Origin of the sequence: Bacillus sp. FSL R12-0074 (assembly GCF_038005725.1) — a bacterium.
GTDB lineage: Bacteria > Bacillota > Bacilli > Bacillales > Bacillaceae_G > Bacillus_A > Bacillus_A mycoides.
Window position 1 is genome coordinate 4,211,751 of sequence record NZ_JBBOTR010000001.1, and the last position, 57,671, is coordinate 4,269,421.

General features: G+C 36.4%; 62 protein-coding genes, 1 pseudogene and 2 other annotated features (2 of these 65 cut by a window edge). Of the genes and pseudogenes, 14 read left to right on the plus strand and 49 right to left on the minus strand.

Features of this window, described 5'->3' with window-relative positions:
* From NSS97_RS21885 to gpr, 26 genes are all read right to left on the minus strand, one after another.
* On the minus strand, window positions 1-156 hold the 5' portion of the coding sequence (locus tag NSS97_RS21885; protein ID WP_002015180.1) for a pyruvate, water dikinase regulatory protein. It extends 657 nt beyond the left edge of the window; only the first 156 of its 813 coding nucleotides appear in the window; its start codon is at window positions 154-156; its stop codon lies off the left edge, out of view.
* A gap of 29 nt (window positions 157-185) precedes the next feature.
* Window positions 186-818, minus strand: a complete 633-nt coding sequence (locus tag NSS97_RS21890; RefSeq protein ID WP_002015181.1) for a helix-turn-helix transcriptional regulator — start codon at window positions 816-818, stop codon at window positions 186-188.
* Window positions 819-924: 106 nt separating this feature from the next.
* Complete coding sequence (gene recO, locus NSS97_RS21895; RefSeq protein ID WP_002088669.1) at window positions 925-1,671, minus strand: DNA repair protein RecO; 747 nt, start codon at window positions 1,669-1,671, stop codon at window positions 925-927.
* A 33-nt stretch (window positions 1,672-1,704) separates the two neighbouring features.
* Window positions 1,705-1,848, minus strand: a complete 144-nt coding sequence (locus NSS97_RS21900) for a YqzL family protein (protein ID WP_000883924.1) — start codon at window positions 1,846-1,848, stop codon at window positions 1,705-1,707.
* 176 nt (window positions 1,849-2,024) lie between these two features.
* Window positions 2,025-2,930, minus strand: coding sequence for a GTPase Era (era, locus tag NSS97_RS21905; protein ID WP_002088672.1), 906 nt, complete (start codon window positions 2,928-2,930; stop codon window positions 2,025-2,027).
* On the minus strand, window positions 2,923-3,321 hold the full coding sequence (locus tag NSS97_RS21910) for a cytidine deaminase (RefSeq protein WP_002015184.1): 399 nt from the start codon (window positions 3,319-3,321) through the stop codon (window positions 2,923-2,925). The genes era and NSS97_RS21910 overlap by 8 nt, the downstream gene beginning before the upstream one ends.
* Before the next feature lie 99 nt (window positions 3,322-3,420).
* On the minus strand, window positions 3,421-3,774 hold the full coding sequence (locus tag NSS97_RS21915; protein WP_002143170.1) for a diacylglycerol kinase family protein: 354 nt from the start codon (window positions 3,772-3,774) through the stop codon (window positions 3,421-3,423).
* Window positions 3,771-4,241: an rRNA maturation RNase YbeY gene (gene ybeY / locus NSS97_RS21920; protein ID WP_002165062.1), complete on the minus strand. Its 471-nt coding sequence runs from the start codon at window positions 4,239-4,241 to the stop codon at window positions 3,771-3,773. Before ybeY ends, NSS97_RS21915 begins: the two co-directional genes overlap by 4 nt.
* Entirely contained in the window at window positions 4,238-6,382 is a 2,145-nt protein-coding gene (locus NSS97_RS21925; RefSeq protein WP_016120818.1) for an HD family phosphohydrolase, read from the minus strand. The genes ybeY and NSS97_RS21925 overlap by 4 nt, the downstream gene beginning before the upstream one ends.
* A gap of 196 nt (window positions 6,383-6,578) precedes the next feature.
* Entirely contained in the window at window positions 6,579-7,538 is a 960-nt protein-coding gene (locus NSS97_RS21930; protein WP_002015189.1) for a PhoH family protein, read from the minus strand.
* A 3-nt stretch (window positions 7,539-7,541) separates the two neighbouring features.
* Window positions 7,542-8,741, minus strand: a complete 1,200-nt coding sequence (gene yqfD / locus NSS97_RS21935) for a sporulation protein YqfD (RefSeq protein ID WP_060751620.1) — start codon at window positions 8,739-8,741, stop codon at window positions 7,542-7,544.
* 249 nt (window positions 8,742-8,990) lie between these two features.
* Window positions 8,991-9,284: a sporulation protein YqfC gene (yqfC, locus tag NSS97_RS21940; protein WP_002067170.1), complete on the minus strand. Its 294-nt coding sequence runs from the start codon at window positions 9,282-9,284 to the stop codon at window positions 8,991-8,993.
* A 107-nt stretch (window positions 9,285-9,391) separates the two neighbouring features.
* Window positions 9,392-9,835: a GatB/YqeY domain-containing protein gene (locus NSS97_RS21945; protein ID WP_000054578.1), complete on the minus strand. Its 444-nt coding sequence runs from the start codon at window positions 9,833-9,835 to the stop codon at window positions 9,392-9,394.
* A gap of 15 nt (window positions 9,836-9,850) precedes the next feature.
* Window positions 9,851-10,024 (minus strand): 30S ribosomal protein S21, encoded by a 174-nt coding sequence (gene rpsU / locus NSS97_RS21950; RefSeq protein ID WP_000048061.1) that lies wholly within the window; start codon window positions 10,022-10,024, stop codon window positions 9,851-9,853.
* Window positions 10,025-10,491: 467 nt separating this feature from the next.
* Window positions 10,492-11,844 (minus strand): tRNA (N(6)-L-threonylcarbamoyladenosine(37)-C(2))-methylthiotransferase MtaB, encoded by a 1,353-nt coding sequence (mtaB, locus tag NSS97_RS21955; protein ID WP_002015193.1) that lies wholly within the window; start codon window positions 11,842-11,844, stop codon window positions 10,492-10,494.
* A gap of 6 nt (window positions 11,845-11,850) precedes the next feature.
* Window positions 11,851-12,600: a 16S rRNA (uracil(1498)-N(3))-methyltransferase gene (locus NSS97_RS21960; RefSeq protein WP_002015195.1), complete on the minus strand. Its 750-nt coding sequence runs from the start codon at window positions 12,598-12,600 to the stop codon at window positions 11,851-11,853.
* A gap of 145 nt (window positions 12,601-12,745) precedes the next feature.
* Window positions 12,746-13,684 carry a 50S ribosomal protein L11 methyltransferase gene (gene prmA / locus NSS97_RS21965; RefSeq protein ID WP_002067162.1) on the minus strand — a complete coding sequence of 313 codons (939 nt, stop codon included), beginning with the start codon at window positions 13,682-13,684 and terminating at the stop codon, window positions 12,746-12,748.
* Between the two features lie 28 nt (window positions 13,685-13,712).
* Window positions 13,713-14,816: a chaperone protein DnaJ gene (dnaJ, locus tag NSS97_RS21970; RefSeq protein ID WP_002129144.1), complete on the minus strand. Its 1,104-nt coding sequence runs from the start codon at window positions 14,814-14,816 to the stop codon at window positions 13,713-13,715.
* 202 nt (window positions 14,817-15,018) lie between these two features.
* A complete protein-coding gene (gene dnaK / locus NSS97_RS21975) occupies window positions 15,019-16,854 on the minus strand; it encodes a chaperone protein DnaK (RefSeq protein WP_002015198.1) in 1,836 nt (611 codons plus the stop codon).
* 26 nt (window positions 16,855-16,880) lie between these two features.
* Window positions 16,881-17,447: a nucleotide exchange factor GrpE gene (gene grpE / locus NSS97_RS21980; protein WP_000392715.1), complete on the minus strand. Its 567-nt coding sequence runs from the start codon at window positions 17,445-17,447 to the stop codon at window positions 16,881-16,883.
* Between the two features lie 114 nt (window positions 17,448-17,561).
* On the minus strand, window positions 17,562-18,578 hold the full coding sequence (hrcA, locus tag NSS97_RS21985; protein WP_002015201.1) for a heat-inducible transcriptional repressor HrcA: 1,017 nt from the start codon (window positions 18,576-18,578) through the stop codon (window positions 17,562-17,564).
* A 133-nt stretch (window positions 18,579-18,711) separates the two neighbouring features.
* Entirely contained in the window at window positions 18,712-19,851 is a 1,140-nt protein-coding gene (gene hemW / locus NSS97_RS21990; RefSeq protein ID WP_085312398.1) for a radical SAM family heme chaperone HemW, read from the minus strand.
* Window positions 19,852-19,902: 51 nt separating this feature from the next.
* Complete coding sequence (locus NSS97_RS21995; protein ID WP_002015203.1) at window positions 19,903-20,277, minus strand: winged helix-turn-helix transcriptional regulator; 375 nt, start codon at window positions 20,275-20,277, stop codon at window positions 19,903-19,905.
* Window positions 20,278-20,466: 189 nt separating this feature from the next.
* Window positions 20,467-22,290, minus strand: coding sequence for an elongation factor 4 (gene lepA, locus NSS97_RS22000; RefSeq protein WP_002034072.1), 1,824 nt, complete (start codon window positions 22,288-22,290; stop codon window positions 20,467-20,469).
* A gap of 208 nt (window positions 22,291-22,498) precedes the next feature.
* Window positions 22,499-22,861, minus strand: coding sequence for a DUF3679 domain-containing protein (locus NSS97_RS22005; RefSeq protein ID WP_063607626.1), 363 nt, complete (start codon window positions 22,859-22,861; stop codon window positions 22,499-22,501).
* On the minus strand, window positions 22,861-23,964 hold the full coding sequence (gene gpr, locus NSS97_RS22010; protein ID WP_002088693.1) for a GPR endopeptidase: 1,104 nt from the start codon (window positions 23,962-23,964) through the stop codon (window positions 22,861-22,863). The genes NSS97_RS22005 and gpr overlap by 1 nt, the downstream gene beginning before the upstream one ends.
* A gap of 180 nt (window positions 23,965-24,144) precedes the next feature.
* Between gpr and rpsT the strand changes: the two genes are divergently transcribed.
* The gene (gene rpsT / locus NSS97_RS22015; RefSeq protein ID WP_002088694.1) at window positions 24,145-24,402 is read left to right on the plus strand and encodes a 30S ribosomal protein S20; all 258 of its coding nucleotides are present in this window, start codon (window positions 24,145-24,147) and stop codon (window positions 24,400-24,402) included.
* Between the two features lie 84 nt (window positions 24,403-24,486).
* On the opposite strand, the gene holA is transcribed toward rpsT, so the two are convergent.
* Window positions 24,487-25,497 carry a DNA polymerase III subunit delta gene (gene holA / locus NSS97_RS22020; protein ID WP_002034073.1) on the minus strand — a complete coding sequence of 337 codons (1,011 nt, stop codon included), beginning with the start codon at window positions 25,495-25,497 and terminating at the stop codon, window positions 24,487-24,489.
* Between the two features lie 348 nt (window positions 25,498-25,845).
* Here holA and NSS97_RS22025 point away from each other — a divergent pair, with 348 nt between their 5' ends.
* Entirely contained in the window at window positions 25,846-25,980 is a 135-nt protein-coding gene (locus NSS97_RS22025) for a YqzM family protein (protein ID WP_000997609.1), read from the plus strand.
* Window positions 25,981-26,011: 31 nt separating this feature from the next.
* Here the strand turns inward: NSS97_RS22025 and NSS97_RS22030 are convergent, their stop codons facing one another.
* The 3 genes from NSS97_RS22030 to NSS97_RS22040 form a co-directional block, all read right to left on the minus strand.
* On the minus strand, window positions 26,012-28,333 hold the full coding sequence (locus NSS97_RS22030; RefSeq protein ID WP_107886338.1) for a DNA internalization-related competence protein ComEC/Rec2: 2,322 nt from the start codon (window positions 28,331-28,333) through the stop codon (window positions 26,012-26,014).
* A gap of 14 nt (window positions 28,334-28,347) precedes the next feature.
* Window positions 28,348-28,905: a ComE operon protein 2 gene (locus NSS97_RS22035; protein WP_002088698.1), complete on the minus strand. Its 558-nt coding sequence runs from the start codon at window positions 28,903-28,905 to the stop codon at window positions 28,348-28,350.
* Between the two features lie 63 nt (window positions 28,906-28,968).
* Entirely contained in the window at window positions 28,969-29,568 is a 600-nt protein-coding gene (locus NSS97_RS22040) for a helix-hairpin-helix domain-containing protein (RefSeq protein ID WP_107886337.1), read from the minus strand.
* Window positions 29,569-29,645: 77 nt separating this feature from the next.
* Here NSS97_RS22040 and comER point away from each other — a divergent pair, with 77 nt between their 5' ends.
* Window positions 29,646-30,473, plus strand: a complete 828-nt coding sequence (gene comER / locus NSS97_RS22045; RefSeq protein ID WP_016120823.1) for a late competence protein ComER — start codon at window positions 29,646-29,648, stop codon at window positions 30,471-30,473.
* Between the two features lie 171 nt (window positions 30,474-30,644).
* On the opposite strand, the gene NSS97_RS22050 is transcribed toward comER, so the two are convergent.
* The 8 genes from NSS97_RS22050 to NSS97_RS22085 all read right to left on the minus strand — a co-directional run bounded on the left by NSS97_RS22050 (window position 30,645) and on the right by NSS97_RS22085 (window position 35,777).
* Window positions 30,645-31,394 carry a class I SAM-dependent DNA methyltransferase gene (locus NSS97_RS22050; protein WP_002088700.1) on the minus strand — a complete coding sequence of 250 codons (750 nt, stop codon included), beginning with the start codon at window positions 31,392-31,394 and terminating at the stop codon, window positions 30,645-30,647.
* Window positions 31,391-31,747 carry a ribosome silencing factor gene (gene rsfS / locus NSS97_RS22055; protein ID WP_000653209.1) on the minus strand — a complete coding sequence of 119 codons (357 nt, stop codon included), beginning with the start codon at window positions 31,745-31,747 and terminating at the stop codon, window positions 31,391-31,393. The genes NSS97_RS22050 and rsfS overlap by 4 nt, the downstream gene beginning before the upstream one ends.
* Entirely contained in the window at window positions 31,744-32,313 is a 570-nt protein-coding gene (yqeK, locus tag NSS97_RS22060; RefSeq protein ID WP_002143180.1) for a bis(5'-nucleosyl)-tetraphosphatase (symmetrical) YqeK, read from the minus strand. The genes rsfS and yqeK overlap by 4 nt, the downstream gene beginning before the upstream one ends.
* Window positions 32,303-32,872, minus strand: a complete 570-nt coding sequence (locus tag NSS97_RS22065; protein WP_107886336.1) for a nicotinate-nucleotide adenylyltransferase — start codon at window positions 32,870-32,872, stop codon at window positions 32,303-32,305. The genes yqeK and NSS97_RS22065 overlap by 11 nt, the downstream gene beginning before the upstream one ends.
* Before the next feature lie 135 nt (window positions 32,873-33,007).
* Window positions 33,008-33,301, minus strand: coding sequence for a ribosome assembly RNA-binding protein YhbY (yhbY, locus tag NSS97_RS22070; protein ID WP_002015220.1), 294 nt, complete (start codon window positions 33,299-33,301; stop codon window positions 33,008-33,010).
* A 4-nt stretch (window positions 33,302-33,305) separates the two neighbouring features.
* Window positions 33,306-34,139: a shikimate dehydrogenase gene (gene aroE / locus NSS97_RS22075; protein ID WP_002015222.1), complete on the minus strand. Its 834-nt coding sequence runs from the start codon at window positions 34,137-34,139 to the stop codon at window positions 33,306-33,308.
* 15 nt (window positions 34,140-34,154) lie between these two features.
* Entirely contained in the window at window positions 34,155-35,261 is a 1,107-nt protein-coding gene (yqeH, locus tag NSS97_RS22080) for a ribosome biogenesis GTPase YqeH (protein ID WP_002015224.1), read from the minus strand.
* A 3-nt stretch (window positions 35,262-35,264) separates the two neighbouring features.
* Window positions 35,265-35,777 (minus strand): YqeG family HAD IIIA-type phosphatase, encoded by a 513-nt coding sequence (locus NSS97_RS22085; RefSeq protein WP_002015225.1) that lies wholly within the window; start codon window positions 35,775-35,777, stop codon window positions 35,265-35,267.
* A 246-nt stretch (window positions 35,778-36,023) separates the two neighbouring features.
* On the opposite strand from NSS97_RS22085, the gene NSS97_RS22090 reads away from it, so the two are divergent.
* Entirely contained in the window at window positions 36,024-36,179 is a 156-nt protein-coding gene (locus NSS97_RS22090) for a sporulation histidine kinase inhibitor Sda (protein ID WP_002015226.1), read from the plus strand.
* Between the two features lie 152 nt (window positions 36,180-36,331).
* Here the strand turns inward: NSS97_RS22090 and NSS97_RS22095 are convergent, their stop codons facing one another.
* The 3 genes from NSS97_RS22095 to NSS97_RS22105 all read right to left on the minus strand — a co-directional run bounded on the left by NSS97_RS22095 (window position 36,332) and on the right by NSS97_RS22105 (window position 39,805).
* Window positions 36,332-37,120 carry a phosphatidylserine decarboxylase gene (locus NSS97_RS22095; RefSeq protein WP_107886335.1) on the minus strand — a complete coding sequence of 263 codons (789 nt, stop codon included), beginning with the start codon at window positions 37,118-37,120 and terminating at the stop codon, window positions 36,332-36,334.
* A 291-nt stretch (window positions 37,121-37,411) separates the two neighbouring features.
* The gene (sigK, locus tag NSS97_RS22100) at window positions 37,412-38,125 is read right to left on the minus strand and encodes an RNA polymerase sporulation sigma factor SigK (protein WP_000051382.1); all 714 of its coding nucleotides are present in this window, start codon (window positions 38,123-38,125) and stop codon (window positions 37,412-37,414) included.
* A 183-nt stretch (window positions 38,126-38,308) separates the two neighbouring features.
* On the minus strand, window positions 38,309-39,805 hold the full coding sequence (locus tag NSS97_RS22105) for a YcdB/YcdC domain-containing protein (protein ID WP_107886334.1): 1,497 nt from the start codon (window positions 39,803-39,805) through the stop codon (window positions 38,309-38,311).
* Between the two features lie 304 nt (window positions 39,806-40,109).
* Here NSS97_RS22105 and NSS97_RS22110 point away from each other — a divergent pair, with 304 nt between their 5' ends.
* Window positions 40,110-40,760 carry a GTP pyrophosphokinase gene (locus NSS97_RS22110; RefSeq protein WP_002015229.1) on the plus strand — a complete coding sequence of 217 codons (651 nt, stop codon included), beginning with the start codon at window positions 40,110-40,112 and terminating at the stop codon, window positions 40,758-40,760.
* A 26-nt stretch (window positions 40,761-40,786) separates the two neighbouring features.
* On the opposite strand, the gene NSS97_RS22115 is transcribed toward NSS97_RS22110, so the two are convergent.
* Both NSS97_RS22115 and NSS97_RS22120 read right to left on the minus strand, forming a co-directional pair.
* On the minus strand, window positions 40,787-41,251 hold the full coding sequence (locus tag NSS97_RS22115) for a hypothetical protein (protein WP_044442507.1): 465 nt from the start codon (window positions 41,249-41,251) through the stop codon (window positions 40,787-40,789).
* A 54-nt stretch (window positions 41,252-41,305) separates the two neighbouring features.
* Window positions 41,306-42,691 (minus strand): alkaline phosphatase, encoded by a 1,386-nt coding sequence (locus tag NSS97_RS22120; RefSeq protein WP_341114039.1) that lies wholly within the window; start codon window positions 42,689-42,691, stop codon window positions 41,306-41,308.
* 269 nt (window positions 42,692-42,960) lie between these two features.
* Between NSS97_RS22120 and NSS97_RS22125 the strand changes: the two genes are divergently transcribed.
* A complete protein-coding gene (locus NSS97_RS22125; RefSeq protein ID WP_107886332.1) occupies window positions 42,961-43,800 on the plus strand; it encodes a GNAT family N-acetyltransferase in 840 nt (279 codons plus the stop codon).
* A 15-nt stretch (window positions 43,801-43,815) separates the two neighbouring features.
* Window positions 43,816-44,700, plus strand: coding sequence for an alpha/beta fold hydrolase (locus NSS97_RS22130; protein WP_044442501.1), 885 nt, complete (start codon window positions 43,816-43,818; stop codon window positions 44,698-44,700).
* Between the two features lie 35 nt (window positions 44,701-44,735).
* Here the strand turns inward: NSS97_RS22130 and NSS97_RS22135 are convergent, their stop codons facing one another.
* The 3 genes and pseudogenes from NSS97_RS22135 to NSS97_RS22145 all read right to left on the minus strand — a co-directional run bounded on the left by NSS97_RS22135 (window position 44,736) and on the right by NSS97_RS22145 (window position 46,421).
* A complete protein-coding gene (locus tag NSS97_RS22135; protein ID WP_044442499.1) occupies window positions 44,736-45,236 on the minus strand; it encodes a DoxX family protein in 501 nt (166 codons plus the stop codon).
* A 216-nt stretch (window positions 45,237-45,452) separates the two neighbouring features.
* Window positions 45,453-45,845, minus strand: a pseudogene (locus tag NSS97_RS22140) (hypothetical protein); the annotation flags it as partial.
* A complete protein-coding gene (locus tag NSS97_RS22145) occupies window positions 45,846-46,421 on the minus strand; it encodes a histidine phosphatase family protein (protein ID WP_107886331.1) in 576 nt (191 codons plus the stop codon).
* Between the two features lie 169 nt (window positions 46,422-46,590).
* Here NSS97_RS22145 and NSS97_RS22150 point away from each other — a divergent pair, with 169 nt between their 5' ends.
* The 3 genes from NSS97_RS22150 to NSS97_RS22160 all read left to right on the plus strand — a co-directional run bounded on the left by NSS97_RS22150 (window position 46,591) and on the right by NSS97_RS22160 (window position 48,690).
* Window positions 46,591-46,929, plus strand: a complete 339-nt coding sequence (locus tag NSS97_RS22150; protein WP_107886330.1) for a phosphoglycerate mutase — start codon at window positions 46,591-46,593, stop codon at window positions 46,927-46,929.
* A 285-nt stretch (window positions 46,930-47,214) separates the two neighbouring features.
* The gene (locus tag NSS97_RS22155) at window positions 47,215-48,294 is read left to right on the plus strand and encodes a transposase (protein ID WP_341114041.1); all 1,080 of its coding nucleotides are present in this window, start codon (window positions 47,215-47,217) and stop codon (window positions 48,292-48,294) included.
* 273 nt (window positions 48,295-48,567) lie between these two features.
* Entirely contained in the window at window positions 48,568-48,690 is a 123-nt protein-coding gene (locus NSS97_RS22160; RefSeq protein WP_000071861.1) for a DUF4023 domain-containing protein, read from the plus strand.
* 43 nt (window positions 48,691-48,733) lie between these two features.
* Here the strand turns inward: NSS97_RS22160 and NSS97_RS22165 are convergent, their stop codons facing one another.
* Window positions 48,734-49,972 carry a PD40 domain-containing protein gene (locus tag NSS97_RS22165; RefSeq protein ID WP_107887426.1) on the minus strand — a complete coding sequence of 413 codons (1,239 nt, stop codon included), beginning with the start codon at window positions 49,970-49,972 and terminating at the stop codon, window positions 48,734-48,736.
* 229 nt (window positions 49,973-50,201) lie between these two features.
* Between NSS97_RS22165 and NSS97_RS22170 the strand changes: the two genes are divergently transcribed.
* The 3 genes from NSS97_RS22170 (at window position 50,202) to NSS97_RS22180 (ending at window position 55,739) form a co-directional block, all read left to right on the plus strand.
* Complete coding sequence (locus tag NSS97_RS22170; RefSeq protein WP_107887425.1) at window positions 50,202-52,949, plus strand: S8 family serine peptidase; 2,748 nt, start codon at window positions 50,202-50,204, stop codon at window positions 52,947-52,949.
* Window positions 52,950-53,019: 70 nt separating this feature from the next.
* Window positions 53,020-53,248 (plus strand) — a binding site (T-box leader).
* Between the two features lie 51 nt (window positions 53,249-53,299).
* Window positions 53,300-53,527: a binding site (T-box leader), on the plus strand.
* Between the two features lie 162 nt (window positions 53,528-53,689).
* The gene (locus NSS97_RS22175) at window positions 53,690-55,444 is read left to right on the plus strand and encodes an aromatic amino acid hydroxylase (RefSeq protein WP_044442480.1); all 1,755 of its coding nucleotides are present in this window, start codon (window positions 53,690-53,692) and stop codon (window positions 55,442-55,444) included.
* Window positions 55,425-55,739, plus strand: a complete 315-nt coding sequence (locus tag NSS97_RS22180) for a 4a-hydroxytetrahydrobiopterin dehydratase (RefSeq protein ID WP_002167644.1) — start codon at window positions 55,425-55,427, stop codon at window positions 55,737-55,739. Before NSS97_RS22175 ends, NSS97_RS22180 begins: the two co-directional genes overlap by 20 nt.
* A gap of 16 nt (window positions 55,740-55,755) precedes the next feature.
* Here NSS97_RS22180 and NSS97_RS22185 read toward each other — a convergent pair whose 3' ends face one another.
* Window positions 55,756-56,613, minus strand: a complete 858-nt coding sequence (locus NSS97_RS22185; RefSeq protein ID WP_341114043.1) for a VOC family protein — start codon at window positions 56,611-56,613, stop codon at window positions 55,756-55,758.
* Window positions 56,614-56,634: 21 nt separating this feature from the next.
* Window positions 56,635-57,039 carry a DoxX family protein gene (locus NSS97_RS22190; protein ID WP_002015248.1) on the minus strand — a complete coding sequence of 135 codons (405 nt, stop codon included), beginning with the start codon at window positions 57,037-57,039 and terminating at the stop codon, window positions 56,635-56,637.
* A gap of 156 nt (window positions 57,040-57,195) precedes the next feature.
* Here NSS97_RS22190 and NSS97_RS22195 point away from each other — a divergent pair, with 156 nt between their 5' ends.
* Window positions 57,196-57,671: the 5' portion of a helix-turn-helix domain-containing protein gene (locus tag NSS97_RS22195; protein WP_002015249.1), read on the plus strand. The gene runs 70 nt beyond the window's last position; 476 of the gene's 546 nt are visible here — the first part of the coding sequence; the start codon lies at window positions 57,196-57,198; the stop codon falls past the right edge of the window.

Here is a 57,671-nt window from a genome sequence, read left to right on the forward strand (position 1 = left end):
AATCGAGATTACTTCTTTTAATGTCCCTGTATCTTCTACATACGGTACACGCCTAATATCAGGAGCGAATGGGAACTGTCCCATTGCCGCTCTAACAACCAAATCAGCCGTTTCTCCTACAGAGTCAGATACGACATATACGATTTTATTATCCATTACATTACCTCACTTTAAACAAATTACACTTATTCGTTATTTACTAAATTTACAAACGCACGTGTAATATTTGTTTTTGTAATTCGTCCAATCACTTCTAAACCTTGTTTCGTATCCTTCACAACCGGCATCGCATCAATCTGTCTTTCTATTAATTCCATCGCAATATCATATAAAGAATCCTCCCTGCGACACATCGCAATGTTTGGCATCCTTGTCATGATAATATTAACCGGAAGAGAGGTTAAATCCTGCTTTCCTAAGCTAGCTCGTAATAAATCTTTACGAGATACAACGCCAACTAATAAAGTAGCTTGATCTACAACAAATAATGTACCAACGTCCTCTAGAAACATAGTACAGATTGCATCGTATACTGATACATTTTTATCAATTACAGCCGGTCTAGATTGATAATCTTGCACTTTAATTTTCTTAACAGCTTCAGATAATAGCTGTCCCCCGGTTTTACCCGTATAAAAATAACCTACACGTGGACGCGCTTCTAAATAACCAGCCATCGTTAAAATTGCTAAGTCTGGTCTTAGCGTTGCACGTGTTAAACCCAATTGCCCAGCAATTGACTCCCCTGTAATAGGACCGTGATCTTTTACAATCTGAATGATATGCTCTTGCCGTTTATTCAGCTCTATGATAATCACCACCTTTAATGCACAACGAAAAAAGTTATACTATCTCTTAAATATTATATACTAAATATGCTATTCGAAAAAGAAAGTATGTAAAAAGGACCGTATACGGCCCTTTTTATATTTGAAACTTATCAAGTTGTTCCAAGAAACGCCTTGTTTTCAAATAAATTCCACAATATTCGTCATAATATGTATTCAATACTGTGCGCATTTGTTTTTTTGTACTATCCTTCACCGATACATTACCGAGCCGGTGTAAATCAAAGTGAAAAAAGAGACGTAATAATTTATGAACAGCCTCTCCCACCGGAATACGATACGGATCTTGTTCCGCATGACGCGAGCACAGAAAACCGCCTTCCCTGACAGAGAAGGCGACAAAATCTGTTTCTTGATGACAAATAGCACATGTATCAAAGTACGGGTGCATCCCTAATACCGGAAGCATTTTCGTTTGATAAATTAATGATAATACTTCTGGGTCAACACCCTCACACATATAATGCAACGTTTGATATAACATTTCAAATAAATACGGATTATGCTTCTTATCTTCTGTTGCTTTATCAGTTAATTCGATAATAAATGATGCATAAGCAGTTAAAAATATATCCTCGCGAATTTCTTTCATAGATGAAATAATCTCGCCTTGTTGCAAAGTTCCAAGTCCAGATCCCATTTGAATAAGAAAATGACCATGTGTCATAAGTTGCGAAATAGCTGCTAACCGACTCTTCGGCTTTTTCGCCCCTCTTGCCATTGCACTTACCTTACCAAATTCCCGTGAGTATATTGTAACAATCTTATTTGTTTCTCCGTAATCTGTCGTACGGATAACAATGCCCTCAACTTTTTGAAACATGTTCGTCACCATCCAAGGTTTGAACAAAACGGGTCAAGAAATTGGAGAGTCTAGATGCGCTAACTCCTCTTCATGTTGATCCATCTCATCGTTTACGTCTTTTTCCATTTCTTTCAAAAGCAAATACGTTTCAATGCTTCCTGTTTTGGAGAAAAACTTCCAGGTAAAATCTAGCATAAGAATCCACCTTTCTCAATAAGCGTAGCCTATAAACCAATTTCTTTTGTTGTTATTAAGTTGACCCATTTTGTTCATTTTCATGTGAGAAAAATTTTTCCTAATTTATCAAGGTTCATAAAAACCAATAATCAGTGGATGAACAAAACATCCACTGATCACAACTTTACTTCATATTAATACTCGTCTTCACGGAAACCAAGGTCACGAAGCTGTGACATCTTATTGCGCCAATCTTTTTGCACTTTCACCCATACTTCTAAAAATACTTTAGAACCAAGAAGTGCTTCAATGTCAAAACGAGCTCTCTTACCGACTTCTTTTAACATCTTCCCTTGCTTACCTATAATAATTCCTTTTTGTGATGCACGTTCAACAACAATCGTTGCGTTTATATAAACCGCTCCGCCCTCACGCTTTTGAATTGCATCAATAACAACCGCTACAGAATGCGGTACTTCTTCACGTGTTAAATGTAATACTTTTTCACGAATAAGCTCTGAAATAATAAATCGCTCTGGATGATCCGTTACTTGATTATCCGGGTAATATTGCGGTCCTTCTGGTAAATACTTTTTAATTGCTCCGATTAACGCTTCAACGTTATTACCGTCCAATGCAGAAATTGGCACAATCTCCGCGAACTCATATAATTTACGATATTGATCAATCAACTCCAGCAATTGCTCTGGATGAAGTTGGTCAATTTTATTAATTACCAAAAATACCGGTTGTTTCGTTTCTTGTAATTTCTCAATAATAAATTCCTCACCACGACCATATCCTTCAGTTGCATTGACCATAAACAAAACAATATCAACTTCTTTTAATGTCGTTTGAGCCATCTTCACCATGAAATCGCCTAGTTTATGTTTAGGTTTATGTATTCCTGGTGTATCAATGAAAACTACTTGTGAATCATTTTCTGTATATACACCTTGAATTTTATTACGAGTTGTTTGTGGCTTATCGCTCATAATGGCAATTTTTTGGCCAATAATACGATTTAAAAATGTAGATTTCCCAACATTCGGTCTGCCAATGATAGAGACAAAACCTGATTTATAACCTTTTCTATTCATGTAAATCCTCCGCTAAAAATGCTCCTGGTAACAATTCTCCGACTGTTGTCTCTTGAACATCACCATGTAAGTTTGATAGGTATACTTTCGTATCCTGTTTACATAATTCTATCATAACTTGTCGACATGCTCCACAAGGAGGTACTGGACGCTTTGTATCCGCTACGACTGCAATAGCTACAAACTCGTTATCCCCTTCAGAAATTGCCTTAAATAAAGCTGTTCGTTCTGCACAGTTACATAAACCATATGATGCATTTTCAACATTACATCCACGATATATTTTTCCATCCTGAGTTAGTAAAGCTGCACCTACTTGAAATTTAGAATATGGTACGTACGCTCGTTTACGCGCTTCGGTTGCTTCTTGAATTAATTGTTTGCTATTCATATTCCCGCATCCTTTCCGTTCATAGATGTGAACAGATACACTCTTTCATTAAAGGCCTTCACGGCGCTCCCAAAGCTTAATAAAAGCTTCGGAATGCAACTATACCATATACGGTAAAAAGATAATAGCACCAATTACAGCAGCTATAATTGCAAATAATAAAACTGCCCCTGCTGCAACATCCTTTGCAATTTTTGCAACCGGATGAATATCGACGGTTGCTAAATCTACTGTTTTTTCAATAGCCGTATTCACCATCTCTAAACTCATTACAATCCCTATCACAATAAGTACGACAATCCATTCCATTGTTGTAATATGGAAATAAAAGCCGCAGCATATAACGATGACTGCGGCTAAATAATGAATTTTCATATTTCGTTCATGACGAAGACAAAAGTATATACCAGCTATAGCATATCCAAAACTATCTAAAAGTTTTCCTGTTTTCATCGTCCTAATCCAAAGGCCTCTAAAATTTCTTTTTGTCTTCCAAACATTTCTTTCTCATCTTCTTCTGTCATATGATCATAACCAAGCAAATGCAAAAAGCCATGTAGTGCTAAAAACCCAAGTTCTCGATCAAAAGAATGTCCATATTCTTCAGCTTGTTCTTTTGCTCTTGGAATAGAAATAATAAGATCTCCTAACATACGCGGCATCTCTGCACCGACAATTTCCATTTCGCCTTCTCCCATTTCTTCCATAGCAAAAGAAATAACGTCCGTAGGCTGATCCTTATCTCGGTAATCACGGTTTATTTCACGAATACGTTCATTATCTACAAATGTAACCGATAATTCTGCGCCTTCTTCTATGTTCTCCATTTGGGCTGCTTTCTCTACTAAACCTCGAATCAAACTTATATATTCTTCTTTCACTTCTTCTGTTTCATCAATAAAATCAATTAATAAACTCATTCTTTCTCCTTTTCTTCCGGCGGTTCCGGATATGTAATACGGGAATGGAAAATACCATTTAACGTTTCACATAACGTTTTTCCAACGATTTGTAGTTCCTTAAATGTCAAATCACATTCACTAAATTGACCATCTTGCAGGCGATCTTTAATAATACTTTGCACTAAATTATTAATCTGATCTGGTGTTGGATGGTTCATCGAACGTACCGCCGCCTCCACACTATCAGCAATACCAACGATCGCCGATTCTTTAGAAGTTGCTTTTGATCCTGGATAGCGGAACATTTCCTCCGTATATTTCTCTTTATCTTCTTTAATCGCATTATAATAAAAATATTTAAGTAACGTTGTACCATGATGCTGTCCAGCAATATCGATAATTTCTTGAGGTATATGGTGTTCTTCTAACATTCTCACCCCATCGGTTACATGAGCAATTATAATATCTTTGCTCGTTACAGGGTCTAATCTATCATGCGGGTTTTCAATACCCATTTGGTTTTCAATAAAAAACTGTGGTTGTACCGTTTTCCCTACATCATGATAATACGCCCCTACACGCGCTAATACTCCATTTGCTCCAACTGCTTCACAAGCAGCTTCTGAGAGATTAGCTACCATTACACTATGATGATATGTACCTGGTGCTTCTAATAAAATTTTGCGCACGAGCGGGTGATTCGGACTTGAAAGTTCCATCAATTTCATACTCGATACAATCCCAAGACCACTTTCTAAATACGGTAAAATCCCCATAGCTAGAACAGAAGAGATAATACCCGAAACAGCAGCCATTAATAATTGCACCCCAATTTCAAGAGGCGAAAAATTCCCGTTACGTAATAATAGCAAAGCCGCTAATACGACTACATTTAATACAGAAACGAGTATACCAGCTTGTAAAATCATCGTACGACGATTTTTTTCTCTCAAGAAAATACTAACTGATAATGAACTTAATAAAACATAAATCCCCACACTATAATTCAGTGTACTCGTTACACCTTCATTAAACATAATACTTCCGCATACAGAAAAGATCATACTCGTTAAAAATACAAATCGATCACCAATCATTAATTTTACAAGTATTGTTCCCATGGCAACTGGAACAACATACGCGATTCCTGCATACTCAAGTTTTTGAAACAAACTAATGATTTTCATTAAAACAATCGTGATAGACAAAATTGTAATATACGCTAAGACATACGGCCTATCTTCTCTTTTCCGCTGTAAAAACACTTCAAACTGCTTATGCATAAAGTACAATAGCACACCAATGAGTACCGCTAACCCAACATAGGGTTGAAAACTGTTCCCTTTTTCTAACAGGCCAACTAATTTCAACTGATTGTACATATCACTTGAAATCGTTTCACCTTCTCTAACAAGGACTTGCCCTTGAAGAATATAAACAGGTGGAACTAAATCTTCTTCCGCTTTTCTCTTCTCTTTTGTTAAGGTCGGATCATAAAAATAGTTTGCAGAAATCGCATATTTCCCTAACGCCTTAATAGATTCCTTTAAACCATTATCAACATTAACACTATTCATCTCACTTACATATCGTTCCTTCGCATCCTTCAATTCGTCCATTTTAACATGCTCAGTCATGATACTATTAATAGCTGTAACTGTTGCATCTTTCGCTAATACTAATTGGTTCGAATCTGCATTAATTAAGTTTAGTAAGTTTGAATCAGATAATTCTTTCGTTAAATCAGTAGGCAATTTTTTTTTCAACTTGTCCACTTTTTCAGCATCAGTAATCTTTTTTTGCTCATCCGGTCCAACCGCTTTAATCTCTTGTATCACTTCATCTACTTTAGCAAAGACGTCATTCACAATATCCACTTTATTTTGTTTATACTCACTTTTATATGTATATTGATCTTCAACTTTTGTAGCGGCTTCTTTTTTCTTTTTGTCCGTTGTAACTTTATCTTCAATTTTAATAGGAGAATGGATTGTTTTTTTCGCAATAGAATATGTTGTAACATCTAATTGCTCTGGTTTTACATTATTCATAAGTGCAAAAAACAGCACTGCTCCTAATAAAACGTAAGAAATCCAACTTAGTTTTTTCGAATGTTGTAAATTACGAAACCACTTAGAAATTTCTTGAGATCTTGACATGATTTCAATACCTTCTCCTCTCCAGAAATAAAGTGAAACTATTTATAGCTTTCATTTCTTCTAGGCAACGATACTTTTTGGACAACGTTTTTATCCACTATCACCTATAGTTCATTTACCTCGTCTTTAATGATAGTAAAAAATATGCCACTCGCCAACCTTATCATACAAAAAGAAATGACCCTGACAAATAGGATCATTCCATTTTATCATATGCCTCAATAATACGTTGCACTAACGGGTGTCTCACAACGTCCGTTTGTTCCAATGTAATGAACGAAAGACCTGATACACCAGATAAAATATTAGCAGCAATAGAAAGACCTGACTTTACCCCTTTTGGCAAGTCTACCTGTGAGGGATCCCCCGTAATAACCATTTTAGAACTAAAACCTAATCGTGTTAAAAACATTTTTATTTGAACACCAGTTGTATTTTGCGCCTCATCTAATATAACAAATGAATCATCAAGAGTACGCCCTCTCATATAAGCAAGAGGTGCAATTTCAATTACACCACGTTCCATCATACGTTGTGTATATTCTTGTCCAAGAATATCATGTAACGCATCATATAGTGGACGTAAATACGGATCTACTTTTTCTTTCAAATCACCTGGTAAAAACCCTAAGCTCTCTCCAGCTTCTACAGCAGGTCTTGTTAAAATAATTTTCTTTACATACCCTTGCTTTAAAGCTCTCACAGCCATTACTACGGCTAAGTATGTTTTTCCTGTCCCAGCAGGTCCTATCCCAAATACAATATCATTCTTTTTCATTGCATGAATATATCGTCTTTGCCCCATCGTTTTCACACGAATGGATTTACCTTTTGCCGTTTTAAAAATTTCCTCTTCATATAATTCTTCGAATTGAGCAATTTTCCCTTGTTGCCCAAGCTGAATCGCATACGCAACATCTCTTTCCGAAATTGATACACCTTTACGGATAACAACAAGTAACTGTTGTAAGATTTTTTCTACGAGCACCACAGTTTCATCTGCCCCAGATACACGAACAGATTCTCCTCTAGTCACAATCGATACACTAAGTTCTCGTTCAATTACTTTTAAATGAGCATCATTTACCCCAAAAAGAGCGATTGCTTCGTTGGGATTTTCCAATTGTTGGTTCATTTCTACTAATTGTTCTGCCATTACTCAGTCTCCTTGAATATCGGATTCAGATATTGGTTGTGGCTCTGCAATATTTTCAATCACTGTATAATGTAATGTGACCTTTAGGTGATCCGCCTCAACCTCTTTACTCAAAATGTTATCACTTACAATCATAGCATGTTCATCCAATTTTTTCTTCAGTTCTTTTTCTGCCATCTCTTTCGCTACTTTCATTGCTTGTTTTTCGGTATATTCTCGGTTCGCTTCTTCCTCTTCTCGTACAATATCTTTCTCGTATGCAATTGGTAATGTAAATCCAAATAATTTCACATCATGTTTTACACTTTCAGTACGAGAGCGCTTATACTTATCCTGTAGAAATCCCCATATTTTTATTTTAGTACTCCCAAATTTAAGGAAATATTCATTGTATGAATTACCAGTATACACTTGAAATTGTGTCTTTAACGGAACATCCACCTCAGATTTATACCACGTTTCTCCATATACAATCCCTTTAGCCGAAACAACTGTCGGATTCTCCTCATTACCATACATCCCGGATACGAGAAGTTGCCCCTTTTCTACATGGTCATTTTTCATGACAACCGGCTTCCCAACTTCCACAAATGTTTTTGTAATAATCCCTTCTTTTTTTGCTACTAAGTTTTGTGGCTGTTGTTCACTTTCTTTTTTCGGCTCATTTTTTTCAACAATCTTAAAATGATATGTTGTCCCTCTTATTTCTAATCCCGCCCAAGTAATCGCATTAATATTGTCTGTCAAATGACGTTGAACATCTTCTACACTCGGCATTTGGAATTGTAATTTACCTTTTTTTATACCCATTTTGTCCAATTCTTTCATCAATATATATTCTGTTTCAGGTTTTGCTCCTGTAATTTCAATTTTCCACACCATATTTGACAATGCGATCATTCCGAAAAAAAATATTAAAAACCCAATTAAAAATCCACTATTTTTAATTATACGCTTATTCCAAAAAGGAAAACCGTAACGTCCAATAAAATATAATTTACATTCATTTTTTCTATAAATTGGTTTTATCTTTTTCACATCTCGTAATAACATACAAAAAACTAACGTTTCATCAGCTATCTTCTTTACATCCCAAACGAGTAATTTCTTCCGCACACACTCGTTAACAAAGCGTTCCGCTCCTCTACCTTCAATTCGCACCTTTACATACCCAAGCCATTTTATAAACCATTTATTTTTCATCGACTATCTCCACTACCTTTCTAAAAGTAGATACACTACTTTTCAATTCGATTATCAAACTAGCTCTTACTAAAATTTTAATTAGCAGATTCCTTGATCCTCACTAATTATTAACCTTCACGAGCCAGTTTTTTACGTGGAACTCAATTCCCACCTATCCTCTTTGTACGAACCGAATATTGAGGCCAGAACGTTACCGCCTGTTAATACAAGGTAACGAAGAAAAACTTCACAAACGGAAGTTTCTCCTCACTCCTCTTTCTTTTCATTTTCTAAAAACGTCACTTGTTCAATAATCCCTTCAAGCAACAGTTCTTCTGGAAGGATTGTTTTAATAACAAAGGATTGACCTTTAATTAATAATTGACCATGTTTCAATAGCAATCTTACCTCTTTATCTGAAAACACTAATAATCCTCGATGATTTTCTATATAGATATGTACTTGCCCAACAAGCGTGATCCGAGGTAGATCCATTAACACATCCACTGGCAGGTCTATTTGCTTCGTTAACCAATTCTTCATTTGTTCTATTTTTTTCATCTCAAAAGACCCCCTCTCATCCCATATGTATGAAAAAAGAGCTTGTAATATCACGTCCAAACTGAAAAAAGCATAAAAAAACGTCTCATACGAAATGAGACGCTTTTTTATGCTAATAGCTGGATAACCAGCTTATTCACAAGTGATCCGTCTGTTTTACCTTTTACTTTCGGCATAACAGCAGTCATCACTTTACCCATATCTGCTTTAGATGTAGCACCAACTTCAGAAATAACTTGCTTAATTATATCCGCTAGTTCTTCTTCTGTTAATTGCTCCGGCAAATATGCGCTTAAAATCTGAATTTCACTTTGCAGTTTATCAACAAGGTCTTCACGACCAGCTTTTTTAAATTCAAGGAGGGAGTCCTTATACTGTTTTACTTCACGAGCTAAAACTGTTAATTCCTCTTCTTCAGTAAGAGTATGTTGCAGTTTAATACCTTCATTTTGTAAAGCAGCCTTAACCATACGAATAACGGTTAATTTTTCTTTTTGTTTATTCTTCATCGCTTGTTTCATATCATCGTTTAAACGACCGAGAAGACTCATAACTTACACCCTCTCTTAGAACTTACGCTTTCTTGCCGCTTCAGATTTCTTCTTACGTTTTACACTTGGCTTTTCATAAAACTCGCGCTTTCTTGCTTCAGCAAGTGTACCAGTTTTAGAAACCGATCTTTTAAAACGGCGAAGTGCATCCTCCAAAGACTCGTTTTTACGAACGACTGTTTTTGACATTCTCTTTCCCTCCCTCCGAAACATCACACTTACATACTAATTTCAGCATGCAAAAAGAAACCCTTCTTCAGCATGTCTTTTACGATTATAATACATTTTATCACTTCAGGTCAACTATTTGGCAGAATAAAAGAAGAATAGATGCCCTTACCTGTTCAAAAGCTATGTAGATAGCTATTATCCTTTTCCCCTGAAGACAACTATATTTTTTATCATTACACCTTGTTTAATACAAGAAAGCATTAAATAACTACTCATTCAACGTACCTGCCTTTTCAGTACTTAACTTCTCCACAAAAAAAAAGAAAGCATGCAAATTGTTTCCGTTTGCATGCTTTTTTATCCCGCTATTTGCCAGGACAGTAAGAACCCCACCTCAAAATTCAACGAAAGCAAAGAACTTAGGCGGGGGTCAGGCTGATAATCAGCAGGGATGAACAAACCCCCCCACTGATTAAAGTTTCATTTTATGCGCTTGCTGATTCTTTTTTTACATCATCTTCAAGAACACGAACAAACTGCGCTTCGTTATATGGATAACCAGCTTTTGTAATTTTCACTTTTACTAGCTTACCAATCAATTCTTCAGATCCTTCAAACACAATTTTTAAGTAGTTATCTGTATAACCTACATATAAACCTTCACGGTCACCATCTTTAAATGTCTCTTCCGGAATGATTTCAAGTACTTCACCTTCAAATCTAGAAGCATACTCTTTCGCTAATTGATTTGATAGCTCAATTAGACGGTGAACACGATCGTTCTTCACGTCTTCAGGAACTTGATCTTCCATACGTGCTGCTGGAGTACCTGTACGTTTCGAATAAGGGAAAACGTGTAATTCAGAGAAACGATTCTCTTTAATGAAATTGTACGTTTCCATGAATTCCTCTTCTGTTTCGCCTGGGAATCCAACAATTACGTCTGATGTAATCGCAAGACCTGGTAACGCTTCTTTCAAACGATCTAAACGCTCTTGGAAAAATTCCATCGTATACTTACGGCGCATACGTTTCAATACAGTATTAGATCCTGACTGTAATGGAATATGCAAGTGGCGTACAACTACTTCTGATTTATCTAACACTTCAATTACTTCATCAGAAATTTGACTCGCCTCAATAGAAGAAATACGAAGGCGTTTCAATCCGCCTACTTCCGCTTCCATATCGCGCAGTAATCCAGCTAAGTTATACTCTTTTATATCTTCACCGTACCCACCTGTATGAATACCTGTTAATACGATTTCTTTATAGCCCGCATCTACTAATTGCTGCGCTTGTTTAATAACTTCTTTTCCATCACGAGAACGCATTAAACCACGCGCCCAAGGAATGATGCAAAATGTACAGAAGTTATTACAACCTTCTTGTATTTTTAAAGATGCACGTGTACGGTCCGTGAAATATGGTACATCGAGCTCTTCATATACACGTGTTTTCATAATATTACGGACAGCATTAATTGGTTGACGCTCTTTACGGAATTCTTCGATGTATCCTAACATCTTCTCACGATCTTGCGTACCAACAACAATATCTACACCTGGAATTGCCATAATTTCCGCTGGAGATGTTTGTGCATAACATCCAGTTACACAAATTACCGCATCTGGATTTTGGCGTACAGCACGTCTAATTACTTGACGGCTTTTTTTATCTCCAGTATTCGTTACTGTACATGTGTTAATAACGTATACATCAGATTTTTTTTCATATTCAGTTCTTTCATAACCACCTTGTTTAAACAATTGCCAAATCGCTTCTGTTTCATAGTGGTTTACTTTACAACCTAACGTGTGGAACGCAACAGTTGCCATTGATTATCACCCCATCAATTCAAAATGATAAGAAGCGGCACTTAACGCATAAAGCGGAGCCGTTTCTGTTCTTAAAATTCTTGGTCCTAAACTACATGGTACAAATTTATGTTCACGAAGTGCGGTTATCTCTTCCTCCGCTAAACCGCCTTCTGGTCCAAATACAATCAGCAGTTTTTGGCCTGGTTTAATCGTCGCTAAAGCTTTCGCAAAATTAGATTTCTCACCTTGTTTCGCTTCTTCTTCATACGCAACAAGGCAAACATCATACTCGCTACTCATCGACAGCAGTTGTTTAAATGATGAGGGAACGTGTACTTCTGGAATTTCACTTCTATGCGATTGTTCCGCAGCTTCTTTTACAATTTTTTTCAAACGCTCAACTTTTTTATCTGCTTTTTTCGCATCCCACTTTACAATAGATCGAGATGCTTGAAATGGTAAAAATGCAGCTGCCCCAAGCTCAGTTCCTTTTTGAAAAATTAACTCTAGCTTGTCTCCTTTCGGCAGTCCACTTGCAATCGTCACAAACACAGGAAGTTCGCTTGACGCCTCTACCCATTCTACAATAGTGGTATCCACAAATTCACTGGTAATTTCAGCAATTGAACACTCTGCTGTTTTACCATTTACACAGCAATAAATGTGGTCACCAGCTGACATACGCATCACTCTTGCGATGTGATGGACATCATCACCCATTATGCGAATACTTGTCTCATTTACATATTTCTCTTCTACAAAATAACGTTGCATATAATCACCTTAGTAGAGTTTCGTTCCTTTCGTAAGTCAACACTTACGAAAAGAACGAAACGTTATCATTTTCATATAACAAACGGCAAGTCCCTCACCTTATACGGTGAGAGACTCCCCTGTTCTTTATAGACTAAAATCTATATTACGCATTTCGTGCAATAATTGCTACCCAATCTTCCATTCGAAGTACTTCTTCAATTGAAAATCCAGCTGTTTCTAACGCTTCAGAAATTACTTTTTCTTTCGCCCCAATAATACCAGATGTAATAAATAATCCACCTGGCTTCACCACTCTCGCTGCATCTTCAGGGAATAGAAGAATAATTTCCGCTAGTAAATTTGCTACGATTAAATCAACTGGGCCTTCAATACCTTCTAATAGACTATTCTGTCCAACATTGACAATGTCATCTGTTTTATTTAAGCGCACATTCATTTCTGCACTTTCAACTGCAACTGGGTCTAAATCATACGCTTGAACAGAAGCCGCACCTAGTTTTGCCGCAGCAATACTAAGTACCCCCGAACCTGTCCCCACATCAATCACAGTATCACCTGGCTGAACCGTTTTTTCTAAAGCACGAATACACATCGTCGTTGTTGGATGTGTCCCTGTACCAAACGCCATACCTGGATCTAATTCAATAATTTTTTCATCTGGAGAAGACGGTGTATACTCTTCCCACGTCGGCACAATTGTGAATGTATCAGAAATTTGAACTGGATGATAATACTTCTTCCAAGCAGTAGCCCAATCTTCCTCATCGACTTCATTAATTGTAATAGTTCCTTTACCAATTTCGATGTCGAAAGATGGTAGTGCATCAATAGATGATTTTACACCTGCAACCGTTTCGTGTAAAGAATCCGTTTGTGGGAAATATGCTTTTACCAAAACACCCTCACTTGGATATTCATCTGGGTTAAGTGCATAAATCTCACCGTATTGTTGCTTGCGCTCTTTCGTCAACTCCGCTGGGTCCTCAATCGCAACCCCGCTAGCGCCTGCTTCATGCAAAATATGAGAGACAGCTTCTACTGCTTCTTCTGTTGTATGAATACTAATTTCTGACCATTTCACAATTTACCAACTCCATTTTTTATTTCCATTATTCCCCTTTGAAAGCACGTTTAAGCTTTCTGAATAAGCTATCATCCTGCTCTTCTTGCCCTGCAAATTCACGCAATAAATCTTTTTGATGTGAAGTTAATTTCGTCGGCACAACAACACGAACGACTACATATTGATCTCCTTGACCATATCCACGTACGTTCGGAGCACCTTTTCCTTTTAAGCGGAATTCTGTTCCTGTTTGTGTTCCTGCTGGAATTTTCAGCTTCACTTTGCCATGAACGGTAGGAACTTCTACTTCCGCACCAAGTGCCATTTGCGCAAATGTTATTGGCATTTCGCAAATAATGTGATCCCCTTCGCGTTCAAAGAATTCATGATTTCTCACATGAACAACAACATATAAGTCACCTGCCGGTCCGCCATTTACGCCTGCTTCACCTTTTCCAGATACACGAATTTGTTGACCATTATCGATACCCGCTGGAATTTTAACATTGATTTTTTTACGTTTACGAACTTTACCAGAACCATGGCATGTCGTACATTTCTCTTTAATCATTTGACCTGTTCCTGAACAATGTCCACAAGCTTGACGGTTTACAATACGCCCAAATGGTGTATTTTGTTCTACACTTACTTGCCCTGATCCTGAACAGTGTTTACATGTTTCTTTTGAAGTCCCTGGTTTTGCTCCACTACCCTTACAAGTATCACATGGATCCTCCACTGGAATCTCAACGTTTAATTCTTTACCAAAAATAGCTTCTTCAAACTCTAAAGTAACTTGATATTGTAAATCAGCACCTTGACGTGGAGCATTTGGATCACGACGTCTGCCGCCACCGCCAAAGAATGAACTAAAGATATCTTCGAAACCGAAGCCACCGCCGAAGTCTCCTCCGCCACCGAAACCTTGATTCGGACCAGCGTGACCAAATTGATCATACTGCGCACGCTTTTGATCATCGCTCAATACTTCGTATGCCTCTTGTACTTCTTTAAACTTTTCAATTGCATTTTCTTCTTTACTTACGTCTGGATGATATTTTTTAGCCAAACGACGATACGCTTTTTTAATTTCATCTTTTGAAGCGCCCTGGCTAAGTCCAAGGACCTCATAATAATCTCGTTTATTCATAAATTTGCAACCCCCGAATCTTTCACATAAACGTAATTTTAACACCGAAAGAAAGTGCTTTGCAACAAAGTTTCCTCACTTACAGTATGCAAAATAAAAAACTTAAGATCCTCACACATTTCTTCTTATTCGTGAAAAAAGCCAAAGCCAAGGCACGCTTGACTTTGACTTTTTGTCATCTTACTTATTTTATTTCACTGTATTACTTGTCTTCTTTTACTTCTTCAAACTCAGCGTCTACTACATTATCTTTTTTCGCGCCAGCGTCTTGTGCTCCTTGTGCACCTTCTGCTTGCCCTGCAGCCGCTTGAGCTTGCTCGTATAATTTAACAGTTAATTGTTGTACGATTTCTTGAAGAGCATCTTTTTTCACACGGATTTCTTCAAGTTCGTTTTTCTCGATTGCCGCTTGTAATGCTTCTTTCGCTTCCGTTGCTTTCGCTACTTCAGCTGCATCTACTTTACCTTCTAAATCTTTTACAACTTTGTCTGTTTGGAATACAAGTTGGTCAGCTTCGTTACGAAGTTCAACTTCTTCCTTACGTTTTTGGTCAGCATCAGCATTTGATTCAGCTTCTTGTACCATACGATCTACTTCTTCATCAGAAAGACCTGAAGAAGATTGGATTGTAATAGTTTGCTCTTTGCTTGTTCCTAAGTCTTTTGCACGTACGTTAACGATACCGTTCGCATCAATATCGAATGTTACTTCGATTTGTGGAATTCCACGTGGTGCTGGCGGAAGGTCTGTTAATTGGAAACGACCTAACGTTTTGTTGTCAGCTGACATTGGACGCTCACCTTGTAGTACGTGAATGTCTACCGCTGGTTGGTTATCAGCAGCTGTTGAGAATACTTGTGACTTACTTGTCGGAATTGTAGTGTTACGCTCGATTAGTTTCGTGAACACACCGCCCATAGTTTCGATACCTAAAGAAAGTGGAGTTACGTCTAATAATAGAACGCCCTCTACATCACCAGTAAGTACGCCACCTTGAACTGCAGCACCTAATGCTACAACTTCATCTGGGTTTACACCTTTGTATGGCTCTTTACCAGTTTCACGTTTAATCGCTTCTTGTACAGCTGGGATACGAGTAGATCCACCAACAAGGATAACTTTATCTAATTCGCTTGGAGCAAAACCAGCGTCTTTTAATGCACGACGAGTTGGCTCTAATGTTCTTTCAACAAGACCAGCTGAAATTTCTTCGAATTTAGCTCTTGTTAACGTTAATTCTAAGTGTAATGGGCCAGCAGCTCCAGCACTAATGAATGGTAATGAAATTTGTGTTTGTGTTACACCAGAAAGATCTTTCTTCGCTTTTTCAGCTGCATCTTTCAGACGTTGAAGTGCCATTTTATCTTGGCTTAAATCAATGCTATTTTCTTTTTTGAATTCAGCTACTAAATGATCGATGATAACTTGGTCAAAGTCATCTCCACCAAGACGGTTGTCACCAGCAGTTGAAATAACTTCGAATGTGCCGTCTGCTAACTCAAGGATAGATACATCAAATGTACCGCCACCTAAGTCATATACTAAGATTTTTTGCTCTTCATCTTGTTTTTCTAAACCGTAAGCAAGTGCTGCTGCTGTTGGTTCGTTAATGATACGCTCAACTTCTAAACCAGCGATACGACCAGCATCTTTCGTTGCTTGACGCTCTGCATCGTTGAAGTATGCAGGTACTGTAATAACAGCTTTCGTTACTGTTTCACCTAAGTATGCTTCAGCAGAAGCTTTTAAGTTTTGTAAAATGATTGCAGAAATTTCTTGAGGTGTAAAATCTTTACCTTCAACTTCTACTTTGTAGTCTGTACCCATATGACGTTTAACAGACATGATTGTATTTGGGTTTGTAATTGCTTGACGCTTTGCAACTTCCCCAACTTGACGCTCTTCATTTTTGAAAGCTACAACAGAAGGTGTTGTACGGTTTCCTTCTGGATTTGGGATAACCTTTGGTTCTCCACCTTCCATAACAGCTACACAAGAGTTTGTTGTACCTAAGTCAATACCGATAATTTTACTCATGGCGAATCCTCCTACTTTTATGTAAATTATTGATTTACTTTTACCATTGATGGGCGAATCACACGGTCTTTTAGTTTATAACCTTTTTGGAATTCTTCAACTACCGCGTTTGATTCAAATTCACTGTCTTCCACTTGCATAATAGCTTGGTGTTCATTCGGATCAAACTGTTTACCAACAGCTTCAATCGCTTCAACACCTTCCTTAGTCAACGCTTCTAGCAATTGACGATGCACCATTTCCATACCTTGTAACAAGGATTTCGTTTGCTCGTCAGTCGCTTCCACTTGCATCGCTCTTTCAAAATTATCAAGAGCTGGCAAAATATCTGAAACTAGACTTTGTGCTCTATATTTATCAGCAGCCTGTTTATCCATTTGGACACGGCGCTTATAATTTTCAAAATCAGCTTGTAGACGTAATGTGCGACCTTCCGTTTCCGTTAGTTTCGCTTGTAACTCATCTACTTTTTCTTGTAAAAGAGCAGCCTCACTTTTTTCTTCTACAGTTTTTTCACTGTTTTCTGGCGTGACAGCTTCTTCAACTTGCGCTTCTTTCACTTCTTCTACCACTTGTTCGTTACGCTCTTCCACAATTTTCACCTCCTTAAAAGGTATTAGGTATCATGCTTAGCATGATTACCTAAGCATTATATATTACACACAGCAATGAAAATTTCATCACTTGAGCGAATGTATTACTCTCATTTACTTTTTAAGTCCGTCTGTAAATTGTCTTGTAAATAACTGCAGTAAACTAATTACACGAGAGTATTGCATTCTCGTCGGACCTAAAATTGCAATTGTTCCAAGTTGCTCTTCTCCAATCGAATACGTTGCAGAAATCAAACTGCAATCCTCCATTGCCGTAGAAGAATTTTCTCTACCAATTTTCACTTGAATTCCGACTTGTTTATGACGCAAAATGTCATAAAACGCAGCCTCATTATCAATCATCGTCAGCAAAGATCTTACTTTGTGAATGTCATGGAACTCTGGTTGCGAAAGCATATTTGCTTTTCCTCCAAAGTATATCTTTTCCGATAAAGGGACTTGAAATGTACCATCTAACATTTTTATTGCACTATCGTAATTATGAACATACCCACGCAAGACTGTAACAATCTCTTTAAAGATTTTATTATGAAGTTCTGCCATAGGTATACCAGATAGCTTTTCATTTAAAATATTAACCATTTTTTCTAAATCTGATAAATCAACAGATTCCGGAACGGTAATCGTTTTACTTTGCACATGCCCTGTATCTGTTACAATAATAGCGACTGCTGTTTGACGATCAAGCGGTACAATTTGTACATTTTTAAGTTTATTTGTGCTCAATTTGGGACCAAGAACAATGGCCGTATAATTCGTAAGCTCTGATAAAATTTGAGCTGATTGCTGTGCAATTTTTTCTGCTTCAAAAATTCTTTCAGCAAATAAATCTTTAATTTGTACAATTTCATCGGTCGGTAAGTTTTGCGGCGCTAAAAGATGGTCTACATAAAATCGGTATCCTTTTTCAGAAGGAACACGCCCAGAAGAACTATGCGTTTTTTCAATAAATCCTAGTTCTTCTAAATCAGCCATTTCATTTCGAATAGTAGCTGAACTAAACGTAATTTCATCTTTCTTAGCCAACGTCCTCGAACCAACTGGTTGCGCTGATCCAATAAAGTCATCAACAATTGTTTGTAAAATTAAGAGCTGACGTTCCGTAAGCATCTCATCATCACCTCTGTTAGCACTCTTTGTCTTCGAGTGCTAAATCTATTAATAACTTACCAAAATTGACATTCAATTGTCAACGGAAACGTCACGAAATAACAAAACTTTTTCACGCTTATGGCACATTTAATTAATCAATCAAAAATGACTGGAATACTTCATTCCCTAATAGTCTCCCTTTCCTCGTTAAACAAACATGTCCATCTCTGTTTTCAAGTAATCCTTGTTCTTGATTACTTTGTAACTGCTTTGCAAAAACATGGTCCATCTCCACATTAAATTTCTTTTGGAATTCTAACTTAGAAACACCTTTTGTTTTTCGAAGTCCTAAGAACAACTCTTCTTCCATTTTTTCTTTCTCTGTCACTGTGTGAACATCTAAATATGGAAATCCTGTCTCATCAATTTTAGTGAAATATTGCTTGAGCGGACCTACATTTTGAATTCGTTCCCCGTTCACATAGCTATGCGCTCCAGCTCCAAATCCATAATACTCTTCATTATTCCAGTATGTGAGATTATGTCTACTTTCATTATCACCTTTCGAGAAGTTACTAATCTCATACTGGTTATAACCATGTTTCTCCATTTCATCCATTACCATTTCGTACATTTTCGCTTCATGATCTTCACCTGGTAGTCTTAATTTCCCTTTATTCATTAAGTTATAAAATACAGTTTTCGGTTCCACAATTAATGAATATGCCGAGAAATGTTGTACACCAAGCGTAAAGGCAATGTCTAATGTTTCCTTTACATCTTCTATCGTCTGTCCTGGCAGAGCATAAATTAAATCTACATTAATATTTGTAAAACCGACTTCCTGCGCTTCTCGAATTGCTACGAATGCATCTTCTCTCGTATGCCTGCGTCCAATCTTCTCAAGTAGCTCATCACGAAACGTTTGCACACCAAAACTAATTCGGTTTACTCCACCTTCTAGCAATACGTTCAACTTCTCTTTCGGTAAATCACCTGGATTCGCTTCAAATGTTAATTCACAATTCGGCGCAAATGGACGCAAACGACGGTTAATGATGTCGAGTAGTTTTTTTGTTTGCTCCATATTTAAAGCTGTCGGAGTTCCTCCGCCAACAAAAATCGTTTTCATACTTTCAAACGGTACTTTTTGAACCGTATTTATTATTTCTTTCTCTAAATATTGTAAGTATTGATCAACCGGTTGGCGTTCAATAAATACTTTATTAAAATCACAATAGTGACAAATATGCTGACAAAATGGAATATGAATATATGCAGCTTGTACCAAATATAACTCCTACCTTTCTAAAAAGAAAACCTCCGCACTCCGGAGGATTCTTTACTTCTCTACTGTATTACGGATTTGTTCCATTCGCATTTTTCCCCAATCATACATCATTTCAACAATCGGTAAAAGCGACATACCTAATTCCGTCATATAGTACTCAACACGCGGAGGAATTTCCGGGTATACCGTTCGATCAACAATCCCGTCCTCCATTAACTCTTTCAATTGATTTGACAACACTTTATGAGAAATGCTCGGGAACAGACGTTGCAATTCACTAAAACGATGCGGACCTTCCACACCTAAGTGCCACAATATCACAACTTTCCACTTCCCACTAATTATAGAAAGCGTCAGTTCCTTTTCGCAATTAAAATTACCTTTTTGTATTTTCTCTCGAATATCTTTTCGAATATTTTCGGACATTAATAGTCTCCTAACTCTATATCAATCACTAAAAAGCTCTCTCACTATTGTAAATGAGAGATGATAAGATGTCTAAAAAGTAGCATATAAAAAAGAAGCCGAACGAACGGCTTCTACTTTTATCACGATTGGTGCGGGCTAATAATTAGCGAAGAATAGAAAAATCTCCACTAATTATAGTTCACTCCATTAGTTATCATCCATTTTCAGTACAGCCATGAATGCTTCTTGCGGCACTTCTACAGAACCAACAGACTTCATACGTTTTTTACCTTCTTTTTGCTTATCAAGAAGTTTACGCTTACGAGAAATGTCACCACCGTAACATTTTGCAAGTACGTTTTTACGCATCGCCTTAATTGTAGAACGAGATACAACTTTATTTCCGATAGTCGCCTGAATTGGCACTTCAAACTGTTGTCTTGGAATTAATTTCTTTAATTTCTCTACAATTACTTTACCACGGTCATACGCTGAATCACGATGTACAATAAATGATAAAGCATCCACTTGTTCATTATTTAAAAGAATATCCATTTTCACAAGTTTAGATGGTTTATAACCAATTAACTCGTAGTCAAATGATGCATATCCTTTCGTATTTGATTTCAATTGATCGAAGAAATCATATACGATTTCTGATAACGGGATTTCATATGTCAATGTAACACGTGTTTCATCTAAATATTGCATATCAATAAACGTTCCACGTTTCCCTTGGCAAATTTCCATTACAGCTCCAACATAGTCATTCGGAACCATAATTGCAGCCTTCACAAACGGCTCTTCTACACGATCGATAGTCTGTGGATCTGGCATATTAGATGGATTATCAACAATAAAATCTTCACCGTTTGTTAAATACACTTTATAAATAACGCTTGGCGCTGTTGTAATTAAGTCAATCTTGAATTCACGTTCAATACGTTCTTGAATAATCTCCATGTGAAGAAGCCCTAAGAAACCACAACGGAAACCAAAACCTAAAGCTTGAGATGTTTCAGGCTCAAATTCAAGAGCAGAATCATTCAATTCTAGTTTTTCTAACGCATCACGTAAGTCGTTATAACGTGCAGAATCGATTGGATATAAACCACAGAATACCATTGGGTTTAATTTTCGATACCCTTTTAACGGCTCTGCAGCCGGACGTTTCGCATGTGTGATCGTATCACCTACGCGTGTATCACCTACGTTCTTAATAGATGCCGCTAAGAAACCTACATCACCTACTGTTAACTCGTCACGTTGCGTCGTTTTCGGTGTAAACACACCTACTTCTGTTACTTCAAATTCTTTTCCAGTTGCCATCATACGTACTTTATCGCCAACTTTTACCGTTCCATTTACAACACGGATATATGCAATTACACCACGGTACGGATCATATAAAGAATCGAAAATCATACATTGTAACGGCTCTTCTGAATCACCTGTTGGAGCTGGTACCTTTTCAACGATTTGTTCTAAAATATCTTCAATACCAATGCCAGCTTTCGCTGAAGCAAGTACAGCTTCCGATGCATCTAAACCAATTACATCTTCTACCTCTTGACGTACGCGTTCTGGGTCTGCACTTGGTAAGTCGATTTTATTAATAACTGGTAAGATTTCTAAATTATTATCAAGCGCTAAATATACGTTCGCTAATGTTTGCGCCTCAATTCCTTGCGCTGCATCCACTACAAGAATTGCACCTTCACAAGCCGCTAAACTACGAGATACTTCGTACGTAAAATCGACGTGTCCTGGAGTATCGATTAAGTGAAGAATATACTCTTCACCGTCTTTCGCTTTATACGTTAGTTGTACTGCATTTAATTTAATTGTAATACCACGCTCACGCTCCAACTCCATAGAGTCAAGCAATTGCGCCTTCATTTCGCGCTGTGCCAACGCGTTTGTTTTCTCCAAAATACGATCTGCCAACGTTGATTTCCCGTGGTCAATGTGAGCAATGATGGAGAAGTTACGAATTTTGGACTGTCTTTTTGCTCTTTCTTCTTTATTCATCTATGTTCTCAACTCCTAATAGTCTCGCCAATATACACTAGCACTGATTATATCAATAGAGCAGCAAAGATTCAATGAAAACTCGTGCTGCTTACAATACAAATCACTCTATCTATATCTTATGCGAACAAACCATAAGAGACAAACCTTTTTCAAATTAAAAGACAGCTCTCTTACAAACATAAGACAACCATCCTTCCCGCTACCCTTAACTAAAAATTCCTTTTATTGCCCCAACAACTATATCCGTTCCAAACTTTGTCATATCACGAGCAACACTTGCTATCGCCATACCGATACCTTCTACAACATTAAAACTTCTTAAGCTTTCTAACTGTTTTTGTTTTTCAATAGCCGAAAACGTCTCTCCCGAAATTTCCGATTCAGCCCCAGCGCCTTCTGTTCCTGTCATATGAGCAATTTGTTCATATGACAGCTGACGATATCCCTTCATACTTTTTAGACCATGATTAGCGAGTCCCACTCCAGCTATCATCATAAGCAAACATAAGACTGTACCGCATATACATAACAGCGTAAATTGACTCAAGCTATTTCTGCCTCTTTCCATCAATGTGTATATGCCCCTGTATTATCCTGATCAATCTGATGATGCAGCGCTGCATTTAAACCGCTGGCTATTACATTTGCCATATCCTCAATAAACGCATCTACTTCTTTTGGAGTTACCATTAAATTATGACCAAGAGGAGATAACACTTCATAAATTAACTTTCTCTTTTCTTCTTCTTCTAACGTACCAATAGCTCCTAAAAACATATTTCGACTCTTTTCATCTGGCATATCTTCTTCTGTTAATTTTTTCTTTTCTCCAAATGTAAAACCTGCTGGCAATAAAGAGCGTGACGGTTTGTTTCCTTCTTTCAGTTCCCGGCCAAAATGTTTCAAAATAAAATCAATTGTATCACTCGTAATCGAAACAGCATCTACCACAGTTGGCACACCAATTGCGATAACAGGAATACCTAATGTTTCTTTACTTAGTTCCTTACGCTTATTCCCAACACCAGATCCTGGATGAATTCCTGTATCAGAAATTTGTATCGTACTATTTACTCGTTCAATAGAACGCGCAGCTAATGCATCAATTGCGATGACAAAGTCTGGTTTTGTCTTCTCAATAATTCCGTAAATGACATCGCTCGTTTCAATCCCTGTAATTCCCATTACCCCTGGACGAATGGCACTAACAGGTCTAAACCCTTCTTCCACACTTTCAGGCTGCAATTTAAACAAATGTCTCGTCACCAGTACGTTCTCTACAACTATCGGTCCGAGTGCATCCGGCGTTACATTCCAATTCCCAAGACCTACGATTAAACAACTCGCTTCTTTTGAAACTCCAACCTCTTCTAAGAAATAAGAAAATTCTTTTGCAAAAATACGCTCTACCTTTTGCTGAAGTTCCGTATCTTGTTGTCGTATGCCTTGCACCTCAAGAGTTAAATAACTTCCAGGTTTTTTCCCCATCGACTCAGATGCAATTTCATCAATAGTTACTTTTGTAATTGTAACTCCCTCTTCTTCCCTCTCTTTTACAATAACTCCCTGTATCCCTTTTTGTTCTTCTTGGCGCTCTTGTAGCATTTGGTGCGCCTCTACAGCAAGGTCAGTTCTAACACTATATTTACTTAAATCTAATGGTTCTTTCATCGTATCTCCTCCGTAATTCATAGTAAATATCGTTAGATTTCCCCAAGTTATATTAGGTCATTCTTTCCTTTACGTGAAATTTCATTGATATACTATTGCAATTCTCTTCACCGTTTGATAAAATATCACTTGTTCTATGTAAGAATCGAGTCATTCGATTGCACCAGGGAGGTGAAAAGTATGGCAAACATCAAATCTGCTATCAAACGCGCTAAACTTAGCGAAGAGCGTCGTTCACATAACGCTTCTATCAAGTCTGACATGCGTACTGCTGTTAAAACTGTAGAAACTTTAGTTACTAATAACGATCTTGAAAATGCTAAAGAAGCTTTCAAAACTGCTTCTAAAAAACTTGACAAAGCAGCTCGTAAAGGTCTTATCCACCAAAACGCTGCAGCTCGTCAAAAATCTCGCTTAGCGAAACAAGTAAACGCGTAAGGCGTTTAAAAAACGATCCATTCGGATCGTTTTTTATATACACAAAAAAGTTCACGTACTAAGTACGTGAACTTTTTTGTGTCACTACATATGATTTAACCGCATTAAGAAAAACTCAAGCACAAGTTTCTTATCCATCTTTCCAGTCTTCATACTATAATCAGCTTCCGCCAATTCTATAATAACTTTTTTTAATTCTTCAAAAGAGAAAAACTTCGTTTGATTCATCGCCAACTTTACCCGGTACGGATGTACACCAATATGGGACGCGATTTGATTTTGTCCGTAACCACGCTGTTGCAACTCTTTCACTTGATGTAGCAAGCGGAACTGACTTACTAATAAAGCGAGCAATTTAATCGGTTCTTCCTGCTGTGTAAATAATCCGTCTAAAATTTGCATCGCACCAGCGATATCTTTTTTCACCACTTTTTCTGTTAAAGCAAACACGTTTTGCTCAACAGATTTCGGCACAAGTTCCGTGACAAGTTTTGGCGTAATTTCTCCGCCCATACCGACGTATAACGTTAACTTGTCCATTTCCTTCGCCAACATTGTTACATTACTTCCCACAAGCTCTAACAATAAACTAACAGCTGCATTATCAATATGCACATGCACCTCATCCGCACGAGAAACAATCCACTTCTGAACATCCTGCACTTGCATCGCATTTGCTTCTATTACATCCGCTGTTTTCTTTAATAGTTTTGTAATTTTTTTTCGTTCGTCTAATTTTTCATAAGGCGCAACAAAAACAAGAATAGAAAAAGGAGATGGCTCCCCAATATATTCTTCTAAAATTTTTATATTTTGTTCTAATTTTTCTTTTTGTGCCGTTAAAAATAGTGGTGATTTTATTAATATAACTTTACGCTCTCCAAAAAAAGGAAGCGTATGCGCATCCTCAACTACATCTTCTAAATACGCTTCTTCCAAATCGTATGTCACAACATTAAACTCTCGATCTTCCTCTTCAAGCGCTTCCGTTGTAATAAGCTTTATCGTTTCATTTATAAAATAGGCTTCCGTTCCATACAGTACATACAACGGAGCGAACTGTTTCTTTTTAATCTTCTTATGTATATCACTCATATTTTTTCCTACTCCCTAACTTGGCAATATATATTTATACTAATGCCCTAGCTTTTGTTTTACAAGTACAAAGGGACGGTCTTTATAACTCGCCCCTTTATTTATATAAAACGCCACGCAATAAGCCCCGGATTTCTTATTGGTGTGCGGTAATCACCTTCCCTTTATTATTTACAATAATAATCTTAGTATAAGTGCCAACTGTTAACATGATTGGAAATGAAAAATTCACGCTACTTAACTAACTAGAAAAAGTATACAAATACTCTATTTCACTTCATATGGAAATTGTAGATTTTTTTCTGACAATATTTTATACTAAAATGGAATGTTGGGGAGGGATTCTAAATGAATGATTTTGAACAAAACGTTCAAAGTAAACGCAATGACGCTATTGATTCAGGGGTAGGATTTATCGTCTCATTTGGTTTTTTCGCAACACTTTTCATTATTGCAACTGTTATTAAATTCATCGGTTCTTAAAGGCTGCTGCTTAACGGCAGTCTTCTTTTTTTCATCTTCTATGTGTTTCATCATATGTGATTTTACTTTGAAAGGTTCCTTTTTCTCCATTAAAAACATAGGAAATAGCACCTTGCTTATCCGTACGCCATATATCAATACCCATCTTCTTAAAACGCTCTATAACTTCCTTATGCGGGTGCCCATACCTATTACGCTCCCCCACAGAAATAATCGCTACAGCAGGCTGTACAAGGCTTAAAAATGGATCTGTAGACGATGTTTTACTCCCATGGTGGGCAACTTTTAAAATATTAGCCCGCAAATCAGGATATGTTGATACTATAAACTTTTCTCCTTCTTCTTCTAGATCACCCGTAAATAGCCATGTTAGTCCCCCTAGTCTGGCCCATAGTACAATCGAAGAGTCATTTTCTCCCTTTTCTTTCCCCTTTGGAGCTAATACGAAAAATTCCGCTTCATTTACCCTCCAACCTTCCCCTTCTCCTACTACACTTATCTTCATGCTCTTTTCTAACGCCTTTTTCTTCACCACTTTTTCCAATACAGCATCTTGTTCCTTTCTCCCAAATACAACTTCTTTTACAATAATAGATGACAGCAAATCCAGCGCAGCACCTATATGATCCGCATCTCCGTGCGTTACAATTAATTTATCAATCGTTTTTATACCTTCTTTTTGTAAAAAAGGAACAAGAATATCATGCCCAACAGAAAATTCATGCTTTTTCTGTTGCCACGCTTCCTTCTTGACAGAAAGGGCTCCTCCTGTATCAATAAGATAAACCTCTTTATCGTATGGAAGACGAATTAATATCGCATCTCCCTGTCCAACATCAAGAAATGTAACACTCCCACTTTCGCGAAAATATGGATATACATAATGACAAGTACTAATAAAAAGAAACACACCCACAACTATGCACAAAATTTTTTTCGTTATTACCCTTTCCCAAATCACAAATATACTAACGATACTAAAACAATATATAGCCACAAGAAATAAAGGAGTTTTACCAAAAGTAAGTCGGATGAAAGGGAAACTTTCACAGTAACTTAGAAAATCATTAGAAATGGTTAAACATAGTGAAAGTACATATGCAATTCCTTTTGCGAAAAATGGAATAACCGGCATACATATAAGAACAATGATGCTACACGGCAATACAATAATGGATAGAAAAGGAACATATATAAGATTGAGGAAAATGCTATAAGGAGAAAAATAACCAAAATGATATAACAAGATGGGGGTACTAGCGAGCTGTGAAATTATAGAAATGTAAATAGAATTTCGAACTATCCCATTACTACACCCTAATAATATCGGCGCAGATAGTAGTAAAGAAAAACTACCTACAAATGAGAATTGAAATCCAATGTTGAAAATAAGATACGGATCGTATATAAGCATACATATAGCCGTTATACTTAAGGCGTCTAGACTAGATAAGCGAACAGAGCACATGAAAGCTACCAATAATAAAACTCCTGTTATAGAAGCCCTCACAACAGATGGCGACGCCCCAGCTATGATCATATACAGAGGAATGCAAACTATAAGGCATACTGTTGCTATCTCTTTCGTCACACCACTTCTTAGCAAAACAAAATACATTATAACCATTAATAATACGATATGCGATCCTGAAATTGCTAACAAATGTATAAGACCAAATTGTTGATATTGCTCTTCTACTTCAAACGTCATTTGTTGTCGATCTCCAAATAATAATGCGTTCATAAATGCACCTGATTGTTCCGGGAACATTTCTGTAACTTTCGAGATTGTTTGTTGCCTGAGAAGAAAAATCCATTGCACGAGTGACAACGATGTTTTGTGACATTCAGAAATGTATGTCACATCAAATATAAAATGTATTTTTTGCTGATATAAATAATTACGATAATCAAAAACATGAAAATTCCGGGCAGTTTGTGGTTCTTTCACCTCCCCTTTAAATGTACACGATATACCTGCATGTAATTGTTGCAACTGCTTCTTTTCCGAAGCAGATTGTATTTTATAATTTAACTGCACTAAGTTTTTATTCTGATCTTCAATTTGAAAAGAGAGACGATCCCCATTAATTAGAGGTGTATTTTGCACGACCCCTCGTGTAACTTCATAGGAATCCCCTAGCGGCTTATTTAGACTCTGAACATACGTGGTGTACATAACGCCACTAAAACACGCTATTATACAAAATATGAAGGTTTTACGCGAAGTACGATATAAACAAAATAAAACATAACAAACGAAACAACAAGCAGCCAACAAATGCGATGCGGAAAAGGTAATTGCAATCCCAATTATAAACGAGATTGCAACATAGCCCCATTGCCCATTCAACTCATACTCACTCCTTATAGCATCATTTTCGCTTTAGTGAATACACGCTGTAATTCTTCCATTGATAAATTATCTTTTTCTAAAGCTGCGAATAATTCCTTTAGCTGTAAATGACGCTCTTGTTCCTCTAGCGATGTAATATCGTATTCTAGCGGAACGTGCTTTACTGTTACACTCGCTTGTTCAAATAACTCTACGGCATACGGATGATTTTTATAGTCCTGTGCATAATAAACCGCTGTAACACCACTTTGAATAATCGCCTTACAGCACTGCAAACAAGGAAAATGTGTGACATAAATTTCCGCTTCCTCTGTTTTTGCACCAAATTTCGCACATTGCAATAAAGCATTCATTTCAGCATGAATTGTACGAACGCAATGATTATCAATGACATAGCAACCATCGTCTATACAATGCACACCACCTTTAATTGAACCGTTATATCCACCAGCAATAATTCGTTTATCACGAACGATTGTCGCTCCTACCGCAAGCCTTGTACATGTACTACGTAAAGATAGTAGATGGCTTTGCGTCATAAAATATTGATCCCATGAAATTCGTTCCATATTTTTCACCTTCTTTTTTGTCTACTTGTAGTGTAGCGAAAAAAGAAAAACTTCGTCAATCTTTTATGGAATAATAATTTGATCTTTTATTTTCTCTAAAGACTTCGCACCAATCCCATCAATTTCTAATAAATCTTCTATTTTCTGAAACGGACCATGTTCTTCTCGGTATTTCAAAATACTTTCCGCTTTCCGAGAACCAATGCCTGTTATTTTTTCAAGTTGCTCTTTAGAAGCTGTATTTATTTGCACTTTACCCTCGCTTTTTGAAAAAGTAGCCCCTTCTTGCACTGGATCATTCTTGTTAGGAACATAAAGAAGCATTTGGTCTTGGACCATTTGCGCCAAATTCACTTTCTTCACATCTGCCTCCGGCAACAAACCACCAGCTTTTTCAACCGCCTCCTTCACCCGGTCCCCTTCCTTCATTTCATACACACCCTCTTTAAAAACCGCCCCTTTCACATCAATTATAATTATTTTTTTCTGCTCCTTTGTATCCAATACTTTCGGTTTACTTTTTTTCTCCACATCTTTCACTTGAACTTCCGTTGTAATGAGCGATCGCTCTGTTTGCTGATTCGTTTTCCAGAAAAAAAGAAAAATCAAAGTGCCAATAATAACCACTAATCCCAACCATTTTTTCGGAAAATCCCACACCATTTTACACCTCTAATCATAAATTTATAACATCATTCATATTGTTTAGGAGAAAGCTGTTACGAAGGAGGGATGAAACATTGAACATAGGAATTATAGGGACAGGGAACATGGGGAATATACTAATCGATGCATTTTTAGAAACCCGTGCTGTCAAACCTTCGTGCCTTACTATTATTAATCGGACGCCTGCCAAAGCATATCATATAAAAGAAAAATACCCTTCTGTTCATATAGCCAAAACAATCCAAGAGGTAATCGAACAATCCCAGCTTATTTTCATTTGCGTAAAACCGATAGACATATACCCTATTCTACAAAAATACGCTGACCATTTTTCAGACGAAGATTGCTTAGTTTCTATCACAAGCCCCATATCTCCATCACAATTAGAAACACTTATACCTTGCCACGTCGCTCGTATCATTCCAAGCATCACAAACCGCGCCTTATCCGGCGCATCACTATTTACATTTGGAAATAACTGCTCTGAAGAATGGCAACAAAAACTACTTCGTCTATTCAAAAACATTTCTACTCCCCTTGTTATAGAAGAAGATATAACGCGCGTTTCATCTGATATAGCAAGCTGCGGCCCTGCTTTTTTTAGTTATTTATTACAATGTTTCATTAACGCTGCTGTAGATAAAACAAATATTACACATGAAGAAGCCACTACTTTAGTAAGTGAAATGGTCATTGGAATGGGGAAATTACTCGAAAAAGAAATTTTCACATTACCTACTTTACAAGAAAAGGTATGCGTTAAAGGCGGTGTTACAGGAGAAGGTATTCGTATTTTAGAAGAGCACGTTGGGGATATGTTTCATAAATTAATCGAACGGACACATGAGAAATTTGATGAAGATTTAAAATGCGTTGAGCAGCAATTCAATAAACACACATAATAAATACGCCATCGTAATCCCAAACCCTTTTATTAATACTTATCTTTTTCATGCTACATTTTCACTAAAACTAGCATTTTTACACTTTACACATATCATCTTTTTATTTTTCTAGAACTAAAACTACATCTTTTCTATAAAACAAAAGCAACCTTATCGGTTGCTTTTCTTTTATCCATTCTTCTTCGCCATAAAAAAGATGCGCTCTGTTTGTTCTGTCACTTCAATTCGTTCAAAGTCACCTGTGACGCGAAGCACTGTAAACCCAGCTTCTTCAAGCCATTTTGTTAACACTTCAACCGAATACGCACGTTGCACGTGACATTCGTCAAAACGATGATACACATCTTCTTCTGAATCTTGTACAAAGAATGTCAAATCATGTTCCACACTATCTGATTCTTCTCCAGGGAAGCAGTTCCAAATAAGTGATATTTCTTCGCCGTTCACTGTATATGTTTCATTTTGAAATACGTGATGTATTTTATATAAAGAGTGTACATCGAATAAAAACAAGCCATCCTGACGTAAATGGTGGAAAACTCTTCTAAATGTTTCTTGCACTCCATCTTCTTGCAATACGTAATTTAATGAGTCACAAAAGATTGTCACACAATCAAATTCACCAGGAACATCGAGCTCTCTCATGTCTTGTTGGTAAAAAGGAATAAAATAGCCTTCTCCCCCCAATTTTTGCTGCGCGACAGTTAACATTTCTTCCGAAAGATCTACACCAATTAAGTCATAACCTTTTCGCACAAGCGGAAGTGTTACGTTACCAGTTCCACATGCTACGTCAAGGATTCTTGCCTCTTTCATAGATGCCTGTTGTAAACTTTCCTCTGTGAATTCCACCCATTTATCATAAGGGACATCATTCATCAGTTCGTCATACAGCAAAGCAAATTGTTCGTATTTCATTGATCTAGCTCATCTGCAATATCTTCACGCGGCACATCGCCCCATAGACGCTCTAAATTATAGTGATTACGCTCATCTTTATGGAATACATGAGCAACCACATCACCAAGGTCTACTAAAACCCAACGTGCTTCATCAAAGCCTTCCATACGTTGTACGTTAATTTCGAACTCATGTGCCTTCGCTTTAATTTCACGTGCAATTGCTTGTACTTGCTTGTCTGAATTTCCGTGACAAATAATAAAATAGTCTGCAATCGGTGAAATACCTTGCATATTTAGTACAACCATATCTTCTGCTCTCTTATCATCAGCTGCTTTTGCCGCTAATACTAATAACTCTTTATCTTTCATTTATTAATTTCCTCCTTGATAACTTCATTGTATGTTTGGAATGTTAATGGATAAATCGTTTGATCTTTTTCCATTAAAAATTGAATTGTTCGCTTTAAAGCAAACAGTAAAGCTTGATTTATATCTTTATATGCGAGTTTCCTCGCTTCTTCCACACCAGGAAACTTACGTCCTGGTTCAATGTAATCTGCTACATAAATAACTTTATCTAACATTGTCATTTTTTCATGACCACTTGTATGATATGTAATAGCTTGTAGAATTTCAGGATCAGTAATGCCTACTTCTTTTTCTACTAAGTATGCCCCAACAGGTGCATGCCATAACTCTTTGTTATAGTGCAGTAGATCCTTTGGCAAAGCTTCTCTCTTAATAATCTCTTCCATTTCTGGAATCGCCCTACATTTTGCATAATCGTGAAATATAGCAGCCGTCTCTGCCTTTTTCTCATCTACACCATATAATCTGGCAAGTTCAATCGCTGTTTCCATTACACCAACCGTGTGTATATAACGTTTTTCATGCATTTGTTGTTTGACAATACTAAGTGCTTCCTCACGATTCATACAACCCATCCCTCTCGATATATACCTGTACTTTTTCGGGGAGTAAATATTTGCACGTTTTCTTCGTCATATATCTCTCACGTAACAGAGAAGAAGAAACTGCAAACTCCGGAATTTCCACTTTTACGATATCATAAGGCGTATGTAATGTATAACCTGGTCTTGCAACTCCAACGAAAGTCACAAGCTTAAGTAACTTTTCAATGTTATACCACTTCGGCAAATACTCAACCATGTCTCCGCCAATAATAAAGTGAAACTGCACATCCGGATACTTCTCCGTTAATTGTACCATAGTATCGTACGTATAAGATGGGCCTTCTCTGTCTAGCTCTTCTAAACAAATTGAAAAGTATGCTTCTTCCTCAATCGCTATTTGCAGCATGTTTAATCGACTTTTCACACTCGTAATGTTACGTCCTTGCTTGTGCGGTGGAATTTGATTCGGCAAAAACCATACCTCTTCCAACCCTAAAGCATGATACACTTCATTTGCAATTAACAAATGTCCATTATGAGGTGGATCAAACGTGCCACCAATAATGCCAATTTTTCTCAAAAGAAACGCCCCTTCCTTTTACATACAGCAACTCTCCCCATACAAATTCGAAGAGAGCCCACTGTTAATAAAAGTTCAATTGGTTTCGCTTTCTACATATCAAGCGTCCATTACGAAATAACTCACGTATATCTTTTATCGAGGAAGCTTAATCTGCTTATTCTCTCTTGATTCTTTGTATAAAACAATTGTGCTTCCGATTACTTGAACGATTTCAGCTCGTGCACCTTGTGCAAGCTCTTCTGCAACTTCACTACGATCAAATTCACAGTTTTGTAATACGCTCACTTTAAATAGTTCACGAACTTCTAATGCTTCTCCAATTTGTTTCACCATATTTTCATTCACGCCACCTTTTCCAACTTGAAAAATCGGTGTTAAATGATGTGCCTTTGCACGTAAAAATCTTTTTTGTTTTCCTGTTAACATATAATTAGCCTCCAAGCTCTCTCATTACTAATTGTTTCATTCTATCAATATTCGGCACACACCCTGTCCACATTTCAAACGCAAGTGCACCTTGATAAACGAACATATCGATTCCATTTTGAATTATTGCACCTTGTTCTTTCGCATCGCCTAAAATTTTCGTCTCAAATGGATTATAAATAATATCAGAAACAATCGTTCCTTGTTTCAATGAACGAATTTCCAGCGGCGTATACTCAACATGTGGATGCATACCTATCGTTGTTGTTTGGATGATAATATCATATTCCCCTTGATTTTCTGCTGCACATTCTAACGATAGAGCATGCGAATTAACATTTGCCATGCACCCAGAGATAAGGTTTTTCGCCTTATCTCTCGTACGATTAGCAATATCAATTTCTTTCACACCTACATCGGCAAGCGAGAAGTAAATAGCTCGGCTAGCACCACCTGCACCGATTAATAAAATACGTTTCTCTTGAAGTGGATCTTCACTAATTGACTGCAGGGCACGAACAAAACCAATTCCATCTGTATTATACCCAATCAATTTTCCATCTCGATGAACTACTGTATTTACCGCACCGATTTGCCTTGCTAACGGGGCAATCTCATCCAAGTACTCCATAATTGCAACTTTGTGCGGAGTCGTTACATTAAATCCTGAAATACCTAATGCTTTCAAACCTTTTACTGCTTCCCCTAGCGCTTCTTCTTCTACAAGAAACGCATGATAATGGGCATCCATATTCAAGTGTTCAAATGCATCGTTATGCATAACGGGTGATAATGAATGTCCAATTGGATTTCCGATTACACCATATAATTGTTTCATAAATCCCTCTCCATATTAAATTAAAGATTTACGTAATGAAACACTTACTCCTTTTGGTACATGAGCAACAATTTTCGCTCCTGATTCATTTACAGTAACCCAGCCCAATCCAGAGAATACAACATCCGTTTTCGGCTCACGAATATTAAATTCATATTTCACAAACTTAGGCATATTTTCTAATTCTTCTGGTGTCGGTGGATTCAATAATTCTCCAGCGTGTTTTTCGTACAATTCATCAGCCTTTTCAAGCTTTGTACGATGGATTGTTAAACGGTTTGAGAAATGACAAGTGAATGCACGACGGCCCCCACTCACATAATCAAATCGTGCTAATCCACCAAAGAATAATGTTTGTTCTTCATTTAATTGGAATACCATTGGCTTAACTTCTGTAGTCGGTGTAATAAGCTTTAAGCTTTGTTTCCCAACATAATGCGCCATTTGATGATGATTAATAATACCTGGTGTATCGTATAAAGATGACGTTTCGTCTAATGGGATATCAATTAAATCAAGCGTTGTTCCTGGGAAATGTGATGTTGTAATTACATTCTCAGTCTCATCACTAAACTCTTTAATCATACGATTAATAAATGTTGATTTACCAACATTCGTACATCCAACAACATAAACATCTTTACCTTCGCGGTAATGCTCAATTGCATCAGCAAGTTCAGCGATTCCTTGTCCTTTAGCTGCACTAATTAAAAAGACATCTTCTGGTTTTAAACCAAGTTGCTTTGCACTATAGCGCATCCAATGTTTTACTTTATCATGCTTAACTGACTTTGGAATTAAGTCAGCCTTATTCCCTACAAGTAATACTTTATTGTTCCCTACAAAACGATGTAAGCCCGGTAACCAGCTACCATTGAAATCGAAAATATCTACGATTTTAACCACTAGTGCGTCTGATTGTCCAATTCCGTTCAAAATACGAAGGAAATCATCATCTGTTAAAGATACATCTTGAATTTCGTTATAATGTTTCAAACGAAAACAACGTTGGCAAATTACTTGTTCTTTTTCTAAAGATGATACAGGAGCGTATCCTACTTCATTTTTATTTTCTGTTTGAATTTCTACACCGCAACCAATACATTTAATTGTTTCAGTCAAACTTTATTCCTCCCAGTTAATTAAGCCTTTTTTCTTCATGTTTCTCATAATTCTTCGTTCAATTTTCCGATTAAATCGTGTCACCAATCCGTCCGTTTGCGCTACCGGTACAACTAAAATTGTATGAAGTCCCACACGATTCCCGCCGAGCACATCCGTTAGTAACTGATCTCCAATTACTACAACTTCATCTGGCTGCAGGTGCATCTCATGTATCGCACGCTTAAATGCGCGAACAAACGGTTTGCGCGCACTATGAATAAACGGAATACCTAATGGGTCAGCGAAGTCTTTAACGCGTTGCTCGTTGTTATTTGAAACGACCGTTACTTGAATATCATTTTCTTTCATTTTCAAAAACCACTCTTCAAGCTGTGGCGTTGCGTTTGGACGATCCCATTCAATTAAAGTGTTATCTAAATCAGTAATAACTCCTTTAATTCCACGCTTTTTCAAATCTTCTGGTTGAATATGATATATATTTTTCACATATTCATTTGGTAAAAATAACTTCAATTTCTTTCACCTCTTTGAGGATTTCCCATAAAATTTTTCGACAACATTTTTCGATAGATAACCTGTGGATAAACTTGTACACACTTTCCACGTTAATTTTTCAGTCAATTTGGAATTTACTAACAATCTATTCACATTTTATCCACTGAGTTATGTGGATAACCTCTTGTTTGTGACTGTCATATTTTTTTGGTACATTAAATGCAACAACGAATCAATCCTTATATTATTAGGAGGTGACTCACCTTGAAAACAAAACACATGGAACAGTTATCTACTGATTTACTCACTGAGTCTTATTATAAAGCAAAAGAACTAAAATTAAATCCCGACTTCATTTTACTTATAAAACAAGAAATTATTAGACGCTCGTTAGAGGACAAGCTCGTCAAATCTTCTTGAGTACATATAGATTGCTGATTGACCTGTAAAAAGAGCCATCCTGCGATGGCTCTCGAATAAACAAGTACTCCCATCTAGGGGATTTCTTCATTAAGCATCTTTGTCCACATTTCTTAATTAGAGCTTCATAAGTATATTATAAAACCTTTTCTTTACTTATGAGATACTCGGGTTGCAATTTTTTCACCAAGACGCAGCTCTTGCCCACTTGTCAATTCCTGCACTGCTTTAATCATATCTTTTTCAAATAATAAAACAACTGTTGAGCCAAATGTAAAGTATGCCATCTCTTCACCTTTTTGAACAGTACTTCTTTCATGAAGGAGCTCGATACTATTAACAAACATAGCACCTACTTTTACAAGTGCCATATGTTCGCCGCCACTATTTACTTCTGTAACAGAGCGATAATTTTTTGACAATGGTTCTTTCCCATACTCCATACCCGCTGCATTTACCGGATATGATTTTCTACCGAGTACAAATCTTTCAGTCACAGAGCCAGAAAGCGGGCTATGAATACGATGATAATGACTTGGACTCAAATAAATCACCATATATGTACCGCCTGCATATCGCTTTGCACGCTCTTCATTACCTAGCATATCCACAATTGAATAACGCTTTCCTTTTATATCGAATGTTTTTGTATCCTCAATAGGACCTTGATCAGCAAAAACACCATCAACAGGACTAACGATACTCGATGCATCAGTATCAATACTACGCTTTCCTTCTTTTAGCCTACGTGTAAATAAATCATGCAATGTTCCATATTCCTTCAAACCCTTTTCCATCTCATCTTGATTAATTTGAAAAACTTTCACATACGATGGAATAATGATAGAGCTCAAACGAGATTGTGCAAATTTACGTAATATATAAGAAGTAAAACGACCATTTGTAAGTTCGATCATAAGTCGATATAATGTCCGTCGCAAATTACGAAACCTCCTAATCAGCCTATAACTTTAGTTTCCCCTTCTTTTCTCTCTATATCATATGTAAAATTGGTTCTTATTCCCACATATAGAATGGAGCCGTCTCGTTATACACGAAGAAAGACTAAGTATAATTTTTATTCTTAAATTGTTTAGCACCTTCTAATATTACAGATAGAACCCGCCATTTTCAACAGTGAACATGTATTTCTTCTTAGAACAGCTCGTTTTCTTTCCGTTTTCCCGAAAGAAAAGCAGCCACTTTTAAAGTGTAGCTGCTTACAATACACATTATTCTTTTGCTTTTTTCTCTTTCTCAGCCCGCACAAATTCATGGAACATTTTCATTAAAGCACGCTTTTCAATTCGCGATACGTAGCTTCTTGAAATACCGAGTGCCTTCGCAATCTCCCTCTGTGTTTTCTCTTTATCAAGCCCAAGTCCAAAACGCTTCACAATTACTTCTTTCTCTCGTTCGTCCAAAATATCGATATACTCTTTAATTTTTTCTAACTCCATACTAAGCTGAATCATATCAATTACATCTTCAGATTCTGATTTTAATATATCAATAAGCGATATTTCATTACCCTCTTTATCTTGCCCAATCGGATCATGAAGTGAAACGTCTTTTTTCGTTTTCTTCAGCACACGTAAATGCATCAAAATTTCATTTTCGATACAGCGTGCTGCATATGTTGCAAGCTTAGTTCCTTTCCCTGCTGAATAGCTTTCAATCGCTTTAATAAGCCCAATGGTACCAATTGAAATTAAATCTTCTGCATCTTCACCGGTGTTTTCGAATTTCTTAACAATATGAGCTACAAGCCGTAAATTATGTTCAATTAAAAGATTTCTCGCTTGAGCATCACCTTGCTCCATTAACTCTAAGTACTTTCTCTCATCATCTGATGATAACGGCTGCGGGAACGCATTGTTCTTCACATAAGAAACAAATACAAACACTTCTCGAACCATATATCCAATTGCGGCGAATAGACTCAAACCTTTCACCTCCGCCAAAATAGTGGTCTTTACTATGTGTATGTGGGCATGAGGTTGTTTGTGTCTGTACGATGTAAATATGGAACTCTTAACTTAATGGCATTCTTAAACCACTCAACGCTAATCATTAAATTTTTCTATAAACATAGTAAAAGCCAATCGAAACGTATCGATTGGCTTTTACTAATATTCACTCCAAATTTTCTCTCCAGTATGCGCATCTATGTAACGAATTTTCCGACTACAATCGACGGATTCTTTATGATTTTCACTCCTCGTTTGTTTATACAGCAGTTTATATTTCATTTCCTCTGCATCATGATCTATACACCATTCTAATTTTACTCGAATGACCTCTTTATATATTTCTAACGCTTTTTCTTTTGTTACTTTTGGTGCTGTTTCATGTGCAAGTAACTCTTCTATTATATTGCTAGGTTTTCCCGAGTAGTGCATCACAGCACCATTTTCTGTATTAATGTTGACCATGAATTCCCTATACTCTATCGGAATTTCATTCACATATACTGAAAAGACAAATCTTTCAATCCCTTCATCTTCGTCACGCTCATCCCAAAGGCGAAGATATTGTGTAACATCTGGAATAACATGTTCTAAAAATTGAAGTGCTTTTTGTAAACATTCCTCTCTAGACAGTATTTGTTTTACTTCTTTATCGTCTGCCAGTTTTATAAAACCAATTAATTCATTGGTTGATTTATCAATCGTAATGCCAACTAAATTATTATATTTTAACATCGGTAAATGCTTTTTAAAGAATTCATTCATTAAATATGGATTCTTTTCTTCTTTCTGTTTTTGTAATTCCTCTTTCGAAACAAATTTCATCCTTATTCCATCTTCATTTTCTGTCTCAGCCACTTTTGTAAAACTTTCTTTATCCCAGTCAAATAAATCGAATATATCATCTTGTTGACTAACTTTTTTCGGTTTTTCAACAGCTACAGTTGGAGGCAATTTATAATGACCTGGGTCAAATAAATCTTTACCTGTACTTGCATCAATAAACGCATGACTAGGTTCTGGTTCATATACAAGATGATAGCCTTTTACTTCCTCACCATTTTCATATTTACATGAAGAATGTGTTAAATCCACAAATACAAGTCTCATATCTTGTCTAGCTCTCAAAATTTCTAAAACGACGTTCTCCTCAACAATTTCAATTGGCCATAACGGTTTTTTCTCTATAGCTTTTTGTCCATTGTAATGAAAATGTACAACATTACCTGAAGGATGAATTCGCACAACACATCCTGTATTCGGCAATGGATATCCATTCACTTCCTGCATATAATTTATTTCTTTCCAACCACGCCAGTCATCCTTAACTGACACATATGTATAAAATTCTAATTCTTCTTCCACATATTTTTTTATAAATACATTTGCAATCTCTCTTGCCTTATTCTCCTCTATCACTTCTTTATCACTCGAAAAATAATTTTCATCATCTATCCTGAATTCAAATAAATTACCAGTATGCCTATTTAATGTAATTTGTATCTTTTTCTCCTCATCCTCTTTATGCCCCCACCATAATAGATGATACGGATCATCCACTCCTTCTTGATCATCTACAACAAGCCTATATTCATCTGGAATTTCAATAATATGGGCCACTTGCTCTTTTCTTTTTTTATCTTTTGGATTCATCATACCCTCTCCTTTATTACAATTTAAGGTAATTATAACAAACAAAACCAAAAGTCATTAGCAAAAAGACAAAAAGCTGAAACAATTAGTTCATACGAATTTCACATGAATCTATTACTATAAGAATTGTACATAGCGAAATTACTAACAATGACGTTTATTCATATATAATTTCATTTGAAAGGGGTTGAAAAGATGAAAACTAAATATCGCTTTATGATCTCATCATTTGCTGCTTGCGCCTACATGATTTGGTGTTTAGTATAATAACAACTTCACTTGTAAATAAGAAAAGGTGTGTATAGAAATGGAATATAACCAATCAACAGTTAACTACTGGAAAGCTTTTGTATTACCTTATACATTCGCTTTAGAAGAGTTAAAAACTAAATTTGAAATTATGAACCGGGAAGCTCAATTTTTAGAAGACTACAACCCGTTTGAACATATAAAAACAAGACTTAAACAACCCGAAAGTATCATTAGGAAGCTTGAGCGTAAAAACTTATCACCAACAGTTGAAAATGCTCAAACACAATTACAAGATATTATTGGCATCCGTATTACATGTTGCTTTGTAGAAGATATTTATCATTTAAAAGAAGTTATTGAAAATCGTGGAGACATGGAAATTGTAGAAGTAAAAGATTATATTGCTAATCCAAAAGGAAATGGCTATAAAAGTTTGCATATGATTATTAAATATCCATTGTCACTAAATTCTGGTACGAAAGATGTCTTTGCAGAAATTCAATTACGTACACTTGCCATGGACTTTTGGGCAAGTTTAGAACATAAGCTTTACTACAAATATGAAGGAAATATACCTGACTATTTGAAAGATGAACTACATGACGCTGCTATGAAAGCTGAAGACCTCGATAATAAGATGGCAACAATCCGTCAAGATATTGATGACATTGAAGCATGTTCAAATCAAATTTTATTACCACTATAAAAAGGTTCTCTCCTATGAGAACCTTTTTATTTCTTCTCTATCATACGAACCTCTTCAATCTTCCACCCTTCTTCTTCTTTTCCAAGTGCGTACTGCATTTTCTTCTGAAGAGTAACCTCTCCATCTACTTCTTTTTCCTCCGTTTCAACAATAACAAGCCCACCTTTAAGAGCTTTCATATTCATATGTTCTAACTCTATTTTCTTATTTCCCTTTTGAAATGCCGCTTCCTTTTGTGTTTTTAAGTCTTCAGCACTAGGCATCTTCTTTGAAAATAACTCCATATGTTCAGCAAGATTTTTTTCATTCGTCGTCCGTACAAATGCCTCAATAACATCTTGAATGGATTTCTCTTCTTCTTTCGTTATATGTACCTTTTCCTCAGTTTTCCCAGCAGATTTTTGTTCTATATTATTCTCTTGAGATTGACATCCAACTAGCAATAATACGAATACTAGAAGGAATCTTAATTTCCCTAAAAAAACGCTCATCTTTCCATCTCCTAAAAAGAAAAGTGAGGCATTTCGCCTCACTTTCATTTATAATTAGCGTCTTCCTTTATTCGGAGCGCCGCCGCCAACGATGTCAAAGACACGTTTAGCTATATTTGTATTCTCTTGAACGCCAGAGAATAAGTATTTACCTGGTCCGAATGCATATACGTTCACATCTTCACCTGTATGTCCACCCGTTGTCCAACCTGTAACCGAACGCTTATTGAAGATATCTTCAATTGCATTATCAATCTTTGTTACATCTTTTGATGGAGCTATATCATTTACAGCTTTAATTTCTTCTGGTGTTAATTGTAGATCAATATACTTTTTCAATGTTTCTTCTACATTTGCACCTTTTACAATCTCATTTGCCATAAAGTCTGGCGTACGTTTCGCAGCTTTAATCGGATCTACTTTAAAGTTATACTCACCATTCGCACCTAAAGATAATCCGCCAGTAGCATGGTCTGCAGTTGCAACAACTAATGTGTTCTTATCTTTTTTCGCAAACTCAATTGCTGCTTTAAACGCTTTTTCGAAGTCTTCCATTTCACTCATTGCACCGACAATATCATTATCATGTCCAGCCCAATCAATTTGACTACCTTCGACCATTAAGAAGAAACCGTCTTTATTTTTGTTCAAGCGCTCAATCGCGGTATTTGTCATCTCTTCTAATGAAGGTGTTTTGTCAGTACGGTCAATCATTTTGTCTAAACCACCTGGTGCAAATAAGCCAAGAACTTGATCGCTTTTATCATTTAATAATTGATTACGATCTGTTACATAACTATAACCAGACTTCTTAAATTCTTCTGTAAGATTGCGGTCTTTTCTAACAAAGTTATTTACGCCCCCGCCAAGCATAACATCTATTTTATGCTTACCTTTAATTTTCTCATCAAAGTAATCATTTGCAATTGCGTCCATATTTTTACGACTAATATCATGTGCACCGAATGCAGCTGGTGTTGCATGCGTAATTTCAGAAGTTGCAACGAGTCCCGTTGACTTCCCTTTTTCTTTCGCTTGCTCCAATACTGTTTTCACTTCAGCTTTATCATTATCTACTGCAATAGCTGCGTTATATGTTTTTATACCTGCTGACATCGCAGTAGCTGCCGATGCAGAGTCTGTAATATTTTCATGTTCATCTTCTGGATATGTTTTTTGTGTTCCTACAAGATGCTTATCAAATTCTGTAGATTCCATCTCAAATGTTTTTGGATTATCTTTCATATAACGATGAGCTGTCATATATGAAGGCCCCATACCGTCCCCAATTAATACAATGACATTTTTAATTTTTGCATTGTTTCCGTTCTCATCTGCATTAACCTCACTAGAACGCGTAAAATTCCATGTTGCTACCGAAGTAACTGCTAACGACGCCACAACTGCAAATGGCCATGCTTTTTTTACAAACTTTTTCACTGTCTTGTCCCCCTAATTAGGTTATTCATTTCCCACTATCAAATTTAATAGAAGACTGTTAAGAGAAAATGAGTTATATGTAAATTTTTTGTTAACTTATGTAAATTTAAGTTATAATTTGTATAAGTTTGTCTTTTCATATCAGGCATACTCCCCTTTACAAAGATAAATATAAACATGTTGGATTTCTTTTAATACGAACCTATTATTTTACATTTCGTAATATTATTCTTATTTTTTCTAATTTAAATAGAAATATGGTGAACTTTATGAAAACAGTAAAACTAGACGCATCTTCCATTCCAGATTTACTCTCTCTTTGCAAATCAGTCGGGTGGTTACAGCATGAGAGTTTTATGAAAGAGCAATTCCATATGTACCTTTCCATTGGCACAATTTTTGGCTATGTACATGAGAATAAACTTATTGCAGTGGGCGGGGTCTTTTCGTTTGCCCCTGGATTTTCTTCTATCGGTATGTTAATCGTGCATCCTGATTTTCAAAGAAAAGGAATTGGCCGTATTTTGTTAAACAATAGCTTAAAAGTAACTTATCCATCGCTCCCTATTACGCTCATTGCAACAAAAGCTGGTGAATCCTTATATGAATCTTATGGATTTCAATCAATAACAACAATTCATCGTTTCGAAAAACAAGCGGCTCATATAAGTACAAATTCTTTTCCCATAAAACAAATTCAGCAAGCCGATCTTCAATCTCTCATTTTTCTTGATCAGACTGCGACTGGTGCAGATCGTTCTAATCTTTATTTATCACTACTATCGAGAGCAACTTACTCCTTTAAAATAGAGCGGGATAATCAAATAGATGCTTTTGCTTTATGCATACAAAAAGGAAATGTACTATGTGTCACTCCGCTTATTTCAAAAAAAGAAAAAGACGCTATTCAGTTATTAAAAATGATTTATAAATCGTGGAATGGGACGATACGCATTGATGTTCCGCACTCACAATTCATATTCCGCCAATTTCTTCAAACAGCAAATTTCCATGAAACGCTCCTTTCACCTCTTATGATAAAGAATGGTAATCAACTTCCTGGAAATCGTAATATACTATTTGCTATGATAGATGCAGCGTTATGTTAGAAAGGGGACACCTAATTGAAGCGATTTAGCTATTTTATAGTAGGTTGTCTTACTCTTACACTATTAGTAGGATGTAGTGCAGCAGAAAAGCCAGTAGAACAAGTAAAACAAGTTAAAAATACAATTACAGCGAAACTGGCTACCGAGGAAAAAATGGTAGAGATAGATGGTCAAACGATTTACTTTAAAAAGATTGGTGATGAAAAACCACCTTTACTTATGATCCATGGATTTGGAGGATCATCCGATGGTTTTCAAAAGGTTTACTCAGATTTAGCAAAAGATCATACGATTATTTCTGTTGATGCTTTAGGATTCGGACGTTCCTCTAAACCGATGGATTTTTATTATTCTTTCCCAACTCATGCAAATTTGTATTATAAGTTAATGAAAAAACTAGGGTATGACTCATTCGCAATACTGGGACATTCTATGGGCGGAGAAATTTCTCTTAATTTAACATATTTATACCCTGAAGCGGTTACCCACCTTATTTTAACTGATGCTACAGGCGGCCCTCATACGTTCGTTAATAAACAAGGTTCACCAAAACCAAAGTTGTCGACTGATTTAAGTGCCGTTTCTTCTATTGCAGATTATGATGAGAGCAAAGTTAAATTCAAGCGTAATGATGAAGAGCATTATAATAAAATGAAATTATGGCCTAGGCGTCTTCAAATCAACGCAACTGAAATCAAGCAACCAACTTTAATTATATGGGGAAGAAATGATAATAGCGTTTCTTGGAAAGAAGGAGAAACTTATCATCAATTCTTAAAAAATAGCACTTTCCATATTATTGAAAAAGGTTATCATGCTCCATTTCGTCAAGAGCCACAAGAATTTGTAGGGTATGTAAAAGATTTCTTCGAGAAAAATCCTATAAGTGCTGAAAAATAAACGGGTATCTCATTTTGAGATACCCGTTTCATATATTAAGCAGCTTGCTTTTGGCGTTTTTGAATTTTTGATCCTAGTACTTTTGGAATAACTAAGCCATCAATTCCAAGTTTTCCAGCATTTATACCAGAAACAAGAACGAACATGGATAAGATAACCATTTCAGGGTTTACACCAATTGACCCACTAAACATATAGGAAAAGTTCATTACAAGACCGAAAAAGACCGCTGTTTTTGTTAAACAGCCTACAATTAAACCAATTCCGACTAAAATTTCTCCCCACGTCACAAGTGTATTAAATAAATCAACGTTTGGAATTGCAAAATCTTGTAAGAATGATGCCCACCAAGATTGAACAGCTGGTTGTGCTCCTTTAGATTTTTCAATTGCACCTTGTAAATAACCAGTTGCATCGAAGCCTTTCCCTTGTAGTTTACCGATTCCAGCCATTACCCATGTGTAACCAAGATACACTCGAATTATCGCTAATACAAAAGAAACTGCTTTGTTTTCTCTTAAAAATTGAATAATCATATCTTCCTCCTAAAGTTGTAATTAAGTCAGTTACAGATAATATAATAACATTAGTTACTTACTTTTAAAACGTTAATCGTGAATAATTTGTGACATACATAAAAAACATTAAATACTAACGTTTATATAGTAACTTTTATTACCTGTAAAAACTTGAACATATCATACCACAGGTGATAATCATTTTCATTGAAGAAAATGTAAAAAAACTGTGAGTTAAATGTGAAACGCATTCATTCGAATATAGAATAAATCCGTTTCATATTGTTTATATACTCGAAATGTACATGTCTCCTCATCGGTTAATCTCGCTTCTCGAACAACTTCTTCTAACGTTTTGTCATGGTTAATAAACCCGTAAAATAGGCGTATTGTAAACATAAGTGCTACATTTCCATCTACATAATCTATCAATCCAACATATGATTTTACACCACTATGTAAAAAGGATTCTACTAGTTTCAACTCCCCAAACTTATACCAACCATTTACAATATGTGTAATATGCAATTTTGCATATTACTTAATTTCCGCTACGCTAAAGTATACTCTCGGCTCATTTAAGTCGTACACATCTTCTCCTAACTCTTCCATTACAAATTTCCTCTCCTATAAGTCCATTTCATATATACCCGTTTCTTTCAAAAAATCAGCTCTAGTTAAAGCGACTTTCTGTAAATATTGCCTATACGCTGTAATTGTTCCATCGTGTGCAACGATACAAATTTTTTCTGCTTTTAACTGATAGCACCAGTGCAGAAATTCATTTACTATTTGCTGAAATTCCATCTCCGAGATGATATTGACTCCCTCATTCCATAGCAATTCATTTCTACTTTCTTCTAATGAAAAATGTGGAAATAAATTTTGTATTATCTTTCGATCTAACAATTGATCGCACGGTAATGTTTTGGCGGATTCCCGATAAGGAAAAATACGCGGGGATATATATGGGTGAACAATTTTTTGACAAGCAACTTCCGCACTCCATATTGTCGCAGTTTGTAAAGTTCGGAGTGTAGGACTAGCGATTAATATATCCTTTTCTTGTAATGGTACATCGCACTGAAGCAATTCAGCCTGCTTCTTTCCCACGCCCGTCAATGGTGGATTCACTGCTTGTAAACTTAATGGTAAATCTTTCGTATGTTCACCTTCACCATGCCGAACAAAAATAAGTTTCATTCTCCTCTTCCTCTCACTAGAAAATGGTCTCACATATTTCTTCCCTATTTTTTTCTTTACTCCTGCTATTTTAAAAAGTAGAATGTAAAAAGCATTTGACATCAACGTTTGGAAAATATTACAATTATATATGTAAAATACTTTTTACAAGAAGAGGAGGATTACAAATATGAAATGGATTATCGTCTTTATGGGAATGATCATATGGGGATACATAAATGGCTTTTTTACTAGTGATAAAACTGCTAATCCTTGGATTACAGATGATGAGCGTGAAACAAAAATTAAACAAAAAGCAATTATCGCAAGCTGGTCTGGTGTTTTCATATTTTGTATCATTAACCTCTTAAACAAATGGTTAGGTTTAGGAACGAGCGCTATATCACCTTACTTACCATCTTCTGTCGCAACTATTTTAAAAGAAAATGTAGAGTTACAAGTTTTACTTATGTTATTCATTACAGCTTTTCCCGAACAAGAAAGCCCATCGCCTTTAGGCATGGGATGAAAGTGAGGTTGGATACGGAGTACCACTAAAAATCGCAAGGTTCGTGGTACTTTAAGTATCCAAAGTATAGGTAGTTTCTTCGGAGTTTTATTGGAATCTTTCGAAAATAAATGATATAACTAGAATAAATGATGATAGAAGAATATTCCAAAGTGTTTGAGAGGAAGATCTCCTCGTTTCATGCAGTTGTAAAGTTTATAAACACGTTCTGATTTTGTTATGATTGCTAGAAATGTATCAGATGAACACGATGTTGAAAATCAAAAAAACAAGGGGATGAAACGTATGTCACAGACCCTAACAGTGAAAGTGAAATTGATTCCAACAAAAGGACAAATCTGTTTATTGGAACAAAGCAATCAAGAATATATAAAAGTTATAAATACACTTGTATCGGAAATGGTGGAAGCAAAGAAAAGTACGAAAAAAAGCACAAAAGATATTGAAGCAAATATCCCAAGTGCAGTGAAAAATCAAGCGATTAAAGATGCGAAAAGTTTGTTTGCTACAAAAGTAAAGAAAAGCCATTATAAAATCATCCCAATTCTAAAGAGACCTGTTTGTGTATGGAACAATCAAAATTATTCATTTGAACCTACTTATATTTCAATCCCATTTAAGGTAAATGGAAAGTCGACTCGTGTAAAAATCCGAGCTTTATTAAGTGATAAAAACAATCGTAATCTGAATCTGTTAAAACATAAATTAGGTACACCTCGCATCACAAAGAAATCAAATAAATGGATAGCCCAAATATCTGTCACACTTCCTATCAATAAAAGGATAGGAACGAAAATTTTAGGCGTAGACTTAGGTCTCAAGGTCCCCGCGGTAGCAATCACAGATGATGATAAGGTTCGTTTCTTTGGGAGTGGTAGGCACAATAAATATAAGAAGCGTAAGTTTCGTAGTGTTCGTAAGAAGTTAGGAAAAGACAAAAAGGTGAAAGCCATTCGGCGAATGGATGATAAAGAGCAAAGATGGATGCAAGATAAAGATCACAAAATAAGTCGTGAGATTATTGATTTTGCGATTGCAAATCATATTTCTGTCATTCGATTAGAACAACTAACGAATATAAGACAGACGGCAAGAACAAGCCGTAAAAACGAAAAAAACCTACACACTTGGTCATTCTATCGTTTGTCACAATTTATTTCGTATAAAGCAATGATAGCTGGTATTCAGATTGAATATGTGAATCCAGCTTATACAAGTCAAAGTTGTCCGAAATGTGCTAAAAAGAATAAGGCTCAAGATAGAAAATATAAGTGTCCATGTGGGTTTAAGACACATCGTGATATCGTTGGAGCGATGAATATTCGCTGCGCAACTGTGATTGATGGTAACAGTCAATCAGCCTAAGCACCTTTATGGTCTGGTTTAGGAGGGGCAATGAGATGCCCTTATCTTGAAGGCTGTTCAAAGCAGAAATGGATTGCGAACGCTTAGTCATTCAAGAATCCCACCCGTAAATCCATAAGGATTCGGGCTTGCGACTTTAGTCGTGGGAGTCTCAAGTATGGACTATTTTACTTATACTACCGAAGAAAACTAAGCGCTTAACTTTTATCTCATGATTATCCTCCTAAATGGTTATAGTAACTAGGACGCAATGAAAAAAGGAGAGATATAAAAATGAGTAACTCAAATGACTTTTTAGATACATTACATGAAAAACAAGCAAAAGATGAACAAAATAGAAAGCGCCAAGGGAACGGAAACCCTGCGAAAAAAAAGCCAAATAAAACACATAAATAACATTGAAAAACCTACCTGAAAATTATATTTCAGGCAGGTTTTTTTACTCGTCTTTAACCGAAACGACATCTTCCCAATTCCATTTCTCATAATACCACTCTGGTACATCTATATTTTCAATCCACTTCTTCTCATGTTTTCCATCGTTATGAGCAAGCCATACATCAGCTTTCTTACGATTTGAACGGAGCCACATTAATTGGTTGCTTTTCTTACTAAAAATAGGGCTATAATCGCCTTGGCTATTGGATGGCTTTGTAATTTGATGTTGTTCATCTGTTGTACTATTTATTTCATATAAAGATGGTAGTGGTCTTTTTTCTAGAGGGACCGATAGCTCTGCTTCCTTTGCCCTTGAAACGATAATTACATTCTCGTTCTTCCATGTGAAATCCCAATCAACATAGCCTTTTGGAGTAAATATATTTTGCTGGAGAGCCGGCAATTCTTTTATTTTTAAATGCTTATTCTCTAAAGCAACTCTCCCGCTTCCTTCAATATAGGCTAATATATTTTTTGATGGCGCCCATTTGAACCATTGTGTGTTTAATAACATTTGATCTACTGTTTCAAAACGACTGCCGTCTGATCGAATTAAGCAAAGGGTATTACTATCAGCTGACAAAGAAGCTGTTGGTACTGCCAAAAACGAAATCCATTTTTGATCTGGCGACCACTTAAATCCACTTCCAACTAATGCTAAAAAATCATCATGCTCATTCGGTAGTGCATATAAATGTTTCATCTTATGAGGATTCATATTTGCATCCTTTTGTATTTCATATAACTGAGCACCTGTCCATCCTGTTGGAAGCAAGTACGCTTCTGATGATACAAGAAACTTCTTACCATCAGGATACCATGCATAGTCACCGACACCATTAGCTACGTTTTCAAAATCTACTTTCTTTTTTTCAGCATCAAATGTATTTAATGTGCGTGCAAATACAAATGCAATTATATTCTCTGTTGGTGACCATTGATAATTCGATGCTTCTGATTGAGATGGTGTAACTTTCTTTCCATCTTTCAGCCGATACAGTTCAAAGTGATTTCGCTTCTTTCCTTTTGCATATGCAAGCCATTCTCCATTGTGTGACCATTTCGGCCCTGTTGTGTACTCTCCTTTTGTAATTTGTTTTTCTTTTTCACCGACTTTAATCCATAGATTATGATTACGAATAAAGGCAACTTTTACTCCATTGTTTTCTGCGCTAGTAATAGAACTTGAACAGAAAAAAAGGAACAAAATCACGATTCCACTTACTATAAACCTTTTCATATAGCACCCCCATTTCCCCCTTTAGCATTCCTCATATTCCGCTTACTATATGCAAATATTATCCATTCGACATAATTCCAAAAAATTTCCCAAGAAATTTTCAATTCAAAGAGGTTTGGTATGAATTATGTCGAATGTATAGTTTAGCCAACATCCGTTCCTATAATTAACGATAAAAATGTAATATTTATTTCCGGAAAATTGACACTTTTTATTAGGGGGAGTTTCAATGAAGAAAACTACATCAACACTATTAAGTATGGCGCTCGTCTTTTCGAGCTTTGGAGCATTAAGCGCCCATGCTGAATCACTGCAAAAAGAGAAGCAATTTAGCCCACAGTTAAAAGCAAATATTGAACAATGGGGAGAAAACAAAATCGCGCAAAATGTTGAAACAAAAACATCAAAAGAAATTTCAGTTATTGTAGAATTGCAACATGCTCCACTCGCTTCACAAAGTAACATTCAACATGCTCCGGACCTACAAAATAGCAATGTGCAATCATACCATGCACAACTAAAAAAAGCACAAGAGGATACAACAAAGAAAATAAAAGAAAAAGCACCGAAAGCAACCATAAAAGAAACGTATAGTACGTTATTTTCTGGATTTTCTATTTCTATCCCAGGGGATCAAATTGCCGCTCTAGCTTCTTTACCTGAAGTAAAAGCAATTTATCCGAACTTAACATATAAATTACATGAAACGTCAAAAAGCCTAGCAGATCAAGAAACACCAAACGTTGGAGGCCCTACAGTTGGTGCACCTGAAGCTTGGAATTTAAAAGATCCGACTGGCAAACCCCTTGATGGAAAAGGGATGAAAGTCGCTATTATCGATTCAGGTGTCGACTATACCCATCCTGATTTACAAGCAAATTATATTGGTGGCTATGATACAGTCGATGAAGATAATGATCCGATGGATGGAAATGTCCACGGTACCCATGTTGCTGGAATTATTGCTGGTAACGGAAAAATAAAGGGGATTGCTCCGAATGCTTCTATACTCGCTTACCGTGTCATGAATGATGGTGGTACCGGTACGACCGATGATATTATTCAGGGTATTGAGCGAGCTATTCAAGATGGTGCCGATGTTTTAAATCTATCTCTTGGTCAAGATTTGAATGTACCTGATCAACCTGTAACAATGACGTTAGAACGCGCAGCAAAACTTGGTGTTACTGCAGTCGTCTCAAATGGAAATGATGGACCAAAACCTTGGTCTGTTGACGCTCCTGGTAACGCAAGTAGTGTCATCTCTGTTGGTGCATCTACTGTTTCTATTCCATTTCCAACATTCCAAGTAGCTGGTTCCAATAAATCTTACCAAGGATTACCGTTATCAAAATCAGATTTCCAAGTAGGCAACGATGCTCAGCTTGTATATGTTGGCTACGGTAATTCAAGTGATTACGCTAAACAAGATGTGAAAGGTAAGTTCGCCCTTGTTTTACAAGGAACTTCAAGCACGTTAGTAAAAGCAGAACAAGCGAAACAAGCTGGCGCTCTTGGCGTGCTACTAATTTCTAATGAAAAAGAAATTAATCTTATGCCCGAATATTTTGCACGTGAAGATGTAGCTCTTCCAGTTATGCAACTATCAAATACAAATGGCGAAGAGTTAAAAACTTTAATTACAAAACGAAAGAAAAATATAAAAATTGGACAACCAAAGCAAACAGAACTTATTGGTAACTTTAGTTCAAGAGGACCATCACAAGGTAGTTGGCTAATAAAGCCTGATATTGTTGCACCTGGAGTACAAATTACTAGTACTGTCCCAAGAGGTGGCTATGAATCTCACAACGGAACAAGTATGGCTGCGCCACAAGTGGCGGGAGCCGTTGCCCTGCTGCGTCAAATGCATCCTGATTGGACGACAGAACAATTGAAAGCAGCTCTTGCCAACACTGCAAAAACATTAAAGGATGTCAATGAAAATACATATCCTGTCATGGCACAAGGATCTGGTTTAATTAACATTCCAAAAGCAGCCCAAACAGATGCATTAGTGAAACCTAACAATGTAAGTTTCGGTCTTATTAAACCTAATAGCGGCAAAGTGAAGTTAACACAAAATATTACATTACAAAATCTTTCTAACAAAAAGAAAAACTTTTCAACTCGCATTGAATTACTAGATACAAAAACAAAAGTCCAGACTTCTTTCTCTTCTTCTATTAGTGTGAAACCTAATAGTAACATCGAAAAGCCTTTTACTATTACTGTAGATAGCTCCTTACCACAAGGTGTATATACGGGAAATCTATATGTGAAAGAGCAAGGGAAGACTGAAGAAATGCGTATTCCATTTACGTTTAGCATTGATCCGAAAGAATACAAACGTATTGATGGTCTTGAAATCGTTAATTCTACTTTTAGTCCAAATAATGATGGAATACTAGATGACAACCTGATCAATTACTATTTAGTTACACCAGTGGAGGATGTAACATTTCACGCTAATTTAATTACGAAAGACCGTGTAACATATCAAGGCATGATACATCAAGGGAAAAACGAAACACCTGGTTATAAATCTTTCAAATGGAATGGTACGAAAACTGACGGATCTCCTCTACCTGATGGCTTATACCAAATCGAAGCTGTTGCTTCTAACTCTGGTGGAGAAACGAAACAGACAGGAGCTGTGTTCGTCGATCGCACTGCACCGAAATTATCACCTGAAGTAGATCAGGAAAACCTTGTAATTAGAGGGAAAGTAGATGATATACTTTTAGACTGGATGACAGAATCTGGATGGGTTGCTCCAGGACATCCAGTAACGATACAGTATGAAATTAATGGAAATGGTGTATGGGAAAATGCCTTCTTGAACCATTGGGAGAAAAACTTTGAAATTTATTTCGATCGCAATCAATTACAACAAGGGAAAAATACAATCCACATTGTAGCAACCGATGCAGCTGGAAATAAATCTAATTTAAACGTCGATTTAGAAGTGAAATAATAAAATTATTGTTGACAAGCTTTTAAATATAGTTTTATAATACAAAACATAGTTTAGTTGAACGAATTATATATCGGCTTTGAAGGAATACTAGTAGCGACTTATATCCCTGTCTCAGAGAACTGATGGTTGGTGCGAATCAGTACATATACAAGCGTGAATTACAATTCTGGAGCTTCTTTCCCGTAATGCTTTTTATGCATGAAGAGAAAGACGGATCTTTCCGTTATCTTAAAGTAAGTGGTAAACAATTAATTGTTTACAAATAGGGTGGTACCGCGATTTTTATCGTCCCTATCGGATTTTCCGATAGGGGCTTTTTTGCGTCCTTCCCTTTTAAATAACTTCATATATACGCGTTGAAAGAATCGCAGTAGTATCTTGTATCCCTGTTTCAGAGAGCTAATGGTCGGTGGGAATTAGCACATATATAAGTACGAATTACAATTCTGGAGCTTCTTTTTCGTAGTGCTTTTATGCATGAAGGAAAAGACGGAATTTTTCCGTTATCATTAGTTGAGATGTAAGTATATTTTCACTTACAAATAGGGTGGTACCGCGATTTTTTCGCCCCTATCGGATTTTCCGATAGGGGATTTTTCTATTTCTCACGCAAACAGTTGTTAAAGAATTTCGAATGTTATGATAAAATTTTATAAGCGCTTACAATTCTGAAAGGAGGTGGTACAAGCTATACAAAACTGGTATTCATTTTTATAGAGAAAAAGGAGGACGTCTAAATGACAAAGAAAACAGAAATTCCATCACATTTAAAACCATTCGTATCCACACAGCATTATGATCAATACACACCGGTGAATCACGCTGTTTGGCGTTACATTATGAGACAAAACCATAGCTTCTTAAAAGATGTTGCTCATCCATCCTATGTTAACGGACTACAATCATCTGGTATTAATATAGATGCAATTCCAAAAGTAGAAGAAATGAATGACTGTTTAGCACCAAGCGGCTGGGGTGCCGTAACGATTGACGGACTTATTCCCGGCGTCGCATTCTTCGATTTTCAGGGGCATGGATTACTACCAATCGCAACAGATATTCGTAAAGTAGAAAATATCGAGTATACACCCGCTCCTGATATCGTTCATGAAGCTGCAGGCCACGCACCGATTTTGCTTGATTCTACATATGCAAAATATGTGAAACGCTTTGGACAAATTGGAGCGAAAGCTTTCTCCACAAAAGAAGAACATGATGCTTTTGAAGCCGTTCGTACATTAACGATCGTAAAGGAAAGCCCTACTTCTACACCTGAAGAAGTTGCAGTTGCTGAAAATGCTGTAATCGAAAAACAAAACTTAGTTTCTGGTTTATCAGAAGCAGAACAAATTTCACGTTTATTCTGGTGGACAGTGGAATACGGCTTAATCGGCAATATAAATGATCCGAAAATTTACGGTGCTGGTCTCCTTTCCTCTGTCGGTGAAAGTAAGCATTGCTTAACAAACGCTGTAAAGAAAGTCCCATTCTCAATTGAAGCTTGCACCGGGACAACTTATGATGTAACAAAAATGCAACCACAGCTATTTGTTTGTGAATCATTTGAAGAATTGACTGAGGCCCTTGAGCAGTTCTCTACAACGATGGCATTTAAAACAGGTGGAACAGAAGGATTAGAAAAAGCAATCCGCTCCGAAAATCATGCTACAACTGAGCTAAGTAGTGGATTACAAATTACGGGTACATTTACAGAGACAATTAAAAATGATACTGGTGAAGTTATTTACACACGAACAAGCTCACCAACTGCATTAGCAATTCATAATAAACAACTAGCAAATCATTCTACATCTGTGCACAGCGATGGATTCGGGACACCAATCGGATTACTCGATGGAGATATTGCATTAGAAAATTGTACAGAAGAACAATTACAATCATTAGGCATTACAATTGGAAGCAGTACAGAGTTTACTTTTGCAAGTGGCATTCATGTAAAAGGAACAGTAACAGACATTGTAAAGAATGATAAAAAGATTGCTCTTATCTCCTTTATAGATTGCACAGTTACTCATAAAGATCGCATATTATTTGATGCTTCATGGGGCGCATTTGATATGGCTGTTGGTTCAACAATTACTTCCGTATTCCCAGGTGCCGCAGATGCCGCAGCATTTTTCCCAATGGATGAAGAAGTACAAGAAATTCCTGCTCCACTTGTACTGAATGAACTTGAACGTATGTATCAAACAGTTCGAGATATTCGAAGCGAAGGTATTTTACACGACGTGCATATCGATCAATTAGTAGCAATTCAAGAAGTATTAAATACATTTTATGCGAAAGAATGGCTGCTTCGCCTTGAAATATTAGAATTGCTTTTAGAACATAACAAAGGTCACGAAGCATCAGCAGCATTATTACAACAACTTTCTACTTTCACAACTGAAGAATCTGTAACACGTCTTATTAACAATGGTCTTGCGTTACTGCAGGTAAAGGATGTGAAAAATGATGCTACGATTAACTAATGAAGAAGTACAAGAGGAATTAACAAAGCTGGATAAATGGACAGTGAAAGATGAAAAATGGATTGAAAGAAAATATATGTTTTCCGACTACTTAAAAGGAGTCGAATTTGTCTCTGAAGCCGCCAAACTATCAGAAGAACATAATCACCACCCATTTATCCTTATCCAGTATAAAGCAGTCATTATTACTTTGTCATCATGGAATGCAAAAGGTTTAACGAAACTAGATTTTGACCTTGCAAAGCAATTTGATGAACTATTTTTACAAAATGAAAAAGCTATTATAAGAAAGTGAAAAAAGAGAAGCCTTTTTAGGCTTCTCCTTTCACTTTAAAATGTATACAATGTCCAAACGGATCCTTGGCCTGTAATATTCCATCTTTATACGTAGCAACTACGCCAATATATTTTAAACTTTCACACACTTGCTCTTTTTGTTTTTCATCTGCTAGTACAATTGTGAAATATTTCAAACCAACGGAATTTGGCATTTGTGGTGGTATACCTTCACCCTGCCATGTATTTAAACCGATATGGTGATGATAACCACCTGCTGATACGAACAACGCTCCATTACGAGCTGGAATCGTTACATCAAAACCAAGGCCATCAACATAGAAACGTTTCGCTTCTTCTAAGTCAGCTACATGTAAATGAATGTGCCCCATCACAGTACCAGCCGGGAACCCATTCCATGTACTTCCTTGCTGTAATAATCCTTCGCCGTCTAACGGGTTACTAACAAATGGTAGCTCTCCATTTTCATCATGCCAAACTTCTTTTTGACGATCATGATAAATTTCAATCCCGTTTCCATCTGGATCAGCTAAATAAAGAGCTTCACTAAAGTAATGGTCAGCCCCACCATGTAATGGGTGTACTCTCTCAACAAAATGACGAAGAATATTTGCTAAGTCTTGTCTGTTTGGTAATAAAATTGCATAGTGATATAAACCAGTTCGACCTCTTTGCTTCGGAAGAGCGTCTTCCTTTTCTTCTATGATGAGAAGTGGCTCATTGTCCTCATTACCAAACGTAACGATTGTACTTTTTTCTTCCAGTACCTTCATACGCAATACTTCTGTATAAAACTCTAGCGATTTCTTTAAATTTGGTACATATAAATGAACAACCCCAAGTGTTGTTTCGGGATGAAGTGGAAAGCCCATTTTGTTATACCCCCATTTTAATTAATTCTTCTTTAACATTTTCTCTTTTAAGAAATTATCTACAAAACCATTAGCTTTCGCAACAAATAAGTAAGCACCCATCGCTAATAATGCAAGTTCTAACTCAAATCCAGGATTTTTCCCGTCTCCTAACAAACCAGCTGACCATTTTACTTTCACAATCGCTCCAACCATAACAAGTGCAAATAATAAGCCAATATACCTTACGCCTAAACCTAGAATTAACAATAGACCTCCAACTAATTCAACTGTTGCTACACCGTATGCAAGTCCTCCTGGTAAACCAATGCTTGTAAACCACCCTGCAATATTGTCAATTCCTGATTGGAATTTTGTTAAACCGTGCATAAAGAACGTTACCCCTAACACGATACGAATAATTAAGTTACCAATATGTTGATTCATTTCTTTCTCTCCTTTATAGTTTTGTTATACAAAACTTTTGTTTACATTACAAAACATACACTAATTATTTTTATTCGTCAATTCATTTTTCATGAGAAAAAATATTTTTTTTTTGCTATGATACAAATAGTTGTTTACAAAAAGGAGCATGATTTTATGAATATCGGTTCTGCGATTCGTGAAATTCGTCAACGTAGAGGAATTACGATTGCCCAAATTTGTGAAGGAACAGGTCTTTCTAAAGGCTTTATGAGTCAGGTTGAAAACAATAAAACATCACCATCTATCTCAACTTTAGAAATGATCGCTAATTTTTTAAATGTTCCCCTTCCATATTTATTGTTAGAACAAAAAGATCGTTTGAAAATTGTAAAAAAAGAAGAGCGTAAATACAGTGTGTATGGAAAAGATGAACAAAGAATTGAGCATGTTGCGGAGCAAGGTGGTCTCCGCCTATCTCTAGTAGAAATTTCTGCCGGATTCCCGAAAGAAAACTCACCAAATGCTCATGAAGGTGAAGAGTGTCATCTTGTATTACGCGGAAAACTAGAAGTTCAACATGGAGAAGATATTGCGATTGTAGAAGAAGGTGATTCTTTCTCTTGGAATGCATGCGTTCCTCATATTGTTCG

Excerpts from the sequence above, each read along its gene's own strand:
- recO (WP_002088669.1), bottom strand. The coding sequence starts at position 1,671 with ATGTTTCAAAAAGTTGAGGGCATTGTTATCCGTACGACAGATTACGGA.
- NSS97_RS21900 (WP_000883924.1), bottom strand. The coding sequence starts at position 1,848 with ATGCTAGATTTTACCTGGAAGTTTTTCTCCAAAACAGGAAGCATTGAA.
- era (WP_002088672.1), bottom strand. The coding sequence starts at position 2,930 with ATGAATAGAAAAGGTTATAAATCAGGTTTTGTCTCTATCATTGGCAGA.
- NSS97_RS21910 (WP_002015184.1), bottom strand. The coding sequence starts at position 3,321 with ATGAATAGCAAACAATTAATTCAAGAAGCAACCGAAGCGCGTAAACGA.
- NSS97_RS21915 (WP_002143170.1), bottom strand. The coding sequence starts at position 3,774 with ATGAAAACAGGAAAACTTTTAGATAGTTTTGGATATGCTATAGCTGGT.
- ybeY (WP_002165062.1), bottom strand. The coding sequence starts at position 4,241 with ATGAGTTTATTAATTGATTTTATTGATGAAACAGAAGAAGTGAAAGAA.
- NSS97_RS21925 (WP_016120818.1), bottom strand. The coding sequence starts at position 6,382 with ATGTCAAGATCTCAAGAAATTTCTAAGTGGTTTCGTAATTTACAACAT.
- NSS97_RS21930 (WP_002015189.1), bottom strand. The coding sequence starts at position 7,538 with ATGGCAGAACAATTAGTAGAAATGAACCAACAATTGGAAAATCCCAAC.
- yqfD (WP_060751620.1), bottom strand. The coding sequence starts at position 8,741 with ATGAAAAATAAATGGTTTATAAAATGGCTTGGGTATGTAAAGGTGCGA.
- yqfC (WP_002067170.1), bottom strand. The coding sequence starts at position 9,284 with ATGAAAAAAATAGAACAAATGAAGAATTGGTTAACGAAGCAAATAGAC.
- NSS97_RS21945 (WP_000054578.1), bottom strand. The coding sequence starts at position 9,835 with ATGAGTCTTCTCGGTCGTTTAAACGATGATATGAAACAAGCGATGAAG.
- rpsU (WP_000048061.1), bottom strand. The coding sequence starts at position 10,024 with ATGTCAAAAACAGTCGTTCGTAAAAACGAGTCTTTGGAGGATGCACTT.
- mtaB (WP_002015193.1), bottom strand. The coding sequence starts at position 11,844 with ATGGCAACTGTTGCGTTCCACACGTTAGGTTGTAAAGTAAACCACTAT.
- NSS97_RS21960 (WP_002015195.1), bottom strand. The coding sequence starts at position 12,600 with ATGCAACGTTATTTTGTAGAAGAGAAATATGTAAATGAGACAAGTATT.
- dnaJ (WP_002129144.1), bottom strand. The coding sequence starts at position 14,816 with ATGAATAAACGAGATTATTATGAGGTCCTTGGACTTAGCCAGGGCGCT.
- dnaK (WP_002015198.1), bottom strand. The coding sequence starts at position 16,854 with ATGAGTAAAATTATCGGTATTGACTTAGGTACAACAAACTCTTGTGTA.
- hrcA (WP_002015201.1), bottom strand. The coding sequence starts at position 18,578 with ATGCTTACGGAACGTCAGCTCTTAATTTTACAAACAATTGTTGATGAC.
- NSS97_RS21995 (WP_002015203.1), bottom strand. The coding sequence starts at position 20,277 with ATGTCCGAAAATATTCGAAAAGATATTCGAGAGAAAATACAAAAAGGT.
- lepA (WP_002034072.1), bottom strand. The coding sequence starts at position 22,290 with ATGAATAAAGAAGAAAGAGCAAAAAGACAGTCCAAAATTCGTAACTTC.
- NSS97_RS22005 (WP_063607626.1), bottom strand. The coding sequence starts at position 22,861 with ATGGAAAGAGGCAGAAATAGCTTGAGTCAATTTACGCTGTTATGTATA.
- gpr (WP_002088693.1), bottom strand. The coding sequence starts at position 23,964 with ATGAAAGAACCATTAGATTTAAGTAAATATAGTGTTAGAACTGACCTT.
- rpsT (WP_002088694.1), top strand. The coding sequence starts at position 24,145 with ATGGCAAACATCAAATCTGCTATCAAACGCGCTAAACTTAGCGAAGAG.
- holA (WP_002034073.1), bottom strand. The coding sequence starts at position 25,497 with ATGAGTGATATACATAAGAAGATTAAAAAGAAACAGTTCGCTCCGTTG.
- NSS97_RS22025 (WP_000997609.1), top strand. The coding sequence starts at position 25,846 with ATGAATGATTTTGAACAAAACGTTCAAAGTAAACGCAATGACGCTATT.
- NSS97_RS22035 (WP_002088698.1), bottom strand. The coding sequence starts at position 28,905 with ATGGAACGAATTTCATGGGATCAATATTTTATGACGCAAAGCCATCTA.
- NSS97_RS22040 (WP_107886337.1), bottom strand. The coding sequence starts at position 29,568 with ATGGTGTGGGATTTTCCGAAAAAATGGTTGGGATTAGTGGTTATTATT.
- NSS97_RS22050 (WP_002088700.1), bottom strand. The coding sequence starts at position 31,394 with ATGAAATACGAACAATTTGCTTTGCTGTATGACGAACTGATGAATGAT.
- rsfS (WP_000653209.1), bottom strand. The coding sequence starts at position 31,747 with ATGAAAGATAAAGAGTTATTAGTATTAGCGGCAAAAGCAGCTGATGAT.
- yqeK (WP_002143180.1), bottom strand. The coding sequence starts at position 32,313 with ATGAATCGTGAGGAAGCACTTAGTATTGTCAAACAACAAATGCATGAA.
- yhbY (WP_002015220.1), bottom strand. The coding sequence starts at position 33,301 with ATGTTAACAGGAAAACAAAAAAGATTTTTACGTGCAAAGGCACATCAT.
- aroE (WP_002015222.1), bottom strand. The coding sequence starts at position 34,139 with ATGAAACAATTATATGGTGTAATCGGAAATCCAATTGGACATTCATTA.
- NSS97_RS22105 (WP_107886334.1), bottom strand. The coding sequence starts at position 39,805 with ATGATGAATCCAAAAGATAAAAAAAGAAAAGAGCAAGTGGCCCATATT.
- NSS97_RS22110 (WP_002015229.1), top strand. The coding sequence starts at position 40,110 with ATGGAATATAACCAATCAACAGTTAACTACTGGAAAGCTTTTGTATTA.
- NSS97_RS22115 (WP_044442507.1), bottom strand. The coding sequence starts at position 41,251 with ATGAGCGTTTTTTTAGGGAAATTAAGATTCCTTCTAGTATTCGTATTA.
- NSS97_RS22125 (WP_107886332.1), top strand. The coding sequence starts at position 42,961 with ATGAAAACAGTAAAACTAGACGCATCTTCCATTCCAGATTTACTCTCT.
- NSS97_RS22135 (WP_044442499.1), bottom strand. The coding sequence starts at position 45,236 with ATGATTATTCAATTTTTAAGAGAAAACAAAGCAGTTTCTTTTGTATTA.
- NSS97_RS22145 (WP_107886331.1), bottom strand. The coding sequence starts at position 46,421 with ATGAAACTTATTTTTGTTCGGCATGGTGAAGGTGAACATACGAAAGAT.
- NSS97_RS22150 (WP_107886330.1), top strand. The coding sequence starts at position 46,591 with ATGAAATGGATTATCGTCTTTATGGGAATGATCATATGGGGATACATA.
- NSS97_RS22155 (WP_341114041.1), top strand. The coding sequence starts at position 47,215 with ATGTCACAGACCCTAACAGTGAAAGTGAAATTGATTCCAACAAAAGGA.
- NSS97_RS22160 (WP_000071861.1), top strand. The coding sequence starts at position 48,568 with ATGAGTAACTCAAATGACTTTTTAGATACATTACATGAAAAACAAGCA.
- NSS97_RS22165 (WP_107887426.1), bottom strand. The coding sequence starts at position 49,972 with ATGAAAAGGTTTATAGTAAGTGGAATCGTGATTTTGTTCCTTTTTTTC.
- NSS97_RS22170 (WP_107887425.1), top strand. The coding sequence starts at position 50,202 with ATGAAGAAAACTACATCAACACTATTAAGTATGGCGCTCGTCTTTTCG.
- NSS97_RS22175 (WP_044442480.1), top strand. The coding sequence starts at position 53,690 with ATGACAAAGAAAACAGAAATTCCATCACATTTAAAACCATTCGTATCC.
- NSS97_RS22180 (WP_002167644.1), top strand. The coding sequence starts at position 55,425 with ATGATGCTACGATTAACTAATGAAGAAGTACAAGAGGAATTAACAAAG.
- NSS97_RS22185 (WP_341114043.1), bottom strand. The coding sequence starts at position 56,613 with ATGGGCTTTCCACTTCATCCCGAAACAACACTTGGGGTTGTTCATTTA.
- NSS97_RS22190 (WP_002015248.1), bottom strand. The coding sequence starts at position 57,039 with ATGAATCAACATATTGGTAACTTAATTATTCGTATCGTGTTAGGGGTA.